At 63.0% G+C, this 45,019-nt stretch carries 33 protein-coding genes and 1 riboswitch (1 of these 34 only partly in view); of the genes, 14 read left to right on the forward strand and 19 right to left on the reverse strand.

All coding sequences use genetic code 11. The annotated features are described in order from the left end of the window. Positions 1 to 21, forward strand: the final stretch of a protein-coding gene (locus BXY39_RS18910) for an SDR family oxidoreductase (RefSeq protein WP_211332351.1). Its footprint begins 783 nt before the window's first position; only the last 21 of its 804 coding nucleotides appear in the window; its start codon lies beyond the left edge, outside the window; the stop codon is at positions 19 to 21. A gap of 197 nt (positions 22 to 218) precedes the next feature. Continuing rightward, positions 219 to 3,482 carry a glycosyltransferase gene (locus BXY39_RS18915; protein WP_170163967.1) on the forward strand — a complete coding sequence of 1,088 codons (3,264 nt, stop codon included), beginning with the start codon at positions 219 to 221 and terminating at the stop codon, positions 3,480 to 3,482. Between the two features lie 184 nt (positions 3,483 to 3,666). Here the strand turns inward: BXY39_RS18915 and BXY39_RS18920 are convergent, their stop codons facing one another. From BXY39_RS18920 to BXY39_RS18940, 5 genes are all read right to left on the reverse strand, one after another. Further along, entirely contained in the window at positions 3,667 to 4,911 is a 1,245-nt protein-coding gene (locus BXY39_RS18920; RefSeq protein WP_211332352.1) for an HAD-IIIA family hydrolase, read from the reverse strand. Further along, complete coding sequence (locus BXY39_RS18925) at positions 4,908 to 5,504, reverse strand: D-sedoheptulose 7-phosphate isomerase (RefSeq protein ID WP_121940472.1); 597 nt, start codon at positions 5,502 to 5,504, stop codon at positions 4,908 to 4,910. Before BXY39_RS18925 ends, BXY39_RS18920 begins: the two co-directional genes overlap by 4 nt. Positions 5,505 to 5,570: 66 nt before the next feature. Further along, positions 5,571 to 6,620 (reverse strand): GHMP family kinase ATP-binding protein, encoded by a 1,050-nt coding sequence (locus BXY39_RS18930; RefSeq protein WP_121940473.1) that lies wholly within the window; start codon positions 6,618 to 6,620, stop codon positions 5,571 to 5,573. A gap of 288 nt (positions 6,621 to 6,908) precedes the next feature. Beyond that, positions 6,909 to 8,024, reverse strand: a complete 1,116-nt coding sequence (locus BXY39_RS18935) for a DegT/DnrJ/EryC1/StrS family aminotransferase (protein ID WP_121940474.1) — start codon at positions 8,022 to 8,024, stop codon at positions 6,909 to 6,911. Continuing rightward, positions 8,021 to 8,458, reverse strand: coding sequence for a sugar 3,4-ketoisomerase (locus BXY39_RS18940; RefSeq protein ID WP_121940475.1), 438 nt, complete (start codon positions 8,456 to 8,458; stop codon positions 8,021 to 8,023). Before BXY39_RS18940 ends, BXY39_RS18935 begins: the two co-directional genes overlap by 4 nt. Positions 8,459 to 8,784: 326 nt before the next feature. Between BXY39_RS18940 and BXY39_RS18945 the strand changes: the two genes are divergently transcribed. Then, entirely contained in the window at positions 8,785 to 10,200 is a 1,416-nt protein-coding gene (locus tag BXY39_RS18945; RefSeq protein ID WP_121940476.1) for a hypothetical protein, read from the forward strand. A 269-nt stretch (positions 10,201 to 10,469) separates the two neighbouring features. Here BXY39_RS18945 and BXY39_RS18950 read toward each other — a convergent pair whose 3' ends face one another. From BXY39_RS18950 to BXY39_RS18960, 3 genes are all read right to left on the reverse strand, one after another. Beyond that, positions 10,470 to 12,047, reverse strand: a complete 1,578-nt coding sequence (locus BXY39_RS18950) for an FkbM family methyltransferase (RefSeq protein ID WP_170163968.1) — start codon at positions 12,045 to 12,047, stop codon at positions 10,470 to 10,472. 252 nt (positions 12,048 to 12,299) lie between these two features. Beyond that, on the reverse strand, positions 12,300 to 15,494 hold the full coding sequence (locus BXY39_RS18955) for an efflux RND transporter permease subunit (protein WP_121940478.1): 3,195 nt from the start codon (positions 15,492 to 15,494) through the stop codon (positions 12,300 to 12,302). Positions 15,495 to 15,506: 12 nt separating this feature from the next. Beyond that, positions 15,507 to 16,637, reverse strand: coding sequence for an efflux RND transporter periplasmic adaptor subunit (locus BXY39_RS18960; RefSeq protein WP_121940479.1), 1,131 nt, complete (start codon positions 16,635 to 16,637; stop codon positions 15,507 to 15,509). A gap of 465 nt (positions 16,638 to 17,102) precedes the next feature. Here BXY39_RS18960 and BXY39_RS18965 point away from each other — a divergent pair, with 465 nt between their 5' ends. Beyond that, entirely contained in the window at positions 17,103 to 18,380 is a 1,278-nt protein-coding gene (locus tag BXY39_RS18965; protein ID WP_170163969.1) for a glycosyltransferase, read from the forward strand. A gap of 60 nt (positions 18,381 to 18,440) precedes the next feature. On the opposite strand, the gene BXY39_RS18970 is transcribed toward BXY39_RS18965, so the two are convergent. The 3 genes from BXY39_RS18970 to BXY39_RS18980 all read right to left on the reverse strand — a co-directional run bounded on the left by BXY39_RS18970 (position 18,441) and on the right by BXY39_RS18980 (position 21,954). After that, on the reverse strand, positions 18,441 to 19,319 hold the full coding sequence (locus tag BXY39_RS18970; RefSeq protein ID WP_121940481.1) for a LysR family transcriptional regulator: 879 nt from the start codon (positions 19,317 to 19,319) through the stop codon (positions 18,441 to 18,443). A 300-nt stretch (positions 19,320 to 19,619) separates the two neighbouring features. Further along, a complete protein-coding gene (locus tag BXY39_RS18975; RefSeq protein WP_121940510.1) occupies positions 19,620 to 20,387 on the reverse strand; it encodes an SDR family oxidoreductase in 768 nt (255 codons plus the stop codon). 190 nt (positions 20,388 to 20,577) lie between these two features. Further along, positions 20,578 to 21,954 (reverse strand): winged helix-turn-helix domain-containing protein, encoded by a 1,377-nt coding sequence (locus BXY39_RS18980; protein WP_170163970.1) that lies wholly within the window; start codon positions 21,952 to 21,954, stop codon positions 20,578 to 20,580. Positions 21,955 to 22,201: 247 nt separating this feature from the next. Between BXY39_RS18980 and BXY39_RS18985 the strand changes: the two genes are divergently transcribed. Further along, positions 22,202 to 23,701: a S41 family peptidase gene (locus tag BXY39_RS18985; RefSeq protein WP_170163971.1), complete on the forward strand. Its 1,500-nt coding sequence runs from the start codon at positions 22,202 to 22,204 to the stop codon at positions 23,699 to 23,701. A gap of 50 nt (positions 23,702 to 23,751) precedes the next feature. Here the strand turns inward: BXY39_RS18985 and BXY39_RS18990 are convergent, their stop codons facing one another. Continuing rightward, positions 23,752 to 24,846, reverse strand: coding sequence for a DUF2855 family protein (locus BXY39_RS18990; RefSeq protein ID WP_121940511.1), 1,095 nt, complete (start codon positions 24,844 to 24,846; stop codon positions 23,752 to 23,754). A gap of 113 nt (positions 24,847 to 24,959) precedes the next feature. Continuing rightward, the gene (locus tag BXY39_RS18995) at positions 24,960 to 26,663 is read right to left on the reverse strand and encodes an FAD-dependent oxidoreductase (RefSeq protein ID WP_121940484.1); all 1,704 of its coding nucleotides are present in this window, start codon (positions 26,661 to 26,663) and stop codon (positions 24,960 to 24,962) included. A 257-nt stretch (positions 26,664 to 26,920) separates the two neighbouring features. Here BXY39_RS18995 and BXY39_RS19000 point away from each other — a divergent pair, with 257 nt between their 5' ends. Then, positions 26,921 to 27,496 carry a methylated-DNA--[protein]-cysteine S-methyltransferase gene (locus BXY39_RS19000; RefSeq protein ID WP_121940485.1) on the forward strand — a complete coding sequence of 192 codons (576 nt, stop codon included), beginning with the start codon at positions 26,921 to 26,923 and terminating at the stop codon, positions 27,494 to 27,496. Between the two features lie 256 nt (positions 27,497 to 27,752). Beyond that, positions 27,753 to 29,258, forward strand: a complete 1,506-nt coding sequence (locus tag BXY39_RS19005) for an alginate export family protein (protein ID WP_121940486.1) — start codon at positions 27,753 to 27,755, stop codon at positions 29,256 to 29,258. 156 nt (positions 29,259 to 29,414) lie between these two features. Here BXY39_RS19005 and BXY39_RS19010 read toward each other — a convergent pair whose 3' ends face one another. The 3 genes from BXY39_RS19010 to BXY39_RS19020 all read right to left on the reverse strand — a co-directional run bounded on the left by BXY39_RS19010 (position 29,415) and on the right by BXY39_RS19020 (position 32,346). Beyond that, positions 29,415 to 30,323 carry a LysR substrate-binding domain-containing protein gene (locus BXY39_RS19010; protein WP_121940487.1) on the reverse strand — a complete coding sequence of 303 codons (909 nt, stop codon included), beginning with the start codon at positions 30,321 to 30,323 and terminating at the stop codon, positions 29,415 to 29,417. A gap of 169 nt (positions 30,324 to 30,492) precedes the next feature. Next, positions 30,493 to 31,251 (reverse strand): DUF4760 domain-containing protein, encoded by a 759-nt coding sequence (locus BXY39_RS19015; RefSeq protein WP_121940488.1) that lies wholly within the window; start codon positions 31,249 to 31,251, stop codon positions 30,493 to 30,495. Between the two features lie 327 nt (positions 31,252 to 31,578). Then, the gene (locus tag BXY39_RS19020; RefSeq protein ID WP_147453646.1) at positions 31,579 to 32,346 is read right to left on the reverse strand and encodes a hypothetical protein; all 768 of its coding nucleotides are present in this window, start codon (positions 32,344 to 32,346) and stop codon (positions 31,579 to 31,581) included. Positions 32,347 to 32,947: 601 nt separating this feature from the next. On the opposite strand from BXY39_RS19020, the gene BXY39_RS19025 reads away from it, so the two are divergent. The 6 genes from BXY39_RS19025 (at position 32,948) to BXY39_RS19050 (ending at position 41,006) form a co-directional block, all read left to right on the forward strand. After that, positions 32,948 to 33,601, forward strand: a complete 654-nt coding sequence (locus tag BXY39_RS19025; protein ID WP_121940490.1) for a glutathione S-transferase family protein — start codon at positions 32,948 to 32,950, stop codon at positions 33,599 to 33,601. Positions 33,602 to 33,946: 345 nt separating this feature from the next. Next, a riboswitch (cobalamin riboswitch) is annotated at positions 33,947 to 34,134 on the forward strand. Between the two features lie 92 nt (positions 34,135 to 34,226). Next, a complete protein-coding gene (locus BXY39_RS19030) occupies positions 34,227 to 38,354 on the forward strand; it encodes a cobaltochelatase subunit CobN (protein WP_121940512.1) in 4,128 nt (1,375 codons plus the stop codon). Next, complete coding sequence (locus BXY39_RS19035) at positions 38,351 to 38,791, forward strand: MotA/TolQ/ExbB proton channel family protein (RefSeq protein ID WP_121940491.1); 441 nt, start codon at positions 38,351 to 38,353, stop codon at positions 38,789 to 38,791. Before BXY39_RS19030 ends, BXY39_RS19035 begins: the two co-directional genes overlap by 4 nt. Continuing rightward, positions 38,784 to 39,059 (forward strand): hypothetical protein, encoded by a 276-nt coding sequence (locus BXY39_RS19040; RefSeq protein WP_121940492.1) that lies wholly within the window; start codon positions 38,784 to 38,786, stop codon positions 39,057 to 39,059. The genes BXY39_RS19035 and BXY39_RS19040 overlap by 8 nt, the downstream gene beginning before the upstream one ends. 583 nt (positions 39,060 to 39,642) lie before the next feature. Further along, entirely contained in the window at positions 39,643 to 39,834 is a 192-nt protein-coding gene (locus BXY39_RS19045) for a hypothetical protein (RefSeq protein WP_121940493.1), read from the forward strand. A gap of 770 nt (positions 39,835 to 40,604) precedes the next feature. Continuing rightward, the gene (locus BXY39_RS19050) at positions 40,605 to 41,006 is read left to right on the forward strand and encodes a GFA family protein (RefSeq protein ID WP_121940494.1); all 402 of its coding nucleotides are present in this window, start codon (positions 40,605 to 40,607) and stop codon (positions 41,004 to 41,006) included. A 35-nt stretch (positions 41,007 to 41,041) separates the two neighbouring features. Here the strand turns inward: BXY39_RS19050 and BXY39_RS19055 are convergent, their stop codons facing one another. Next, the gene (locus BXY39_RS19055) at positions 41,042 to 41,956 is read right to left on the reverse strand and encodes a LysR family transcriptional regulator (RefSeq protein ID WP_121940495.1); all 915 of its coding nucleotides are present in this window, start codon (positions 41,954 to 41,956) and stop codon (positions 41,042 to 41,044) included. 84 nt (positions 41,957 to 42,040) lie between these two features. Here BXY39_RS19055 and BXY39_RS19060 point away from each other — a divergent pair, with 84 nt between their 5' ends. After that, positions 42,041 to 42,640, forward strand: coding sequence for a carboxymuconolactone decarboxylase family protein (locus BXY39_RS19060; protein ID WP_211332355.1), 600 nt, complete (start codon positions 42,041 to 42,043; stop codon positions 42,638 to 42,640). Positions 42,641 to 42,802: 162 nt separating this feature from the next. Here the strand turns inward: BXY39_RS19060 and BXY39_RS19065 are convergent, their stop codons facing one another. After that, positions 42,803 to 43,339 carry a hypothetical protein gene (locus tag BXY39_RS19065; RefSeq protein ID WP_121940496.1) on the reverse strand — a complete coding sequence of 179 codons (537 nt, stop codon included), beginning with the start codon at positions 43,337 to 43,339 and terminating at the stop codon, positions 42,803 to 42,805. Further along, the gene (locus tag BXY39_RS19070) at positions 43,305 to 44,504 is read right to left on the reverse strand and encodes a serine hydrolase domain-containing protein (RefSeq protein ID WP_170163972.1); all 1,200 of its coding nucleotides are present in this window, start codon (positions 44,502 to 44,504) and stop codon (positions 43,305 to 43,307) included. The genes BXY39_RS19065 and BXY39_RS19070 overlap by 35 nt, the downstream gene beginning before the upstream one ends. Positions 44,505 to 45,019: the final 515 nt, after the last annotated feature.

Below are 45,019 nucleotides of genomic sequence, written 5' to 3' on the forward strand. Positions count from 1 at the left end.
GCATCGCCGACCCGTGAGTGAGATTATGTCCACCTGACATACCCTTCTGTCTTTAGCCATGTACAGGCCGTCATCACGGGATAGCGGCTGTTGTAAAATCCGCTGATTTGTTTCAAAAGCAGATATATGGGCGCAAGTGTCCGGTCTTTTGAAGCAAATGCTCCTTTCGGTGTAACGGGTTGTCCATGCAGATATTTGAAGGAATTGGTGATCAACTCATGATCTCCGTCGCCGCAGACGATGCGCTGCCGCCGGCCGTTTTCTGCGATGACCGCTCCGTGCCGCTGACCCTCGTAAAATCCCCTGTGGAACCGGTTCTCGGCCAGAACTTGCTGTGGAATGCCGATTTTGCTACCGGACCCGTGGGTTGGGCGAAAGGGGGCAAGGGCCACTTTTATCTGGGTCTTGATCTCGACGATCGGTACACCCTGTCGGGTGCGCATACCCTCTTCCTGCGTCAGACAGTCGGGAAAGGGACCGCAGGGACAGAGGCCGCAGCGACTGGACATGCATCGGCTGTGTATCTGGGGCGGGATGATCAGGGGCGCATACCGCTTTTACCGGGACAAACTGTCTGTTTTCAGGCGCTGGTCGGCCTTTATCGCTGCGATGCGGCTGTTGAACTGGTATTTTTCGACACAGATGGCCGCAGGCTGGACAGCCGGAAACGCACTCTGACACGCGGCGAGAAGGTTGGCGGTGCCGCCGAGGACGACTATGAACGCGTGCGGCTGGATTTCATGCCGCCGGAAGGGGCGGCGGCCTGTGGTCTGCGATTTGAAATTGTTGGCGAACACCTTCGCGCCCATGAAAAGTCCGGCGAGGCGGATCTGGTTTTCTTTCTGGCGCGTCCCATGCTTTTCCTGGGCCGTGACGATGTGTCCGTGTCCGGCTTCCGGCCGGCCTTTCAGAATATGGACGCATATATAGCCGCCATTGCATCCGGACAGAGGTTTTACAGACCTGAGAATGAGGGCGACCTGTCCGGCCGGATTGACATCAGATTGGCGGATGATGTTGAAACACACACCACAGTAACGGGTCCTGATATGCACCCCGCTCTCAATGGTCTTATCCTGCAGAGTAATGACAATCTGGTCGCCTACCGTTTCAAACCCGGCAAAGCGCATGTCGGCTACCATACACTTCGCTGCCTGATTGATGGGCGTCTGATTGGCGTCGCACATGTTCACAGCCAGGAGGATGAGGACTGGTGTGATGTCAGGTTCCTGATTCCTGATGACCTGATGGACGGCATGCCCCATGGCATTGACGTTCAGGACCGGCTGGGACGCACCCTGGCCCGCGACGCCCGTGTATTGAGGTTGGTACAGACCGACTGGTTCGATATCCTCAAACATACCCAACCGCCGCTTGAGGGCAAACTGGCACCGGTTGCCCAGCAGCGTTACCAGGCGTTGGAAAAGGCACTGGCACGTCTTGCGGACAGTCCCGACCCGGCGTTTGAGGCAGCCGAGCTGAGTCACTGCCACGCGACCCTTGTGCGGGGCTATCCCTATATCGCCGATTTCAGGCCATTGCATTTCCCCGAACATGACGTGCCCCGGGTTTCCGTTGTCGTGCCCGTGCACAATAAGCCGGCGGTCACCTATGCTTGCCTGGCGGCTTTGCGTCTGGCCGTTTGTGGCGCCACATGTGAGGTGATCGTGGTTGATGACGGGTCGGATGCCGAGACACGCGCGATGCTGGACTGTCAGGTCGGCCTGCGGATTATCCGCCATGACCGGGCCAAAGGGTTTAACGGGGCGACAAACGCAGGCGCGGACGCTGCCAAGGGTGATTTTGTCGTCTTTCTGAACAATGATACGGAGCCGGCCGCCGGCTGGCTGGATGAACTGCTCCATCCCTTTGTTACCATGGATGATGTCGGGATCACCGGTGCAAAGCTTCTCTATGCCGACGGCCGCCTGCAGGATGCCGGCGGTGTCATCCGTACGACGGGGGACCCTTATCTTTATGGTCGCCTGAGGAATGGCGGCGATCCGCGTTATAATTATACGCGCGAGGTGGATTATGTATCCGGGGCCGCCCTGATGATCCGGCGGAGCCTCTGGCGGGAGGTCGGCGGATTTTCCCGCTATCTGGCGCCGGCCTATTTCGAAGATACCGATCTGGCCTTTAAAGTCCGCAAAGCCGGCAAACGGGTCCTCTATGCGCCCAAGGCGGTCGTCATACACCATGAAGGCGTCAGCCACGGTCGCGATACCGAAGAAGTGGGCAGTGTTAAGCGCTATCAGGAAATCAATCGGCCCAAATTCAAGAAGAAATGGAAGCAGGCGTTAAAGGGCCAGCCGGGCAAGGACGCGCTGGTGGACCTGGTAAAGGACCGCGGTATCGAAAAGCGGGTTCTTTTTATCGATAACGAAGTGCCCCGCCCGGATTATGATGCGGGGTCCTACGCCGCCATTCAGGAAATCAGGATGTTCCAGGCATTGGGATACAAGGTGACCTTTCTGCCTGCAAATCGCGCTTATTTGGGCAAATACACCGAGACCCTGCAGCGCGATGGGGTTGAGGTCCTCTATAATCCTTTTGCCAAAACGGTGCCGGCGGTTCTGAGAGACAGAGGGATGGAATTCGACCTGATCTTCGTCACGCGCTATTATGTGGCCGAGCATTTTATCGGTCATATGCGCCGATATGCACCGCAGGCAAAAATTCTGTTCAATAATGCCGACTGTCACTTCCTGCGTGAAATGCGGGCTGCGATGGTGCAGGACTTTGGCACAGATCGTGATCAGGCCTTACAGGACGCTCGTAAGATCCGTGAACATGAACTGGCCGTCATGCGGTCCGTTGACCTGAATTTCAGTTACAACGAAACCGAGATCGAGGTCCTGAACACTCATCTGATGGGTGAAGTCCCGGTTGCCAGACTGCCCTGGGTACAGGAGACGGTAACAGATGCGCCACCTTTTGGAGAGCGTGAGGGCATCATGTTCCTCGGCGGCTTTGGCCACAAACCCAATATCGAGGCTGTGCATTATCTCGCCGAAGAGGTCATGCCGCGCCTGAAAGAGATCGATCCCGACATTGTTCTTTATGTCTATGGCAGTCGTACAACTGATGAGATTCGTGCACTGGAAGCAGACAATATCCATATCATGGGGCAGATCCCTAAGGTGAAGGACGCTTTTGACCGGCATCGTATCTTTGTGGCACCGCTCCTCTCCGGTGCCGGCATCAAGGGCAAAGTGCTGCATGCAATGGCGCATGGCGTCCCTTGTATCCTCAGCCCATTGGCGGCAGAGGGCATTCCCGGCGGTGAACATGGAAGCTATCTGGAGATTCAACCTGACGCTTCAACATGGGCAGACGGGATTGCATCCCTTTACCCCGATTTAAACAGCCTCACCGTAATGGCTGAACGGTCCGCAAACGCGATCGAAAGAGACTACGGTCTGAATGAAGGCGTCAATAGTTTGCGCAAAGCTCTTATAGAAACACGGATCGTTGATTAACATCCGTAATCATTAGCGGGAGCGGGCACAGTCTCCCAACGGCATATTTCTCTGCCCGGTGTGAGCAGACGGTACCTGTGATCCCGCAGAAGCTTTTGCACCAGATGACGCCCGGTAAACCTGCTTGCACCGAGGATCACGACAGTCTTGTCTCGCGTGTGGGGCATGGCTCCGGCTCTTGTGTTTATGCCACAGGCTTTGCGCGCTGATTTTCAGGATCGGCCCTCCCGCTTAGTGCGCGTTGCAGGTCTGCTCTGAGGTCGGTTTCCGTCACCAGAACGCCCCGGATGCCGGCCCGGCGTGCGGCTTCGATATCGCTGTCCTTGTCGCCGAGAAGAACGCTGCCCGCAGGGTCGATGGACCAGTCTGCAAGTGCTTGCGTCAACATGCCGGGATTTGGTTTGCGGGAAGGGCAGTGCCGTACATATCGCTCGACGACACCGTCAATATGGTACGGGCAGTAGTAAAAGGCTGCGATACAGACGCCCGTTTGTCGCAAGGTGTCATTCATCCATGCGTGCAACTGGCGTACATCGTCTTCAGTGTAGTAGCCGCGCGCGACACCCGCCTGGTTCGTAATCACGATCGGCAGATAGCCGCGCCGGTATGCCTCGGATATGGCTTCCCGGGCGCCGCTGCGCCAGACAAACGCTTCTTGCGTCCCCACATAGCCGGTGTCTTCGTTCAGGACACCGTCCCGGTCAAAAAAGACGGCCGGCCGCCTCAGGGCGGTATCAAGCTGATCGCGTGCCAGCGCCAGTGTCTCCGGCAAGCCGATATCGAGAAAATACCCGGTAAAAACCCGCCCGCTGACAGCCTCCTGCTTGACAAGTTTCGGTATGATTTCCAGTTCAAGGGAACAGGTATTTCCGGGCTTAATACCGGTCAGGATATCCCGACTGCACAGGTAAAGACCCGCATTGATCGTGCCCGGCCCCTGATGGTTTTTCTCGCCAAAAGTGGTGACGGTTTCTCCGTCGATCCTGACGGCTCCGTAACGGCTGACATCGGCCACAGTGCGCAAAGCCATCCGCATGATCTGACTGGGTTTCAAAGGGGGATGGATCAAGTTCAGGAGATCGCAATCAAATATTGAATCTCCGTTCATCAGAAGAAATTCGGCGTCAAGATCGCCAGCGATTTCCGCCAATGCACCGGCGGTACCGCGTGGGGCAAGTTCAATCACCGTACGCACAGTCGCCCCTGGAAAAGATATCGCATCATAGCGTTTGGCCACCTGATCGCCGAGATGGCCGGCCAGAAGAATGATATCCGAAAACCCGTGGCGGACCAGTTGCCTCAGGACCCGGTCGAGAAAGGGGGTGCCGTCCACCGGTATAAGCGGTTTGGGCGTGCTGGCGGAAAGATGGCCGAGCCTTGTTCCGCGGCCGCCAACCAGAATGACCGCCTGCCGGCAAGGTTGCCTCACCGGCATTGTCCTGCGGTTGGGTTGTCGAATAACGTGGATTCCACCTTCTCGCAGATAGCGTGGGCGCAGGCGATATGGCCTTCCTGAATGCGCGGCGTGCTTGCATGCGGGATGCGGACAATGTGGTCACACAGGTCCGGCATCTGTCCGCCGCTTTGACCGGTCAGGCCGACAGTTGTAACACCTGCGTCCCGGCAATGCCGCAATGCCCGGATGATGTTCTGACTGTTGCCCGAGGTTGAAATGCCGACAAAGACATCCCCCTCCGCCGCAAGCGCCTCAAGCTGTCTTTGAAAGACATAGCTATAATCATAGTCATTGGCGATGGCCGTCAGTATCGATGTGTCGGTTGTGAGCGCGATCCCCGGCAGCCCCGGCCTGTCAAAGTGAAAGCGGCTGACAAGTTCGCCGGCGATATGTTGGCTGTCCGCCGCAGACCCGCCATTGCCGGCGAAGAAAATTCTGTGCCCCTTCTGCAAACGGGCAGCCCATAAATCCGCTATTTCCTTAAGTGTTGCGATCAGGGCCGTGTCATCCACCAAAGCCCTGAAAAGCTTATCCGTTTCGGCAAGACTATCCGTGATGGCTGACATTGACATCTTTCCCGACATCTGGGTTCAAGGCCTGCCGTACAGGCAGGGACATATACGGAAAAATTTTCAGGCTTCCCGTTTCACCGACCAGAATTCCGATCCGACCGTGGTCAGATGACAAAGACTTGTGTAACCGGGATGCTCTGAAAGTGCATGCTGAACATTGGCCCTCATTTCAGGATCTACCAGAAAATACATGAAACCGCCGCCGCCGGCACCCGATACTTTTGCCGCCAGGGCCCCGGCATTCAGGGCGGTTTCAATCGTATGATTGATGGCAGCGGATGTGATTTTGGACGAGGTTTTCTTCTTGGCTTCCCAGGAGTTGGAAATGACCTCCGCCATCCGCTCGATATCCCCCATCATCAGGGCATCCTTGATCGCATAGGCATCGTTTTTAATGTCATGCAGGGCTTTGAGCTGTTGGCTGTCATGGTCCGCGTGGGCGGCTTTTGACTGGCTCTCGATGATCCTGGCGCTCTCGCGCGATACACCGGAAAAATGCAGGAGCAGTGAGGCTTCAAGCTCATACAGGGCGGTGCTGCGAATCCTGAGGGGATTGACAATCACCCTGTTGTCTTCGTGAAATTCCATGAAATTGACACCGCCGAATGTCGCTGCAAACTGATCCTGACGGCCTCCCGCCAGTCCAAGGTCTTCTCTTTCGACGCGAAAAGCCAGTTGGGCGACTTCATATTCGCCGAGCGGCAGATTCATCAATCCGCGGAACGCTTCAATCATGGCGACCACAAGGGAGGATGAAGAGCCAAGGCCCGATCCTATCGGACTGTCCACACTGGTCACAAGCCGGACGGCCATGGATTTGCCGCCGTTGAAGTCCTCCATAATGCGCCGGTATACACCCCGGTGCAGCTTCAGGTCCCCTGTCACGGGCGGCAGTGTGTCGGCGGAAAATGAAACGGACCGTTTCAAATCCCGGGCCGTGAATTCAATGCTGTCGGTAGCCACTTCTTCAAGGGTCGCATAAGCATAGCGGTCAATTGTGAAATTCAGGATCGCTCCGCCGAACCGGTCGCAAAAGGGTGATACATCCGTACCACCACCAGCCAGTCCAAGACGAAGCGGAGCCCGGGCTCTTATTTTTTTCAGGCTCATTGTTTTGGTTTTTGTTCCGCAGCTATTTGGCCACCTAAGGCGGTGACGACTAACACAGTGTGTAAACGAGCCGATTTGGCGCTATCTCACTCTACACGGGTACTATATTCAACATTTTCCGCATTTGTTATCAAGACTCTCCACTTGATCCGATATGTCTTCGGATGTCTTTTTACGCCCTGCGGACACATCGACCGGGCATGCTTTAGGAGTTTCTGTTCTTGGCAGAGTTTCAAGCACGTTTTGCCCGAAAAGGAAAAACCAGTATTTTATGCAGTGTCTGATACATCATACAAATAAATCGACCGCAGAGGCCGTCACTGCATCGCAGACCTCGGATATATCCTCATCGCACAGATGCGGGCCGAGCGGCAGGCTCAGGACCGTTGCGGCCAGCTGCCGGGCTGTGTCATGGATACCGGCATCCGCGGTCATGTGGGCGAAAGCCTGCTGGTCGCATGGGGCGACCGGATAGTGAATTTGGCACTGTATGTCCCGTTCGGTCAGGACATCCAGCAGTGCGTCCCGTTTGTCGCAGCGTATGACAAACAGATGATGGGCGGACCGGCTGTTGCCGGGTGGTCTGACAGTGTCGACGATCCCGGCCAGAGGGGCCAGTGCCGTACCATAGTGTGCCGCCTGCTCGCGGCGGACGGCGTTTTCAGCATCCAGATGGTCCAGGCGCACATTCAGAAACGCCGCTTGAAGTTCATCCAGGCGGGAATTGGTACCGGCCTCGCCGTGGATGTATTTCTTGTCCGAGCCGTAATTGCGCAGCCGCCTCAGCCGGGCCGCCAGACCGTCATCGTTGACCGTGATCGCCCCGGCATCGCCCAGGGCGCCGAGGTTTTTGCCGGGATAGAAGCTGTAAGTGGATATGTCGGCAAAATCGCCGACAGGTCGGTCGTCATACCGCGCACCATGCGCCTGGGCGGCATCGGCGACAATGCGCAGTCCGTGGCGCCGGGCATAGTCGCCAATGGCCGTCATGTCGGCGGGGGCGCCGTAGAGGTGGACGGGCACAATCGCCTTGACGCGGCTGTCCGGCGTGACCGGCAGGCGCGACGGGTCCATATTGCCGGTCTCCAGGCTGACGGGCACCGGTACCGGTTCCGCGCCGGCCGCCATCACGCTGAGCCATGTGGCGATGAAGGTGAAACTGGGCACCAGAACCCTGTCCCCGTGGCCGATATCAAGGGCTTTCAGCGCCAGGCTCAACGCGTCCAGGCCGTTGCCGACACCGACCGCCTGCCGCGCCCCGGTGAACCGGGCAAACCGTTCCTCGAATTCCACGACCTGCGCGCCCAGAACATACCGGCCGCTGTCCAGAATAGCGGCGAAACGGCTTTCCAGTTCCGCGCGGTACGGGCGGTGAACGGCCTTCAGATCCAGAAATTTGATCATCCGGTTTCCGCCGGCCCGTCCAGAATGCCGCGACCCCGCAGATAGTCGTTATAGTCGCGGTAATAATCGTCTTCGTCATACAGCTGCGAGGCCAGGACCAGCAGAACCGAGTTGGACGAAAAATTGTCCACCGACCGCCACACCATCGGCGACAGAAGCAGCCCCATATAGGACCGGTTCAGATGGAAGGTCTTGTCCTTGAACCCGTCCGTCAGCTTGATGTCGCAGCTTCCCGACAGGCAGATATACAGCTGTTGCAGGGCCTTGTGCGCGTGCGCCCCGCGCACCGCCCCGCCCGGCACGTCATAGAGATAATAGACGCGCTTGATATCGAAGGGGATATGCCGGTTTTCCTCGATAAAGGTCAGTTTGCCGTGTACATCCGTAACCACGGGCAGATTGATAATTCTACAATGATCAAGCGGCGAGCCCATAAGTCCCGGAAAAGTAACAACCCGTTTTGTCGCGCCTCATGACGAATGAAGCGGAAAGCGCAACCCGATAACCTCTCGGTGAAATGTATACACCCGCATGCCGGGCATGCAAGCCGCGAAACCTTCCGCGTATCGGCCTTATATCGCCGGGGGTCTATCATACCTTTACGGCCGCTTGTGTGGTATATGTGCGCCCTGTCAGTGTCTGTCGCGGTTCTTCCGACGATTTCTCAAGCCTTGACGCGACCGGTGGAAAGGCTTGTTTATACTGTGAATGTATAAGCGGTCAGCGTGCGCCAGCACGTGCCGTCCTTGGGAGTGAGGCGATGCCCGAAGGGAAAACGATCGCGGAAGACGCCCCGCCGGGTCGGCAACCGCGCGGTTTCAGGGAGACCGTGGTCTGGAAGTTGGACGCCCTGACGCAGAGGGTGGACCGACACAGGCGCGACGGTGATCATGTCCGCGCCCTATCCGATATCATGGCTGTGACTCACAAGCTGTTCCAGCAGTCTGCACCGCGTGCAATGAGCCTTTCTTCCCCGGCATTGAACCGGGAAGCCGCGCGCTTGTCGGAGAGTATGCTGGCCGGCAGTGCATATAAGAATGACGCGCCTGCACTTAGCGTCCGGGACGGCATACATGGCAAAAGACGCCAACGGGTGATTCTGCTGGCCACGCTGTTGTCGGATATCGGCGGTCACTCAAGGCTGGTGGAGGATATTGTCAGACGGTTTGTCGGCCGAATGGACATTGGCTTGGTATTGACGGGCCTGACCCTTAACGAGGCCCCATTGACACGAGAAGCTTTCGATCCGTCAAGGCTGCATATCCACTGCCTGGATGATGATACCCACATCGAAAGGCTTCACACAGGCTGGGATGTAATAAAATCCTTTGCGCCGGATGTGATCGTCGATTTCTCGCATCCCTACGATATGATTTGCTTTGCCTTGCTGCACAGCGCTCCAGCACGGCGCAAACTGCATGTCTGGCACGCCGATCACAGTTTTGCCCTGCGGCCGGTGGACCCCGAAACCGGCCTTGTTTCCGTCACCGCTTACGGTGAGGCCTGTGCACGTCATTATGCCTGCGGGACGGGGCAGGCGGTTATCAATCTGCCGATGACCTGCGCCGATCCTTATGCGGATGTTCCGGAAGCTGCCATGAGTGCGGGCCTGCGCGCGGACGATGCTTTTCTCACGGCCACATGCGGTAGTATCGCGAAATTTCTGCCGAAGACCGTGCGCAATTATGTCGATTTCATCGCGGCCCGCTTCCGTGCACGCGGCGGTGCCCACGTCCATATCGGCCCACTGACCGACGACTTGAAAGAGGCCGTGACAGCCGCTGCGGTATCCGCCCGAAGCAGTGCCACCGTACGCCACCTGCCCTATGTCGAAAGCCTCAGCCAGACGCTTGCACTGTTGAAGCCCGATATTTATCTGAGCTCCTACCCCGTGGCCGGCGGCAAGGCGACGGTAGAGGCCATGGCGGCGGGGTGCGCCATCGTCCATGCCGTGGGGCACAGGGTGGCGGACGGTCTGGACAATTTCTATCCCGGTGCGCTCAACTGGCGCACTCTGGACGAGTTCGAAACCTGTCTTGCCGGGGTGACCGCGGACACCGTTGATTGCCAGCGACGGTTGGCTCGTGCTTATTTTGAACGAGCACATGCGCCCGCCCTGTTTGAGGCAACGCTGGAACGACTTTTATCGGGTGCTGCCAGCGAGAGTGTTCAGTAACTGTGGCGATTGAAGGCGGCATGGATTGTATCCGGACGGAAATTGAGGCCAGCCTCTCTTTGGTCTGGCCGGTCTGTATTTTTCGAAGAGGGAGCAGGCCGCCAACTCCAGCGCCCATGGATTTTCTGTAGAATATATGTATGGCACTTGGTCGTGTTTTAATTATTGATACGCAGACATGTGTTCGATATTAAATAAAAAATCTATAATAAAAATTATTTATTTAATTTTTTTCGTGATTTTCATACGGGCCTCAATTTGTCACTGATTTATATTTCTTTTTTTAAATAAAAAGAAAAATTAGAGTTCTTTGCGTAATTTAATTCTTCCTGTTTGGGGATGCGGGATTCTTTGTACCAGGGCATATGCCGTGCCGTAAAACGGCCTGCGATACGTACGGCTTTCAAGAACCTCTGGGGATTAAAGTACTTTTTATTATAAAGAGCGAAGGTTGTATCAATGTTGGCTCTGTAAACACGATCACCGTCTGCGGTTTCCGCGAGCGGATGCCGCCAAAATTTTTCCTCCCACTCCCATATGCAAAACCGATTGTCGTCCACTTTAAAGGCATCGTCTTTCATCTGGCTCCGTTCGGCAATGTTGAGAGCGAAGCCGGCCTTGCCCACATTGTAAAACTCCGTAAGCCGAATGAGATACTCGATGAAGTTTTCGGGTAGGTGAGGATTAAATTCCACATCTGGGTCGGTCAGGCAAAAATACTTGGGCAGTTGCGGAAAAATTCTGCGCGACGTTATGGAGTCCCTGGGACCTAGGTTTTCACCTAATCTTATGACCGTGGAGTATTTTTCGGCTTTTTCAAGCCATGACTGCATGTCGCTGGTTGTTGATTTATTGTCGAGAAAGAAAATATCGTTAAAGCCAATATTTATAAGCTGCTCAAGCATGATCTGACAGTAAGACGGATTGTCATGGCATGGTGCGAAGACAGGTACTTTTATTTTTGGGGGTTTTATACTTTCTTTTTTGATTTGAGGGGGAGTTCTAGGAAATTTAGTGTTTTGTTCTATATTTTGTGTTGTCGATATTTTATTGTTTTGGAAATACGACTTTAATATTCTTGGTAAAAAACCTTGGTCTAATTTCCTAATGGCTGTTTTCCTTAAAAAAAGGGTGTTGAATTGTCTGTCGCCATCTTCCCTGTCGCGTACAAAGGGCTCAAATCCGTGTCGGTATAAAGTTTCAAAGACTGAAACGGCACCTGTTTGTCCAGCCCGGAATTGGTCTCTTTCGACTTTGGCCAGGACGGCTTTACTATATTTTAAAATTCCCGATGCTCCCGCCAGAATGTCGCCGGTGGCACCCTCTGCATCAATATAAAGAAAGAAGCTTCGATCGCTTGGCCGTCTGTGGACGGAAAAGAAATCGTCCAGGCTTTTTGAACATACGTCATTGTGTTCGTCGCTGGTATTTTCCGCTCTGTTAAACAGGGATGTGTGTCCTCTGACCGTGCGTGCCGAAGAATCCATACCGGTGGAAGCATCTGTCGGATATGTGCGTGACAATTTACGGGGTGTATGGAGTGCCCGTTTTCCGGATGCGGATGTTATGGCTACATTGTGCCAGTGTATCCCGGCGGTATAATGATCGAATTTATAGCGCTCGAAGAGTGCTGGATTGGCTTCGAAACCATGCACTTCACAGTCAGGATGGTATTCTTTGACACGTTTACAGACATTTCCATCGTTGGCACCAATATCACAAAATACGGATGGCCGAAGAATGTCGATTAGCTGAAAAAAAATTGAAAATATTTTTTCTTTACCGGCCTTTCCGTTTTTAAAAATCGGTAATGAAGATACATAGGATTGAAATTGAGGATTGGGCAATTTTATCTCTTTTGTCGGTTGGTTTTATTTGTTTTGAATTATTTATTGTTCTCTATTTTGCGTGGGTAATTTCCTGGAAAATTACCCAAATACAATGAGAAGATAGTATTTCTTCTGCGGGGTATGTTTCAGGATTAGGCCTTTTGTAAGAAAGGCTCTTTGGCCAAGCGAAACTCATGCACGTCTCCATTATCTAGCGGCCTTTGACGGAGCTCGGCAAGAGGATGTGTAACAATACAGCGGACACCCTGTTTATTGCGTTGTGTTTTCCGCTTGCGATGCCAGTTTTTCTTGGCCCTGGACTCTCCTGGCCCCGCCCGCGAACCGCCGGCACACCACGTAAAAGACCGGTGTGAAGATCAGCCCGAAGACGGTGACGCCCAGCATGCCGCTGAACACGGTGGTGCCTAGGGCCTGACGCATTTCCGCGCCCGCGCCGGTGGCCGTCATCAGCGGCACCACGCCAAGGATGAAGGCGAAGCTGGTCATCAGAATGGGTCTCAGGCGCAGCTTCGCCGCGTCCGAGGCGGCGGCGAACCGGTCCAGACCCTCATCCTCGCGCTGCTTGGCGAACTCGACGATCAGGATCGCGTTCTTGCAGGCCAGTCCGACCAGCACGACAAAGCCGATCTGCACCAGAATATTGTTGTCCAGCCCGGCCAGCGCCACGCCGGTGATCGCCGACAGCAGCACCATCGGCACGATCAGCACCACCGCCAGCGGCAGCAGCCAGCTTTCATACTGGGCCGACAACAGCAGGAAGACCAGCACCACCGCCAGCGCGAACACCAGACCGGCGGTGTTGCCGGCCTGTTTCTGCTGGAAGGCCAACTCGGTCCATTCATACCCGAACCCCTGTCCGAGCTCGGTGTCCGCCAGGGCTTCCATCGCCGCGATGGCCTCGCCGGAACTGGTGCCCGGTAGTGTGTCGCCCTGCACGGCGGCGGCCGGATACAGATTGTATCGGGCCACCCGGTAGGGGCCGGTGCGGTCCTCGATCTGTGCGACGGAGCCGATGGGCACGGTCTCGCCGAAACGGTTGACGGTGCGCAGCCGCATCAGATCGTCGGGCGTCTGGCGGTAGGGTGCGTCCGCCTGTGCCGTCACGCGGAAGGTCCGGCCGAGGAAATTGAAGTCATTGACGAAAGCGGACCCGAAATAAACCTCCAGCGTGTCGAAGACATTGCTGATCGGCACATTCAGTTCCTGCGCCCGCACCCGGTCGATATCCAGATACAGTTTGGGCGTCGCGGTCTCGAACAGGCTGAAGACGCTTGTCAGCCCCTCGATACCGTTCGCCGCGCCGACAATCCCGTAGGTGCTGGCCGCCAGCGTGTCCAGGCCGCGTCCAGTGCGGTCCTGTACATACATCTTGAAGCCGCCGCCGGTGCCGATGCCGCGCACGGGCGGCGGCGGGATCACCAGCACGAAGGCTTCATCGATGCCGGAGACCGCCGCGCGGGTTTCCGCCAGCAGATCGTCGAAGCCGATGCCCTTGTCCAGCCTTTCCTCGAACGGGGCCAGCACCGGGAAGATCGCCGCCGAATTGGGGGCGAGCGTGAAGGTCGCACCATTGAAACCGGCAAAGCCCACCGTCTGGACGATACCCTCGATCGCCAACAGGCGCTCGGTGGCGTCCCGCACGACAGCGTCCGTTCGGTCCAGTTTCGCGCCCGCCGGCAGTTCCAGCGCCACGATCAGATAGCCCTGGTCCTGGGGCGGGATAAAGCCGCCCGGCACCCGGCTGAACTGAAAGGCCGTCAGCGCGATCAGCCCGCCATAGACGATCAGCGCGATGCCGCTGATCCGCACCAGCCGTCCGACCGTGGCGCTGTAGCCGCCCGCCACCGCGTCCATACCCCGGTTGAACCCGCCGAAAAACCGCCCGGCCAACGTGCCGAGGACCCTGCCGACGGCTGTTTTCGGCGCCGCGCCGTGACCGTGCGGACGCAACAGCAGGCCGGCCAGCGCCGGGCTCAGCGTCAGCGAACAGAAGGCCGAAATCACCGTCGACGTGGCGATGGTCAACGCGAACTGCCGGAAGAACTGGCCGGAAATACCGGATATGAAGGCCGCCGGAATGAAGACCGACGCCAGCACCAGCGAAATGGCGATGATGGCACCGCCCACCTCGTCCATGGTTTTGTGGGCGGCATCCTTCGGGTCCATGCCGTCCGCCAGATTGCGTTCGACATTTTCCACCACGACAATGGCATCGTCCACCACGATGCCGATGGCCAGCACCAGCCCGAACAGGGACAGGTTGTTCAGTGAAAATCCGAACGCCTGCATCACGGCGAAGGTGCCGATCAGGGACACCGGAATGGCCACGATCGGGATGATCGACGCCCGCCAGCTTTGCAGGAACACGACCACCACCAGCACCACGAGGACAACGGCCTCGAAAATCGTGTGGATCACCGCATCCACCGATTCAGCGATAAATTCCGTCGGATTGTAGGCGATTTCATAGTCCATGCCGGGCGGGAAATCCGCCGACAGGGTGGCGATCAGTTGCTGCACCTCTTCCGCCGTTTCCAGGGCGTTGGAGCCCGGGCGTTGGTTCACGGCAAGGGCAATGGACGGTTTGTCGCCCAGATAGCCCCGCGTGGTATAGCTTTGCGCCCCCAGCTCCACCCGTCCGATGTCGCGCACCCGTATGGTGCCGCCGCCGGGATCGCTTCTCACCACCACATCGGCGAAATCCTCCGGCGCGCTCAGCCGGCCCATGGTCTCCACATTGATCTGGAAATCCCCGGGCCCCGAGGCCGGCGGCTGGTTCATCACGCCCGAGGCCACCTGAATATTCTGGCTGCGCAGGGCCTGCACCACCTCGCCCGATGTCAGGCCGAAGGCGGCCGTGCGGTCCGGGTCGATCCAGATCCGCATGGCATATTCGCTGGCGCCGAACATCTGCACCTGGCCGACACCCTTCAGCCGGCGCAGCTGCTCCCTTATCTGCAGCACCGCGTAATTGGCGATGAACAGCTGGTCATAACTCTCATCCGGCGAGAACAGGTTGATCACCAGCAGCAGGTCGGGGCTGTTCTTGCGTGTGGTCACCCCCAGACGGCGCACCGCCTCGGGCAGGCGCGGCTCGGCGATGGCCACGCGGTTCTGGACCAGAACCTGCGCCTGGTCCAGGTCGGTGCCCAGCTCAAAGGTGATCGTCAGCACCATGGTGCCGTCGCCGGTCGACTGCGACAGCATGTACAGCATGCCCTCGACGCCGTTGATTTCCTGTTCCAGCGGGGTCGCGACCGTGTTCGCCACCACTTCGGCGCTGGCGCCGGGATAGGTGGCGCGCACTTCCACCGTCGGCGGCGCCACTTCCGGATACTGCGCCACCGGCAGCCCCAAATAGGCAATGCCGCCCACCAGCATGATCAGGATCGACAGCACCGTCGCAAAGATCGGGCGGTCGACGAAAAAATGGCTGAATGTCATGGGCCCGCCCCCTTAACGTGACAGGACGGTGTCGATGGAAACCGGGCTGGTGTCCACCGTCATGCCGGGCCGGACCCGGTGAAAGCCGTTGATGACGATCAGTTCCTCGCCGTTCAGGCCCTCGCGGATCACCCGCAGCCCGTCATACAGGGCGCCCGGCTGGACGATCCGGCGCGCCACGGTTCCGTTTTCATCGACCGTAAAGACGAATTTGCGTGACTGTTCCGACTGCACCACCGAATCCGGCAGCAGGATGGCGCGGTATTCGCCGCTGCCGAGCAGGCGCAGACGGCCGAACTGTCCCGGCTGCAAAAAGCCGTCCGTATTGCTGATGACGGCCCGCCCCCGCAGCGTGCCCGAACTGGCGTTCAGTTCGTTTTCCACATAATTCATCACGCCTTCATGCACGAAATCCTTTTCGTCCAGCAGGCGCACCTTGACGGGGTTCGGCGCATCCCGGCTGCTGGCGCGCGCGCCGCTGAAATGCTGCCGCGCATATTTCAGATAATCGCTTTCGCTGGCCTCGAAGGTGAAATAGATCGGGTCCTGGCTGACGATGGTGGTCAGCACCGTGCCGCCCACATTGCCGCTGATCAAATTGCCCTTCGTCACCAGTTTGGAGCCGACGCGTCCGCTGATCGATGCCCGCACCGTGGTGAATTCCATGTCCAGTTCGGCCCGTGCCACCAGGGCCTCCGCCGCGCGCAGCGTGGCCTCGGAGGCAATCGCCTGTTCGCGCCGCTGGTCGAAGGCTTCCTGACTGATGTTGCCGTTGCGGCGCAATTCGCCGCCCCGCTCGGCCTCGCGCCGGGCCAGGCGTAATTGCGACTCCGCCTCGGCCAGTTCGGCCTGTGCCGCATCCAGGGCGATTTTGAAGGGCCGCTGGTCGATAACGAACAGAATGGTGCCCGCCTCGACAAGGGCACCTTCCTGAAAGGGGGCTTCATACAGATAGCCGTCGACCCGGGCGCGCACCTCGACACGTTCCACTGCCTCGAAACGGCCGGTATATTCGTCCCAGTCGACGATCTCCCGCACAACCGGGTGGGACACATTGATCGGGGCCTGTGCCTGGGACGGCGGCGTGAACAGCGCCGAACAGATCGCAAGGACACAGATCGTGAAAACAAAGGGCCGCGGCATGGTGAAAGCCTCCTCTGGATTGGTCTTGAATCCTCGGAACGCAACGGACGTGACATGGAAACGGATGAACCGGCGTCAAGGCATCGCCAGCAGAAACGTGAACCGGCAGACTATCGCCCGAATAAAACGGAAAAATGACAGGCGCGGTATTTTACCCTTTCCCTTGCGATCATACAGAACAGGGTATCCGGCTGCCAACCATTATAGTTCCATACCCTTTCGGCTGACCCCTACCGTGTTGAGGGACAAAGAGGCTTGGGTAAAGACAGGCCTCGTGAACCGGTCCCGCATATCCCCGAACCGGGAGAGCGCAGACCGACACCGGCGGCACAAAATCGGGTGAGACGGAACAGTGTTTGCCGTGTAAGGCATGGTATGACAGCATGCCCGCACCCGAGGCGCTTGCCCGGTACCGCCCAGGCGCCATCCGTCCCATGCCACGAGATCCACGCTGTAAAGGATATCATGTCCGAAATATTGATCCTGACGCTCGGTTCGCGCGGTGATGTGCAGCCCTATGTGGCGCTCGGCGCCGAACTCGCCCGGCGGGGGCACCATGTTACCCTGTCGACGGGGCAGGGTTTTGACGCGCTTGTCGACGGCCATGGCCACAGCCACGGTCTGACAGCGGCGCCCCTGTCGGTGGACATCAGGGCGCTGGCGGAAAAGCCCGACGTCCGCGCGGCGCTGAAATCCCCGAAAGGGCTTGTCAAACTGTTTCGGTCGTCCGGGGCATTGATGCAGCGCGTTCTGGATGAGATGTGGGCGGTGGCCTGTCAGGTGGCACCGGACATCATCCTCTATCACCCCAAGGCCTTTCTGGCGCCCTATTTCGCCCGGGCGCTCGGCTGTATCGCCGTGCCGGGATTTTTGCAGCCCGCCTTTACCCCGACCGGGGCCTTCGCCAACCCGCTGTTGCCCCTGCCGCCACTCGGCGCTGCCGGCAACAGGCTGTCTGACTATGCGATGCTGGCCCTGATGCGGCTCGGTTACGGCACGTTGCTGCGCAAGTGGCTGCCGCGACATGACAGTGTGCCGGATCGTCCCCGTCTGGATGTTCTGGGCGGCTATCACCCGTCGGGGGGTCCCGTGCCCCGCCTGTATGGTCACAGCCGCCATATGGTCCCGAAACCGTCGGATTGGGGACCCGTTGACCATGTGACGGGATACTGGTTTCTGGGCGGCGCGTCCGGCTGGGAACCGCCCGCCGATCTGGCCGCTTTCATCGCATCCGGGCCGCCGCCGGTCTATCTGGGGTTCGGCAGCATGCCGGCCGTCGATGACGGCCGGGCGATGGCGGCCGTTCTCGCCGCCCTCAGGCGGACGGACACCCGCGCCGTTCTGGCAAAGGGGTGGGGCGTGCTGGCCACGGCCGAGACCACGGACACCGTTCATGTCATCGACAGCGTACCCCATGACTGGTTGTTCCCGCGGTGCAGTGCCGTCGTCCATCATGGCGGCGCCGGCTCCACCCATGAAGGCTTGCGCTGGGGCCGGCCCACGCTCGTCTGCCCGGTTTTCGGCGACCAGCCTTTCTGGGGCCGCACGGTCAGCGGGCTGGGCGCCGGTCCGGCGCCCGTTTCTTTGAAAAAACTGGATGCGGGCGCTCTGGCGGGCGCCCTTGCGGCGTTGCGGTCCGACCGCGTCCGGGATGCCGCCGACCGGCTGGGCGCACGCATTCGCTCGGAAGGCGGCACCACCGCCGCCGCCGATCTGATAGACGCCATCCCGCCCGCAGCCTAGGGCCGCCCTTTCATCATCCTCGGCCTAGGGCCGCCCTGGCAGCCGCGCCTGCCGTCAGCGCTAGTTCAGGAAAGGGTCGGCGCGCAGCCGCTCCACCGCCATATCGATGAAGGCACGTACCTTTGCCGGTGCGCGGCGGCCTTCCGTGTGGACGATATGAACCGGCAGGGGATCGGGCTCATACTCCGACAGCACCGTCTGCAGGCCGCCCGATCCGATTTCGGGGCCGATCTGATAGGACAGCACCCGGGTCAGCCCCCAGCCCGATTTCGCCGCCCCGATGGAGGAATAGGTCAGGCGCGGCAACAGGCGCACGCTCTCGCCGCCGCCAAACCGCCAGGATACGGCACCGGGTCCCGCCCCCGCCGACACGATGCTGTGGCCTTTCAGGTCCTGCGGGCGTTGCGGCAGGCCGGCCCTCTCGAAATAGGAGGCACAGCCGCAGACCGACCAGCGCACCGACCCCACCCGGATTGCCCGCAGGCCCGAATCCTGCAAATGGCCGATCCGCGCCGCCACATCCACATCCTCCTCGATCAGGTTCACCACCCGGTCCAGGAACACGGCATCGACGCAGGCCCCCGCGTACCGGTCCAGATACGCGGTGATGACGGGCGATACATAATACTGGCCGAACAATGCCGGCGCGGTCACCCGCAGCAGTCCCGTCGGTACGCTGTGCGCCCCCCGCGCCGCGTCGTCGGCCGCGTCCAGCTCGGCGACAATTTTCCGGGTGTCGGCCAGATAGGCGTCACCCACCGCCGTCAGGGTGACGATGCGCGTGGTCCGGTGCAGCAATGTGACGCCGAGACGGCTTTCCAGGTCGCCGATGATGCGCGTCACCGTTGGCGGGCTCATGCCCAGCTGACGCGCCGCGCCCACCAGACTGCCGGCCTCGGCCACGGCGATAAAGGTTTTCAGCGCGCGGATCCGGTCCATGTCATCCCCCGTCCATTCTGTATCTCTGTCTTGGCGGTGTTTTATTTTACGGAATAATATAGCGCAGGGAAAAGGGGTTATACCATTCGGTGACAAGGAATCCCGTTGGCCGTTTTACCCGTATGGGCGGATTTGCGGCGGTTGCCGGAACACCGCGCCCCATCGTCCTCATCGGCGCCTTTCCGATGGCAACGGGACAAATGTATGCATCATACATATTTTCCTCTCGCCCGTTTCTCCTGAGGTCCTGTTTCCCCTATGTCCGCTGCGGGCCGGGAACGGTCCCCGGTTGTCGTGCCCTCAGTCCCCGGCCTCGGGGCGCGGGGTGCCGAAAGGCCATCCGCCCGAAAAATCGATAACCGCCCCGGTCATGAAACGCGATTTGACCGTGGCGAAAAATGCGATCACCTCGCCGATTTCCGCCGGGTCGGCCAGGCGGCCCACCGGTACGCTGTCCGCGATGTAGCGGCGCCCCGCCTCGGTGTCGCGGAAGACCGCGTTCGGGTAATAGGCCTCGCTGTACAGGAAATTGGGCGCGATCGCATTGACCACAACGCCGTGCGGCGCGCACTCCACCGCCAGCGGGCGCACCAGGCCGTTGGCGGCCGCGCGCACGGCCTCCGGGATCGCGGCGCCCGCCATGGGCAGGCGCATCCGGTTCGATGTGATCAGGACGATATTGGCGCGGTCCTGCCCGTACAGGCGCGGTAGCGCCGCCCGCACCAGCGCGAAGGGAAAGGCGACCAGCGCCTCGAAATTGGCTCTCAGAACGTCCGGGTCCACATCCGGGGTATCGTGCAGCGGCGCCGGATAATGATCATTGCTGACAAGGGCCGAAAGGGTGTCGCACAGGGCAAAGGCCTGCTCCACGCAGGCTTCCGGCGTGTCGCCGTCAATCCGGTCCAGCCCGCCGCGCCCCCGCGCATAGGCCGCCCAGACGGCATCATCGCCGAAAGACCGGTCGTGCGCCAGCACGCGAAAGCCCGCCGCCAGCAGCGCATCCACCGCCGGCGGCCCGGCAAACCCGGCCGCATTCGTCACCAGGGCCGCGGGCTTTGTCCCGTGCATATCGTCCTCCCAGGATATCCGCAGTATGGCCGCAAACCCTAAAAGGCCCTGCCGGTTTGGCAAAGCCTTCTCTGTCCGCAGCTCCATCGCCCGCCTGGGCGCGGACTGAGGCGATGGCTTTGCCGCAAGCGCCCTTTTGGACATCGGACAACTGCCCCTTCCTCATCGTGCTTCCAGCCGGCAGCGGTATTTAGCGGCCGTCGCGGTCCAGGCATCCGTCAAACAGGCCGACCTTTGTGCGCAGGTCCCGGCACAGGCCCGCGGCCTCCGTTTCGCCGCCGGAACGGCGCAGAATACCGGCAAGCCGGGTCGTCGCCTCCGGTTCCAGCGGGGTCAGCGCCAGGACGGTGCGGTACCACAGGGCGGCCTCTGTGTCCGCGCCAAGGTCCTCATGGGTTTGACCGATCAGAAGCCCAAGCGCGGCCTGCCACGGGCCCACGCGCTGCGGTTCCACCGGGTAAGACCGTTCCATCGCGGCGAAGGCGTCCTCGAAATGTTTGACCGCGTGCCGTGGGTCTCCCCGCATCATATGAATTTCGCCCAGATTGATCCGTGGTGCCCACGCATTGCGGTCCGCGGCCGCGGCGCGCCGGTACAGATGCGCCGCCCTGTCCAGATCCCCCCGCGCGGCATGGGCCAGACCCAGCGCTTTCAGCGCGCCGGCGTCATCCGGCGCCAGGCGGACGGCGCGTTCCGCAAGGGCGATCGCCCGCCACAGGGTTTCGCGCCCATGCGGTGTTTGCGTCAAACCGGCCTCAACGGCGGCGCCCAGGCTTGCCGGCCCGCCCGTGCCCGTGCCCGTGTCTGTGCCCGTACCCGGTGCATGCTGCCAGCGGACCACCCGCTGCACCAGGGCATTTGCCAGTCCGGACCGGGCGGGTGCGTGGGCTTCGTCCACCGCCAGGGCCCGTTCATACAAAACGATTGCCGCTTCATTGTCGGCCCGTGTGAAGTGCATATACAGGTCGTCGGCCCGGTCCGTCAGGCGGCCGGCGGGTGTGCCGGTGCGGTCCGGACCTGGGACAGGGGCGGTCTCGAACAGCACACCGGCAAGTGCCACGGCGGCCAGCAAAAGCCCCATCAGCAACAGTCCGGACGGCAGCAGGCCCGACCGCCCCGGTCCGGCCATTGCCGGCCAGTCGGGTGTCGCATCCGTCATGGGCGCGTCTGTTGTCCCCGGCCCGCCGGCCGGCGGGCTGTTTTGCGCGGGACGCCGACCGGCGGACTCTGCTGTCCGTGCCGCCCCTGTGTCGGGTTTGACCGCGGCGATCAGCCTGTATCCGCGCTTCGGGATGGTCTCCACAAAAAGGGGGGTTTTCGCGTTGTCGCCGAGCGCCCGGCGCAGTTTGGAGACGGCGCGTGCCACCGTATCCTCGCCCACCGTGATGTCCGGCCACAGTGCCGCTTCCAGCGCGTCCCGGGAAAAGACATGGCCGGGCGTCTCCGCCAGCAGGCACAGCAGGTCCATGACCTTGGGTTCAAGACTGACGGACAGTCCATCCCGCTCGATACGGCGTGTCATCGGCTCTGCCCGCCAGGGACCCAGGATGAAAGGGTGCCGTTTCATGGCCGTATCTGTCGGTCGGTCCGTCATGTCCTATTGATAGCGCAAACGGTTTCCCGGGACCCGTGTTTTCCGGCAGGCCCGCGCCATCTCGGTCGGCCCCCCCCCGGTCGGCCCCCTCTGATCGGCCGTCAGGATTTCGTCAGGAAAAAGGGAGCCGCCCGCCATGGCCCCCGGTCCCGGGATGCGCTAGTGGCCTCCCGGTGACTGGATTGCGCAATGGACCCTGCCGATGAAACATGTTTTTCCCATGCGATGTGGACGCGCCATGCTTGCGGCCTGTCTCGCGATCGTTGTGTTCGCCATCGCCGGTCATGGCTCCGGCGATGGCGCCGGTGTCGGTGAAAGCCCTCCGACGGGTCCTGATGAGTGGATGATCCAGCCCGCCGACATCCGCGCGGATTTCGCCGCCCTGTATGCCGGACTGCAAAGCGGTCATGCCGATCTCTATGCCCATCGTGGCCGCGCGGAATATGATGCACTGTACAGGCGCATGTCCGCGGCATTCGACCGGCCGCGCACGGTCTTCGATCTGCGCGTGGCCTTTCAGAAATTCGTCGCCTTCGGCAATGTGGCCCACGCGCGCATCGATTTTCCCGACAAGGCGTATCAGGCGTTTCTCGACGCCGGCGGTCGGGTCTTTCCGATGTATCCGCGCATCGCCGCTGGCCGCGCCTATGTGGGCGAGGACCATTCCGGCCACCCGGATATCGCCGCCGGTGACGAAATTCTTGCCATCGACGGCACGCCGATGACCGATTGGCTCGACCGGGCGGCAGCGCATATTTCCGCCGATACGCCCTATATCGCCCATTCACTGCTGGAATTTTCCTTTCCGCGGTATCTTTGGCTGGAACTGGGGGAAAGACCGCGTTTCAGCGTCAGCCTGCGCCGGGACGGTGCCGGGGCCGTTACCGTCTCCGTCACCGCGCGCACCCGTGCCGAACGACAGGCGGCGCCGGCCAGCGGGCCGCCCGCCGCCGCCCCGGAGCCTGACAAACGCCTGTTCACACTATTGGAGGGCGGCGTCGCCTATCTGCGGCCCGGTCCCTTCTACAACGCCGAAACCCCGTCCGCCCCTTGGGATAATGCCGCCTTCACCGCCTTCATCGACGGGGCCTTCGAACACTTTCTCGCAGCCGGGGCGCAGACCCTGGTCATCGATCTGCGCGACAATCCCGGCGGCGACAGTTCATTCAGCGATCATATGTTGGCCTGGGTCGCCGACCGGCCCTTCCGGTTCTGTTCGGCTTTTCTCATCCGCTCCAGCGATGAGGCGGCCGCGTCGAACCGGGCCCGCCTTGCGGCCGGTCCGGATGCGGCGGGCGTCTCGGCGCTGTTTGCCGAAAAATACGCCGCCGTGCCGCGCGGCGACATGTTCGCCTTCGACATTCCCCTGATCATGCCGCGCGATGGCGCCCGCTTCACCGGCGATGTCCATGTGCTGGTGAACCGGCACACCTATTCCAATGCGGTCAATGTGGCCGCCATTGTTCAGGATTACGGCTTCGGCACCGTGGCCGGCGAAAAAACCACCGACATGGCCACCACATACGGCGCCATGGAAAGCTTCACCCTGCCGGTGACGGGAATAGAGGTCGGCTTTCCCAAGGCCCACATCATCCGCCCCTCGGGTGATGCAAGGGCCGACGGCGTCACGCCCGACAGGCCCATCCCGTCGCCCGTTCGGCCGGCCGGCCGGGATGTGGTGCTCGACACCCTGCTGGCCGCCCTGGGGCCGGGGCGTTAGGGGTCTGACGCCGGCCCGGCGTTACCGGTGCCCGTATGGGTCTGGGGCGTTTAAAACCCCGTCACCCGCACGGTGTCCGCCGGGGTGTCGCCGGCCAGCACCTCGCGGTACACTTGGCCCACCGCGTCCGCGCCCGTCTCCCGCGTGATGGTCAGCCAGTCGCGGCTTTTGATGGCGGCGTCCCGCCAGAAGGCGAAGGCGCGCCTTTCAAATTCGCCGGGGCCCCAGTCCTTGGCGCGTTTCTGGATATGGCCGGGCGCGAAGAACATGGCGCTGCGCGACCGGATGAAATCCTCGCCCATGGCGTTGGCCTCATAATGGGTGACGCCCACATTGCTGGTGTAGGTCATGGCATCGCCCAGGTGCCGGTGCAGCCGGCCGAGCACGTCGCCATTGCCCGACATGTCGATGATCGCGGTCGGCGTATCGGCGTCCAGGCGCTCAATGGCGTCATAGTCCAGCACGCTGTCATAAAGGCCGAGCGCCGTCACCGCCGCCTTGTTGCGCGCGGACGTCAGGCCGACCAGACGCGGGCGGCCCGCGTCCGTGTTCAGGGCATAGGCCGTGCCGATGGCCGTTTTGCTCGACGCGCTGGGCAGGACGATGGTCTTGGCCCCGAACCAGTCATTGTCGAGAAAGAAATCATACAGGCAGAAGGACGTGGCATAGAGCGGATACAGCGCCATGCGCTCGTCATCCATGGCGGGGTCGTATCCGTCTTCCTGCGCCACACGGGCATAGGCATTGTAGACCGGCGGCAGGTCCTGCCTGTGGGCGGCGCCGTCGAACAGCCGCGTGTCGCTGACTTTCGCCGGCGTCATCACCAGATGGCTCGCCATCGGCCAGTAGCCGTACAGCCGCGTGCCCACCGGCACCTCCGCACAGGCGGACCGGATGACGTCGCCGAACCCCCACACCGGGATGATGCCCCAGTCCCCGTCGCCGGTGGGGAAGAATTTCCAGTAGCCGATGCGCTCGCCCACCACGCCGTAGGTGACATTGTTGGCGGTAAAGGCGAACCGGTCGATCTTCACCAGCACGTCCCCGTCTTTCAGGTCATTGCCGTCCTTCAGGGCAGGGTGGGTGACCAGTCTTGTCTCGCTCAGCGCATCCTTGCGCACCTGAAAGGCGGTGATGTCGGTCATGGGCGGCGTGTCCTTGTCGGTATTACGGGAAATGGGAAAAGTGTAGGGGCCGTGGGACGTTTCCATCTTTCTAGCCCGGCCCGGCGGCCGGCGCCATATTTGTCTCTTAGCCCTTATGACGGATCGACGGGGTGCGCCGCCAGATAGGCATGCACCGCGCTGATGCAGACCGAGCCCTCGCCCACGCCGGACGCCACCCGCTTGACCGAGCCTGAGCGCACATCGCCGACCGCGAAGATGCCCGGCACCGACGTCTGGAAGGGCGAGGCGCTTTCCTTGCACACACCCGCGCCCGTCAGCACGAAGCCTTTGTCGTCCAGGTCGACACAGTCGCCCATCCATGCCGTGTTCGGCACCGCGCCGATCATGACGAAGATGTTGCTGATATCCTTGGTCACGTTTTCGCCCGTGCGCCGGTCGGTCCAGGTGGCGCGGCGCAGCATCCTGTCGCCCTCCAGCCGGGTCAGTTCCGCGTTGCAGTGCAGGGTGATGCGCCGCGACTGGTCGATCCGCTGCACCAGATAGTCCGACATGCTTGCCGCCAGACCGTCGCCGCGCACCAGAATATGGACATGCCGCGCATGTCCCGACAGGAACACCGCCGCCTGACCCGCCGAATTGCCGCCGCCGACGACGATAATGTCCGAACCCTTGCAGAACTGCGCCTCCAGCGCGGTGGCGGCATAGTGAATGCCCTGTCCTTCATAGGTCTCGTAATTCTCCAGGGCGAGCCGCCGGTAGGTGGCGCCGCTGGCCAGGATCACGGCGCGCGCCCGCACCGGCATGTCGCCCTCGGTGGTGACGGTGAAGATGGTCCCGTCCCGGCGGATACCGGTGGCACCGCGCGCGATGGCGAAACGGGCGCCGAATTTCTGCCCCTGAATCCACGCCCGTGCCGCCAGCGCCTGACCCGAAATCCCGGTGGGAAAGCCCAGATAATTCTCGATCCGGGAACTGGTACCGGCCTGGCCGCCCGGCGCCTCGGCCTCGATCACGATGGTGTCCAGCGCCTCGGACGCGCCGTAGACGCATGCCGACAGGCCCGCCGGCCCGCCGCCCACCACCGCCAGGTCATAGACATGGGCCGGGTCCAGCTCTTCCGTCAGGCCCAGCTGGTCCGCCAGCTCCGGGGTTGTCGGATTGCGGAACACCTGCCCGTCCGGTGTGCGCAGCACCGGCCCGGCCTGTGCCCGTGCATCCTCGGGCGACAGGCCGCAGGCCTCCGCAAAGGCCGCCGCCTCGGGTGTGTCCGGGTCCAGCCTGTCCACCGGATAGCCGTTGCGGGTCAGAAAGCGGCTGATGCGGATGGTGTCCCGGTCGGCGCCTGTGCCCAGCAGCGTCACCCCCGCCTCGGAATGGACGATAAAGGCCGAGCGTCTGAGGATGAAGGCCCGCATCATGATCTCGCCGATATCCGCCTCGGTGCCCGCCATGCGGCGGAACTGGTCCCGGTTCAGCCGGACGATGCGGCTGGCCGTGCCGGTGCGCCCGCCCACCAGGATTTTGCGCTGGTTGAACAGGTCCAGCTCGCCGGTGAACTGGTGCTTGCGGTGGGTGGTGATGATGACCGGCCGGCCCTGATCGTCCAGATCGTAAATCTCCACGGTGCCGTCCAGGATCAGGAAAAAATCGACCCCGCGCTGACCCCGCTCGAACAGGACCGCGCCCTTGGGCAGGTCCTCGGTGCGGCCGTATTCGCTGACCCGCGCGACCTGCTCGTCGTTCAGGACGGGAAAGGTCTGCTGCTCCCGCGCATACGGGTCGCTCGCGCCGGCGGTCCGGCGCACCGCCTCAATGGCCGGGCTGTCGTCTGTCATCCTGTCCTCCCTGTCCGTGTGCGGAACCCGCCCCGATCAAAGGGCCCGCCTGTTACGCCGTCATGACATAAAACACCGCCGGCGCAAGACCAGTTTTTTGCATGCCGCCCGGAAGGCGACATGTGGCCGGCAGACGGGGCCGTCGCCGCGCGACACTCCTGAAGATTTACGATGAAGATCTACAATGGTCTTGCCCCGCTGTCCCGGTCCCGGCACCCTGCGCCCGGACGAGACCGGCTGAAAACGGCGAGGCACATATGACGGCAATGGATGGCGAAAAGACACCGGACGGGGATATGGAGGCCCAAAACACAGGTGACCGGCTGCCGGACGCTCTTCGTGCAGGGGTGGTGGATACCCCGCTCGGCCCGATGATGGCCGTTGTGGATGCCGGCGGCGCCCTGGTCCGTCTTGATTTTTGCACAGGTGGGGATGTGCCGCGCAAGCGGGATGGGCCCGTTTTCTGGCGCGGGCTTGAGGCCCGCTTTGATGCGGATGCCGTGCGCCCTGTGGCCGCGCAGCTGGATGCCTATTTCGCCGGCCGGCGCCGGGACTTCGACCTGCCGCTGGCGCCGCGCGGCGGTGCGTTTTTCCAGCGGGTGTGGCGCGCGCTCCGCGCTGTACCGTACGGCCGCACGCTCACATATGGCGCCTTTGCCGCCGGCCTGACCCCGCCGACCGCGGCCCGGGCCATGGGGCGGGCGAACGCCCTCAACCCGATTTCGGTGATCATACCGTGCCACCGCATCGTCGGTGCGGACGGTCGTCTGACCGGATATGCCGGCGGGCTGGAGCGCAAGGCCGCGCTGTTGCGGCACGAAGGGGCGCTCTGACCGCCGTCAGGGCCGTCGCACGCATCCCTTTCCTCGTCGTTTCGATTGAGACTGGCTAAATCCACCGGCCAGGATGCATCGTTTGTCAGGCGGACCCGCCCGGCGCTAGGCCGGTCGTCGGATTATCGACGACGGACACGGTGCCGGGTTTCCTGTCCGTCCTGGCGGTCCGGGCCGGGGATGTGGGCAGCGCATCCCGGTGGCCCGGTTTGCCTGGGCGGGCCCCGGCCGTGCCGTGCAACACGGACACCGCCACATGACGGATCGCGCCCCCGCTTTTGTTTCCGCCCCCACACCCGCGCCAGACTGCCGGTGCGCGCATGGGCACGTGCCGTGGCGCTCGAACGGATATCCGCCCGAACATCCGAACGGGTATCTTTTCCCGTTTCTGAAGAGTGTTGCGGCCGCTTTGTGGGCGGCGTTTGTGATCCTGCCGGTATGCGCCGTCGCAGCGCAGGAGGGTGACTCTGTCCCCGACAGCACCTCCGACAGCAGCACTCTGGACCGTCTCACCGATATCGCCGTGGACGGTGTCGCCGCCGCCGGCCTGTTTTCCAGCGGCGTCGATTATGCCGGTACCGGCCGTGGCCGTGTCAACTGGCGTGAGGGGTATGTCAGCCTGGGCCTGTCGCTCACCCGCGCCTTGTCAGGGGGTGGGGCTGCGCTTTATGGCCGGGTCAGCCTTCTTGCCTCCGCCACGGACGGCGAGGGCGATGCGGCGGGGTTCACCACCGGGGCTGAGCGGACCGTCGCCCATGAGGACGCCTATGCCGGCATACGTCTGGACCGCCTCGCCGGCGGGCGTGTGACAGCCGATCTGTCGGTGGGCTCCCGGTATTTTCAGATCGGCGACGGGTTTCTGGTTGCCGGTGACGCGGTGAATTTCGGCGACGGTCTCGGACCCGCCTTCGACCGCGGCGGGGCCTACTGGCTTGGCTCCCGTCGTGCCTTCCGCAGGACCGCCATCCTTCGGCTGGCGGCCGGCGCCGCGCGCATGCAGGTCTTCCGGATCGGCTCGGCGACGGCCGCGCAGGCCCGCATGGACCTTGGCGGGGTCAATCTGGACTACCACCTCAAGGGCGTTGGCGACATCGGTCTTGCCTGGCTGCGGGTGCTGGACGTCGACACCGGTCTGGCGCCGCGGCGTCGCGGCCTTGCCACCTATAATATCCGCTATGTGGGGGCGCCGCTGCGGGGTCTGTCCCTGCGCGGCGAACTGGCCGTCCAGCGCTCGTCCCGGACGGACGCCGACAGTCCCCGCGTGCGCGCCTTCGCCGCCTATGGCGAGGTGTCCTACAGGCCCCCGGCCATGGCCCTGTCGCCCGAAATCGTCTATCGCTACAGCCGCTTTTCCGGCGACGACCCCGCGACCCCGGATACGTTCGAGGGTTTCGACCCCCTGTTCTACGGCTTCACACGCGGATACGGCACATGGTTTCAGGGCGAGGTCGCCGGCAATTATGCCGGCCCCTTCAACAGCAATGCCCATATCCATACCGTCCGGCTCTATATCCGCCCGCACCGGGCCATTCGCCTCGGCCTTCTCGGCTTCGATTTCGCGCCGCGCACGCGGGCCGCCGCCTTCGCGCCCGCGCGGGAGATCAATCTGACCATGGAATGGGACATCACCGAGCGTCTGTTCCTGTCGCCGGTCTACGGCCTTTACAGTCCCCGCGCCGCATCCGGTGGATCGCCGGACGCCGGCCCGGACGACCGCCGCGACAATCATCATTTTCAGTTGTTTGCTCAATGGCGGTTTTAGGGGCGGTTTTAGGGGCGGTTTTAGGGGCGGTTTTAGCGATGCCTTTCCAGCAGGTATTTCAGGGCAACGTCCCCGGTCCCTCGTAAGGCTAGTGGGCAGAGTGGGGCCTGGGGTAAGTCGGGGGGCGGTTTGGCGGCATCGTCGACCGGATGGTCGTTACAGGCCGTCGTCCGGGCTCGGCGGAATGGCGGCTTCCTCCAGGACCCATTGGGCAAAGGCGGCAACCGCCGGCCGCGTGTCCGCGCCGGGCCGCGTCACCATATAATAGGCATAGTCGCACGGCCATTCGCATTCCAGCGCCACCGCGAGCCGTCCCGCGGCGATTTCCGCCGCCGCATGGATGTCGTTGACCAGGGCCACGCCCTGTCCGGCGGCGGCGGCGCGGATCAGCATCAGCTCATCCCCGAAACTGGGGCCCCGTTCCGCCCGTGGATCGTCGGGCACGCCCACCGCCTTGAGCCACAATGTCCAGTCCGCGCGGTCGGAATCCTGCAACAGCGGATACTTCAGAAAATCCTCCGGCCCTGTGATCGCCGGCCCGTCCCGCAGCAGGTCGGGGCAGGCCACGGGCACCATCACCGGGGTCAGGAAACGCCGTGCCTCAAGCCCGTCATAGTTGCCAAGCCCGTGCCGCAGGGCGATATCCACGCGGTCCCGGCGCAGGTCGACCAGGGCCGGTGTCGCCTCCACCCGCACCTCGATGCCGGGGTGCCTTGCGTGAAACCGGCCCAGTCGCGGCACCAGCCACGACGCGGCAAAGGAGGGCACGGTATTGACCGTCAGGCTCTGCCGCGCGGTCATGGCGTCCAGCGTTTCCAGGCTTGCCTCGATCTCGTCGAAGGCGCGCGCCAGACCGGCATGCACGCGGGCGCCGTCCTTGCTCAGATGCAGGCCGCGATGCCCGCGCTCGAAAAGCTGCACGCCCACCCGCTCTTCCAGTTGCCGCACCTGCTGGCTGACCGCGCCGGGCGTGACCCCCATGGCGTCGGCCGCCGCCTTGACGCTGCCGTGGCGCCCCACCTCGGTAAAGGCGCGCAGTCCCAGAAGCGGCAAAACCTGACCCATGGCGTTCCCCTCTGCCTGTGATTATGGGCCTGTGATTATGGGCCCGTGACAAGCGGTCGGCACTGATCGCGCCGCCCGTCCCGCCATGCGGCGCTTTATCGATTTAGCACAGCTATATCTCGCCGGCCACAGGGCACCTAGGCGCTCCCCGGAAACCATATCGTCCTGCTTACGGGTCGGAGGGGCATTTCAGGGGCCTGTCGGCCCCCGTCCATGATCCGCTGTTGACGGCGCCACCCCCACCTTCACTGCCGTCTCCGTCTCCGTTTCCGGGCCGGCGCCGGGTGCCGTATGCCCGCAGATATCGCGGGTGCCAGCGTTTGAACAGGGTCTCAATGCCGGTATACATTTCGGGGGCGGCAATCGGGCCCAGCGGGTGGTCCTGGGAACGTCCGGTGTTGCGTGCCTGCGGCAGGAACGCGCTCAGTATCCGGTAATGCCGGATGAAGACGCCGCCATAATATTCAAACAGAATATGCTCGTTCGCGTCCCGGCACGACACCGCCAGATGGACCTGTTCGTAAAAATTTCCCACCCGGTAAAAATCCTCCAGGATTTGGTCCGGATCGATGGTGCCGCCCCGGGCATGGACAAAGGGTTTCGCTCCCTGCCTGAAACACCGCCGCGCGATCTCCGCCGGGTCCAGATCGTACAGAAGGCAGTAGGTGCCGAGGTTCCGCAAGCCCTTGAAGGAAGAAAACAGTTTCGTATCCGTCTTGCTTTTGTCGATGAAGGCGATGGCGCGTTCACGCATGTCGGAGTGGAATTTCACGCTGGTGTTGATGAAAACGCCGGCCAGCACGAACAGGGCCGACACCACGATGGCATAGCCGGTGCCCGCACCGATCAGCAGCGCGATACCGCCGACCAGCGGCACGAAGGCCAGCGCCAGAATGACGTTCGGACTGATCAGATTCCAGAAATTCATCCCTGTCTCCAGCCGGACATATGTCCCCTGCCCCGGCAGGGGCGCAGACAACGACTACCCGGCAGGGGCGCAGACAACGACTACCCGGCAGGGGCGCAGACAACGACTACCCGGCAGGGGCGCAGACAACGACTACCCGGCAGGGGCGCAGACAACGACTACCCGGCAGGGGCGCAGACAACGACTACCCGGCAGGGGCGCAGACAACGACTACCCGGCAGGGGCGCAGACAACGACTACCCGGCAGGGGCGCAGGCAACGACTACCCGGCAGGGGCGATAAAAACGGCGTATCCTGCCAGGGCGGTTTTTCCGTTTTGCAGGCGCCTCATACCTTGGCGCGGACGGCACATGTCTCCAGTACGGGTTTCAAGGTGGCGATTGTCACAATCCCCCCGGAAACGGCATTCTTTTCCTCCGGGTCCGTGATCCCGAGCGCCGCGGCTTGGGCATCGGCGTCATCAGCGGAGCCTTCCGCCTCTGTTTTCTGCTGGGTCAGCATGCTGATTTCCGAAACGATGGCCTCAGGCGAGTATTGACCCACATTGGACAGCCGTTGCGCCAGGATGGATTCAACCTTGATCAGGGACGCCACGACCAGGGAAAAATATTGTTCTTCCAGCGAAAAGACCAGGCCGCTGCCATCCGCCTTCCGCGCATTGGGCGCCTGCTCGGCAATGGCTTGCGCCTGCGGGATCTTCAGGGCCGGCACGCCGACGGATTCCTGTTTGATACAGACAATGGCATTGATCGCGGCATACAGGATCGGCACCTTGTCTTTCGGCGCATAATAGGCGTCGACACCGTTCAGAATGGCCGCCCCCGCGCCCGTGGCGATCGCCACATCCGATCCCGCGCCAAGGCCGACGGCTGTCGCACCGCCGGCCAATGCCAGCAATGCGGGCACCTGGAACCACTGCCTGCCATTGGCGGCCGCGCTCGCCGCCCGTCTGTATGCGTTCAGATATGTGTCGACGAGGACACCGGCCTGGGCGACATCTTGGGGCTTCAGCTTGCCTGTCAGATCCACGGGCGGCGGCGCGAAACTCAAGCTGGTACAGGCCGATAAGGCAATGCTGAGGATCAAGGCTAACATGAACGGTTTTTGCATGACTGTCCCCGGTGCTCAGAATGGACATGCTCGAAAATGGTGTATTATATGAAAGATATACACGTGAAAAATTTTAGTAAATGCCATTATTACAATTCATGGGGGTTTTTGCGCCCGGCGCCACCTCATATCGCCGACCGTTTGCGCGCCCTGTCCGCTTAGGGGGCACCGATGCCCCGCACTGCCCTGTCAGCGGCCGGATTCGCCCCCGCCGATGTCCGAAATCCATATACTGTCCCCAGTTTAAAAAACTATATACTGTCCCCGGATTTAACCGTGTACGGGCCGAGGCTCATTCCATGGAACGGCCCCTGGAACAACCTGTGGAACAGCCAGTAAACGGCCAATAAACAGCATGTCGTCGGTCTTGGGAAAACCATATACTGTCCCCGAATTTACCCTGGCCGTCCGCATACCCGCATCATGGGCCGGCAGGTTGGGTGCGGGCCTCTGTCCGTGGTCGCCGGAAAACCGTATACTGTTCCCCGTGACCGCCGGGCGGACGGCGTGTATCCGCCCATGCCCGCCGGGAGAGTGCGCGACCGTGACCCGCGCCCGTTCGGCGGAGAAGGGGACGAGGACAGCGATGCTTGATCTGTACGGCTACACATACAGCGTTTACGCCTGGATCGCCCGCCTGGTCCTGCATGAAAAGGGGGTCGGATACAGATGGGTCGAGGTCAATCCCTTCGCAGACGACATGGACCCGGATTATTTGGCGACACACCCCTTCCGGCGGGTGCCGGCGCTGGCCGACGGGGATTTCGTCCTGTATGAGACCGGGGCGATCACCCGCTATATTGACGAAAAATTTCCCGGGCCGCGCCTGCAACCGGCGGCTCCCTGTGCCCGTGCGCGTCTCAATCAGATCCTCTCGGTCATTGACGGCTATGCCTACCGGCCGCTGGTCCGCCAGGTGTTTTCCCACGGCGTGATGCGGCCGCGCTTCGCCTGGCCCGCCGATCCCGATCAGGTGGCGCGCGGTCTTGCCGCGTCCAAACGGGTTCTGGACGCCCTCGACCGGCTGGCGGACGGCGGGGAATTTCTGGTCGGCCCGGACCTGTCGCTGGCCGATCTGCATCTGGCGCCCATGCTGTCCTATTTCTGCGAGGCGGAAGCGGGCCGCCGCGCGCTGGACGCCCATGCCGCCCTGCGACGCTGGTTTGAGAGCGTCATACAGCGCCCGGCCTTCCGCGACACCAGACCCGCCCTGCCAGCCGCGACAGCGGCCCGCGTGTGATCACAAAAACAGGTCCCGTGATGCGATAGTCCAGGCTCCACACTCCCAGGGCGCGACCGCGCCCCGGCCGGCCAGGCCGCCCTCGCGGAGGCGATTGCGCGGCAATCCGCCGTGAGCGCGGATAATGGACACAGGAAAGACCTCTCCACCCCACCTCTCCCAGGGCGCGACCGCGCCCCGGCCGGTCAGGCCGCCCTCGCGGAGCGGGCCGCGTTTGCGGCCCTTGCGTGAGCGCAAACCCGACACCCCTGCGGAGCGGATCGCATGGGCGATCCTGCGCGAGCGCAACAAACAGGAAACGGTACACCCACCACATAATTTCAAGTGACACTCAGACCGATTCCCGCTAGAGGCATGAAAGACGGTCCCCGTCCGATGCGGGGCGAAGAGGGAAGTCCGGTGAAACACCGGCGCTGTGCCCGCAACTGTGAGCGGTGAGCTTGCGTCATGGCCACTGGAGCAATCCGGGAAGGCCGACGCCAACAAGCCAGGACCCGCAAAGCCAGGAGACCTGCCGTCACCGTCGTCCATGTCCATGGCCGGGCCAGCCGGGGGCATCGGATCTTCCGCCGTGACGACAGGTCTGCTGGTTTGGTCATCCGTCAGGATGCCGGGGAGTGCCGTCATGCGGATAAACGCCGTCACGGGTCTTTTGCTGTCTGTCATCGCCGCCCTTGCGCTGCCGACTGGCACCGCGTGGGCCAAAACCCTTGTGGGCATTGTCTCGGAACGGAATTCGGCCGCCGCGGCTGCTGCCGCCGCCCTGTTCAGGGACCGCTCGGATGCGGAGATCCGCTTGCGCACCCCACGTCAGCTGGCCGCCCTGTCCGACCGGCAGATCGCCGCGCTGCTGGACGCAGGCGACGCGCTGCTGATTGCCGGCGTGTTCGGCGACGATGCCGGCCGGCTGGCTCGCATCGTCGAGCAAATCGCGCCGGATATACCCGTCTTCGCCGTCAGTGCGACCCGCGCGCTGGTGCTGAAATCCCGTGGATGGGACGGCCGGCCCGTGACCCTGGCCGAAATAGAGGACACAGCCTCCGCCGCCACGCCGTGGCAGCGCGCCAATGCCTACTGGCAGGCCCGTGGTCCTGAAAATCTGGCCAATCTCTTTGCCTTTCTGATCGCCGGGCAGGGCGGGACGGTCCCCGATCCGGACCCGGTGCCGGCGATCCGGTTTTCCGCGCGGCAGGGCGCGGCCGACGCGCCCCTGATCGCGCTGGTGGATTATGACACCGGCGACCAGGCGGGCAATATCGACCTGCATGATGCTCTCTGCACCGCGCTGCAAAAGGCGGGGCTTGCCTGCCTGTCGGTTTTCGCCGACTGGGGTCTGGCAAGCGCCGAGGCGCTGGAGCGGTTGCGGCCCCACCGGCCCGCCGGCGTGATCATGATGCAGGATTTCGCCGTGGGCGGCAGTCACCGGGCCCGCGCCGACCGGGCGCTTGAAGCGCTGGACGTCCCGGTGCTGAAGGCCATCCGCCTGAACGAGAAAACCGAGACCGCCTGGCGGGCCGATGCCGATGGATTGCCCGTGGACAGCGTCTATTACCGTGTTGCCATGCCCGAACTGTCCGGGTCGGGCCAGCCCATGGTGCTGGCCGCCGGCGCCCCGCCCCGGCTGGACCCGGTCTCGGGCATCGAGATCCGGGTGACCCGGCCGGTCGCGGCGGAGGTGGCGGGTATCGCCCGGCGCATGGCCGCCTGGGTGCGGCTGCGAAACACCCGCAACGCCGACAAAAGGCTGGCGATCATTTATTATAATCATCCGCCTGGACGCCATAATATCGGCGCCGACAATCTGGATGTGCCCGCCAGCCTTCTCGCCATTCTGAACCGTCTGAAGGCGGAGGGCTATGATGTGGGGGACCTGCCGGACACGCCGGCCGCCCTGCTGGCGCTGATCCAGGAGCGCGCCGTCAATCTGCCCGAAAATGACGCGGCGCTGAAGGCCATGGGCGCCGGGGCCTTCACCTTGCCCGTGCCGGCCTACCGGACATGGTTTTCGGGTCTGCCCGCACGGGTTCAGGCGGAAATGACGGACGGTCCCCTGGCCGCGCTCCAGCTCCGGGTTCGAGCGGCTCTGGACGATCGGGCCTTTGACCGCGCCCGCCGTCTGGTGACGGACGCGGTCCATGACATGGCCTTCGTCATCGAAGGGGCGCCGGCCCGCTTTCATGCCCGCGCCGAGGATCTGTTGGACCAGTTGGACGCGGCCTACATGGCGGCGATCGACGGCGCGCAGCGGTGGCCCGATATCCGGTCCCTGTCCGCCGCCCTGATGCGTCAGGGCATCGAGGGGCTGCGCGGCTGGGGCCTGCCGCCCGGCACCGTGATGACGGTCGGCGGCCGCTTTGTGTTTCCCGGCCTGCGCTTCGGCAACATCCTGATCGCGCCGCAGCCCCCGCGCGGGTGGGAGGTGAATGAGGAGGTGCTGCACGCCAATATGAGCGTGCCGCCCACCCACCAGTATCTGGCCTTCTATCGCTGGCTCCATGACACGGTGCGGCCCCATGCGATGATCCATCTCGGGCGCCATTCCACCTATGAATTCCTGCCCGGTCCCAGAGTGGGTCTGGCCGGGGATACGTATTCCCGCCTGATCGCCGGCGACGTGCCGGGCCTGTACCCCTATATCGTGGACGGCGTCGGCGAGGGGCTACAGGCCAAACGCCGGGGTCTGGCGGTGATGGTCGACCATCTGACCCCGCCGCTCAAGGCCACGCCGTTTTACGACCAGTTGCTGGGACTGCGCCAACTGGTGGAAACCTTCGAGGCGGCGGATCCGTCTCCTGCCGGCGACGCGGCGCGCACCCGCGCCCTGTCGCGCATCCGCGCGCAGGTGACCGCCCTCGGCATCCGGGACGCTCTGATCTCGGAGCTTGAAGCCGAGCACGGCGGTGCCGGCACAATGGATTTCGAAACCGTGGACCCGGACCTACTGGTGCATGAGGTCGGCCATTTTCTGACCGACATGCAGGAGGATTTCATGCCGCTCGGCCTGCATGTGTTCGGACAGCCGTGGAGCGAGGCGGCCGTTGACACCATGCTCGCCTCCATGGGGGATGCTGCCGCACGCGAAAGCCTGACCATCTCCCCGGACAGGGAAATGGCCGCCCTTATGGCCGGTCTCGACGGGCGGTTCATCCTGCCCGGCAAAGGCAACGACCCCTTGCGGGCGCCGGACGCGCTGCCCACGGGCCGCAATTTCTTCGGCCTGGATGCCAGTCTCGTCCCCAATCTGATCGCCTGGGATCTGGGTGCGGCCATGGCCCGACAGGCCACCGACGGCGACGGGACCGAAGCCGTGGTGCTGTGGGCGTCGGACACGGTGCGGGACGGCGGTGTGATGATGGCGTTCGGCCTCAACCTGATGGGGGTCAAACCCGTCTGGAACGCGCGCGGCATCCTTCAGGGTCTTGAGCGTCTGCCCCTGCCCCCCGGCCAGCGGCGCCGCGATGTCACCTTTGTGGCTTCCGGTCTGTTCCGCGATCTTTACGGGGTGCAGATGGCGTGGCTGGACAAGGCCGGCCTGCTGGCGCTGGACGGGTCGTCCCTGGTGATCGGCCGCGACCATCCCCATCTTGTGCTCGCGCTGGAGGCCGCGCTTGCCCCCCTCGGCGAACTGCGCGCGCCGGGCGGCGAGCCGCTGGACCGTAATGAGATCGCCGCCCACTGGGTCGCGGCCCTGCGGGATGAAAAAGCCCCGGCCCCGGTCGCCGGCCGCCGCGCCAGTCTGCGGGTGTTCGGCCCCGCGCCGGGACGCTACGGCGCCGGCGTGAACCGATTGGCCGAGCGGTCCGGCGCCTGGCGCGACCGGGCCGAAATCGCCCGCTCCTACATCGCGCGCATGGGCCATGCGTACGGCGCCGATGTCTCCGGCGCCGCCCGTCAGACCCTGTTCCGGGACCGTTTGGCCCTGGCCGATCAAAGCTTTCTCGGCCGGGCCAGCAATCTCTACGGACTGGTCGACAATAATGACGCCTTCGACTATCTCGGCGGTCTCAACATGGCGGTGGAGGCCGCGGGCGGCACCCCGGCGCGGGGGTTCGTGGTCGATGTCAGCGACCCCGCGTCCCCCGATATGACGCCGCTGGCCAGCGCCATCGTGCGCGAAGTGCGGGGCCGACAGCTCAATCCCGCCTGGATCAGGGCGCTGATGGCCCATGGCTATGCTGGCGCGCGCACCATGAACACCGCTTTCTTTGAAAACCTCTGGGGGTGGGAGGTCACCGATCCGGCCCTGTTCTCGGACCGCATCTGGGCGGAGGCCAAAGCCGTCTATCTGGACGACCGCCACGATCTGGGCGTGGATACCTTTCTGGACACGCAGGCGGCCCGCCCCGTCAAGGCCAATATACTGGCCATCATGCTGGTGGCGGCGCACAAGGGCTACTGGCAGGCGGACGAGGCCACGGTTGCCGAACTGGCCGAAGCGTTTGCGCGCGTCGTGGCGGCGGCGGGTCTGCCGGGCAGCGGCCATACCCGGCCCGACCATCCCATGCTGGACTGGATCGCAGGTAAACTGCCCGACGATCTGGCCGAAGTCCTAGCGGCCGCGCGCGATGCCGCGCGGGGCGATACGGCGGCACAGGCGACAGCGCCTGAAACTGTTCCCGAGACGGTCCGGGAACTGAAACCGGTGCCCCGGGACCGCGCCGCCCCGTCTTCCCCGCTGATATGGGTTTTGGCGCTGGCGGCGGCGGTATTGCTCGGCGGCGGCATTCTGATCGGCAGGAGAACCACGGTATGATTGATCTGGGCACGGCACTGCATCTGCTTGTGGATCACCTTTTGTGGCCCGTCATTGCCTGTCTTTTCGCGTTGATGGCGGCGGTTCTCCTGGATATGGGCATTGCCCTCGGGGAAGGGTTCGGCGGTCTCCGGCGCGCTGCCGCCCGGTCCCCGCGCCGCCTGGAAGCCCTGGCCCGCAAAAGAATCGGCCGGGCCGACATGGCCGCGCGTGTGGGGCCCACGCTCGGCCTCATGGGCACGCTGATACCGCTGGGCCCCGGCATCGCCGCCATGGGTCGCGGTGATTTCGCCACCCTGGCCGAGGCTGTCGCCACGGCCTTCGACACCACTGTCCTCGGCCTGCTGATCGGGCTGGCCGGGTATCTGATCGGCCGGTGGCGGCGGGTCGCCTATGACGCGGCGCTGAACGCGCTGGAGGCGGCCGCGCGTGCGTGATTTCACCCGCACCCGCTTCGACCGCGACGACGGTGCCGGCGCCATCGGTGACCTGCCCAATCTGGCGGACCTGATGCTGGTGTTCGCCACCGGCCTGATCGCGGCCCTCGCCGCCAGTCCCAATGGCCGCACGCCCGTCCAGGAAGCCGACCTGGGCCGGGAACTGCCCGACCTGCCCACAGGCGCCGAGGCCGGCGGCGCCGGCCTGGAAGCCGTCGGCCGGGTCTTCCGGGACCCGGAAACCGGAAAACTGTATGTGGTGAAATAGGGACTGCTTTGCGGCGCCCTGCCACCAAAGCGCGCTTTCCGGCGCAGCCGACACTTCTGGGACAGATGGGCCGCCCGCGAAATCCATATACTGTCACCGGATTTTCCACCCTCTGAAACCGGTGGATGGCAGTGATCGCCAGTTTTTTATCTGGCTCTGAAAACTCTTTATTTTCAGTGGTTTGCTTTTGATCGGCTATTGTAAAAAACTATATACTGTCCCCGGTTTTTTCCCGACTGTCCGCTTAGGTGTCGCCGGATGGGGGCATGCCCGCGCCTGTCTCAATCACATGCCCCGCTCATGGATAGCGGTCGCGGACATGCGCGGAAGACCAATGCGAAAACAGGGCCATTCACTTGGTCCGCCACTCTACCCTGTTTGAAATGCAGACAGGTGTTTAGGGGCCTGGCTCCGCCGACTGACTTCGCCTTGGCCGTGTCAGTGATGCGAGGACGCCGACGGCGGATACGATTGTCCCAATGTGGCAGAGCAGGCTGATGGTGGACAATTCATGTGCTGCAATCGACCAGATGACGACCGATATAAAGGCCAGATTGCCGGCGCCAACGACGGGGCGTAACAAATGGTCATTGCGGTCGGTGCGGAACAAAACGACGACGGCAATGCCATAAAGCATGAAGGCACTAAGGAAAACCAAAAGGCGGCCGGCCGGGACATTCAGGAACGCCGCCAGTGGATCCAGGAGAAGAAGGGCTACCGGCGCGGTGACGATGTGACCAACACCATCGATCCAGAAAGCGACTTGTCGGGTTGAGATATTCATATGTGATGACCGCTTGACTGCGGGAGCGACGTTCATTCACGCGACTGGTCTAAAGCTATATTGGGCGCCTGGCTTGGACGTCAATCCTCGATCCGCCGATCCTTGGGAAGACAAGGGCGGAGAGCCTGAACTCTGCACCTTCCAGCCACAACTGCGGCCCTGGCATAAGCACAACAACAGGCCGCGTGACGCGATACACCAGATTCCAACCCCCCAGGGCGCGACCGCGCCCCGGCCGGTCAGGCCGCCCTCGCGGAGGCGATTGCGGAGCAATCTGCCGTGAGCGCAAAACCAACACCGGTCAGGCCGCCCTCGCGGAGCGGGCCGCGCTTGCGGCCCTGCGTGAGCGCAAAAAACCGCCCCAATCAGAATTTCCCGAGCCTGATACACCCCAGGCCGCGACGGCGGCCCGGCCGGTCAGGCCGCCCTCGCGGAGCGGATCGCAAGAGCGATCCTTGCGTGAGCGCAGAAGAACGGCCCCGTGCCGAGATATTTCAATCCAGTCTCCCCCAGGGCGCGACCGCGCCCCGGCCGGTCAGGCCGCCCTCGCGGAGGCGATTGCGGAGCAATCTGCCGTGAGCGCAAAAACACCCCCGGTCAGGCCGCCCTCGCGGAGCGGATCGCATAGGCGATCCTAGCGTGAGCGCAAAATATCCCCGGTCAGGCCGCCCCTGCGTGAACGCAAAAACCCTCTCCGTTCCAAACCGGCCGTCTTTTGTGCAACATGTGCCCCTGGCACAAGACGGGAGAGGGAGGCAGCCATGGCTCACGGACACTGCAACTGCGGCGCTGTCGCGTTCGAGATCGATGCCGATCTCCGCGATGTCTATGTCTGCCACTGTTCGATCTGCCGGCGCTATACCGGCGGCAACGGCATCGCGGTTGTCGTCGTGCCCAATGGCGCTTTCCGCTGGCTGAAGGGTGAAGATTGCATCACCGCCTGGAAAAAGCCCGATGCCGACTGGCTGTCCGCCTTTTGCCGGGTGTGCGGGTCGGCCCTGCCGGGGGCGAACGACGCGGCGCATACATTCGTGCCGGCCGGACTGATCACGGACGGCGGCGAAGCGCTCACCGTCGCTCACCATATCTTTGTCGGCTCCAGGGCGGTTTGGGATGAAATCGGCGATGACGGCACACGGCATACCGGTGCCTTTGGCGCATAACCGGCGGCCGCATACTTGGCCGCGCCGGTCCGTTCCTATCCGTTGACGCCGGCCGTCAGTGCCGCGCGCAGCCAGGCCAGGCCTGGGTCGCCGTCGCTGCGGCGGTGCCACAGGATGGAAAAGCCGAACGTGCCCGCCGGAAAGGGCGTCTCGCGCAGCCGCAGGCCATACGGCCCGGCCATCGGCGCCAGCACGGCGCGCGGTTCGGTGGCGATCAGGCGCGTGCCTTTCAGCAACGGCCCGGTCAGCAGAAAATGCGGCACCGTCACCGCCACGCGGCGCGCGTGCCCCGCTTTGCCCAAGGCCGTATCCACCTGGCCGTGCGTCTCTCCGGCCAGGGACACATGCAGATGGTCCGCCGCCAGATAGTCATCGAGGCCCAGCCGGTCGGCGGCAAAGGCGGGATGTCCCCGGTCGGCGGCGCAGACGAAGTCCCGCTCGCCCAGGGCCTCGCGGCGCAGGTCGGCGGGCACGTCGGGAAAATTGCCGATCACCAGTTCGACCGCGCCCTGCCGCAGCATGTCGAAGCCCAGCGTCCGGCTGGTATGGCGCACCCGCAGGGACACGCCGTCGGCGCTCAGCGTCTCATGGGCAAGCAGGGCGGGCAGATGCACCGCCGCGGCGTAGTCGGACAGCCCTATGGTGAACTGGCGCCGGGTCCGTGCCGGGTCGAAGGCCGCCGTCCGGTCCACCAGACGCTCCAGGCTATGCACGGCGTCGGCGACGTCGGGCGCCAGCCGCAGGGCTTTTGCCGTCGGCGTCATGCCGGAGGCCGTGCGCACGAACAGCGGATCGTCCCACAGGGCCCTGAGACGGCGCAGGGCATGGCTGACGGCGGACTGCGTCATCCCCAGCCGCTCGGCCGTGCGCCCCACGCCGGCCTCTTCCATCAGCACGGCGAAGACACACAGCGCTGTCGTGTCGACCGCTCTGATCGTCGTTTTGCTCATAGCCACTATGATAAAAATGAACTTCCTTCATGTACAGCCCGCATCTAGCCTGTATCCCGTCTGTTGCCGGTCGAGGAGGACGGGATGATCAGGATGGCACGCATGGCAGTGACGGCGCGCGCGGCGATTTTCTCCGCGCTTCTCTCCGGATTTTTCTCCGGACCTCTTCAGGCACCGGCGGCGGAGCCATCGATGAAGGAACAATGCGATATGGCTGAAGGACGATATGAGCGGGGTCTGGCGCGTCTGGACCGGATCACCCGGGGTGCCGGTCAGGCGGTGGTGGACCGGTTGACGCGCACATCGCCCGATCTGGCGCGTTATGTGGTTGAATACCCTTATGGCGATGTCTTCTGCCGGTCCGGTCTCAGCGACCGGCAGCGCCAGTTGGCCACCGTCGCGGCGCTGGCCGCGCTCGGCTATGCCCGGCCGGAATTGCAGGTCCATATCCACGGCGCCCTCAATGTTGGCGTCACGCGGCAGGAAATTGTCGAAACCATGATCCTGATGTCGGTCTATGCCGGTTTTCCCGCCTCCATCCACGGCATTCGCGCGGCTGAAACCGTTTTCGCCGAACGCGACGCCGCCAGCACCCCCGATGCCCATACCCCCGATGCCCATACTCCCGACACCGATACCCCTGATACGGACCCCTCCGACACCGGCACCCCCACACCGGAATAGCACCCCAGGGCGCGACGGCGCCCCGGCCGGTCAGGCCGCCCCTCGCGGAGCGGACCGCAGCGCGGTCCTGCGTGAGCGTAAAAATAAACACCGGTCAGGCCGCCCCTCGCGGAGGCGATTGCGCAGCAATCCGCCGTGAGCGCAAATCACCACGAAATCCCCTTATTTCGTCACCCTGTCACCGGGGCCCGCCGCAGCGGCCCTGATCTTCCGGGTGCGGGCGCGCACCGAGGCCGATCCATCGGTTTCCGCACGGGTCAGGGCGGCTTCTGCACGGTGGACAAGGTCCGGCGCCTGCCGTGCCGCATGGTGCAGCGCATCCACCGACCAGGCGCGCAGGAAGGGGCGTTCATGGTCGAGAAACCGCGCCGCCCAGTCCGCGACCCTTCGTGCCTGATCGGGAGTGAATGTCAGGAACGCCGCCGTCTGGCACACATGAAGGGCCGCCTGCCAGGTCACCACCGTATCGAGCCGGGCGACGATGGCGTCGGTCTCCGCCGGTCCCGGACGGACGCCGCTTTCCGCGCTGGCCTTGATCAGCCAGGTCGCCCCGTCTGAAACAAACCCCTCCTCCGACCCGATCAGCGCGGCCAACGCGCCGATAAAGCCCTCGTCGCCGCCGAAGCGCGCGCGGATTTGCCTGAGGGTTGAGACCGCCTTTCCGTCAAAGGCCCGCAGGGCTTTCAGCAGCGCTGACACGGCTTTCCTCCTCTTCGCCCGGTCCGGCCAGGAATGCCTTCAACACCGGGCTTGGCACATGCACCGCGCCGTCCTGATTGGTCAGCCAGATCACCGTCAGGTCGTGGGCCGGATAGTAGAGCGACATGGCACCGTTGCCGAGGCCGCCGCCGCTGTGGCCGAACCGCTCGCCCGGCGTTCCCGGGTCCCAGATCTGAACCCCGTAGCCATAGAAGGACCGCGCCGCGTCCCCCACAAGGTCGGCGTTGAAGGGCGCGGTGATCAGCGCATGGGTTTGCGGCGAAACAAGCCTGCCGCCGCGCAGGGCGCGGCTGAAGTCGAACAGGTCTTCCACCGTGGAATATCCCCCGCCCGCCGATGCGCCGCGCGCCGGGTGCGTGAAATGATTCGTGTACCAGACTGCATCCTGCACTTCGGCTTCGGGATCGAAATCGTTCAGCAGATCGCTGAGACGCAGGCGGGTGTATCCGGTGGCCAGGTTCGGCGTCACCGCGTCGGTGGCGAAGGCCCCGGTGTTTTCCATATCCAGGGGCCTCAGAATGATCTCGGCGATATGATCGTGATAGCTCTCGCCGGTGACCGCCTCAAGGATGAGGCCAAGCATGATATAGCCATTGTTCGAATAGGCCCAGGACTCGCCCGGCCGGAAGGCCAAAGGCTCGTCGACGAAAAGCCCGGCATAGTCCTGAAGGGTGCGGAAGCGCCCGATCTCCCGGAACAGTGTCTCGGTCCAGTAAAATCCCATGCCGCTTGTATGGGTCAGCAAATGGCGCACCGTCACACTCTCGGCGACATCGCGGTTGGGCCAGTCCGGCAGATAGGTCCCGACGGTGGCGTCAAGGTTTATCGCGCCGGCCGCGACCTGGCGCATCACAGCGACCATGGTAAACTGCTTGTCGACCGAGCCGAGATTGAATTTGGTGTCGACGCGGTTGGGCACCCGGTGTCCGCGGTGCGCATGCCCGAACGCGTTGGTGTAAAGCACCGTGTCACCGACGGCGAGCAGGATCGCCCCGGAAAATTCATCCCGTGCCTCGGCCGCTTTCAGTTCAGCGTCAAGCTTGGCCGTCAGGGCGTTCCAATCCGGCGTATCCGCCGCCTGTCCGGCGGTTGCATGCAGTCCTGCAACCAGTATAAGGGCGGCCAAATAACGGGGTATGGTCAATGCTGGTCTCCTTGGGTTTCTTGACGGGTGGGCCGGTTCCTTCAGGAATACCCGGAAGCGTGCCCGCATACCCTGCGGTTAAACCACATCCGGAAACCCGCCGTCGATCCGGAAGGTGGGGTTTGTATCCAATGAATTATCACTAAAGTGACGGCTCGCCCGTCCCTGACATGCGCGCAACACCCTGGATACAGGCGAGACATTCCAAACCTTGCCCCCAGGGCGCGACGGCGCCCCGGCCGGTCAGGCCGCCCTCGCGGAGGCGATTGCGGAGCAATCCGCCGTGAGCGTAAAAATTGGACACAGGAAAGACCTCTCCACCCCATCTCCCCCAGGGCGTGACCACGCCCCGGCCGGTCAGGCCGTCCTCGCGGAGGCGATTGCGGAGCAATCCGCCGTGAGCGTAAAAATTGGACACAGGAAAGACCTCTCCACCCCATCTCCCCCAGGGCGCGACCGCGCCCCGGCCGGCCAGGCCGCCCTCGCGGAGGCGATTGCGCGGCAATCCGCCGTGA

This window comes from Eilatimonas milleporae, from assembly GCF_003688555.1.
GTDB classification, from domain to species: domain Bacteria; phylum Pseudomonadota; class Alphaproteobacteria; order Sphingomonadales; family Kordiimonadaceae; genus Eilatimonas; species Eilatimonas milleporae.

Bases quoted from the DNA above. Each gene is read 5' to 3' on its own strand.
- BXY39_RS18915 (WP_170163967.1), top strand. From the start codon at position 219: ATGATCTCCGTCGCCGCAGACGATGCGCTGCCGCCGGCCGTTTTCTGC.
- BXY39_RS18925 (WP_121940472.1), bottom strand. From the start codon at position 5,504: ATGTCAGCCATCACGGATAGTCTTGCCGAAACGGATAAGCTTTTCAGG.
- BXY39_RS18930 (WP_121940473.1), bottom strand. From the start codon at position 6,620: ATGAGCCTGAAAAAAATAAGAGCCCGGGCTCCGCTTCGTCTTGGACTG.
- BXY39_RS18935 (WP_121940474.1), bottom strand. From the start codon at position 8,024: ATGATCAAATTTCTGGATCTGAAGGCCGTTCACCGCCCGTACCGCGCG.
- BXY39_RS18940 (WP_121940475.1), bottom strand. From the start codon at position 8,458: ATGGGCTCGCCGCTTGATCATTGTAGAATTATCAATCTGCCCGTGGTT.
- BXY39_RS18945 (WP_121940476.1), top strand. From the start codon at position 8,785: ATGCCCGAAGGGAAAACGATCGCGGAAGACGCCCCGCCGGGTCGGCAA.
- BXY39_RS18955 (WP_121940478.1), bottom strand. From the start codon at position 15,494: ATGACATTCAGCCATTTTTTCGTCGACCGCCCGATCTTTGCGACGGTG.
- BXY39_RS18960 (WP_121940479.1), bottom strand. From the start codon at position 16,637: ATGCCGCGGCCCTTTGTTTTCACGATCTGTGTCCTTGCGATCTGTTCG.
- BXY39_RS18965 (WP_170163969.1), top strand. From the start codon at position 17,103: ATGTCCGAAATATTGATCCTGACGCTCGGTTCGCGCGGTGATGTGCAG.
- BXY39_RS18970 (WP_121940481.1), bottom strand. From the start codon at position 19,319: ATGGACCGGATCCGCGCGCTGAAAACCTTTATCGCCGTGGCCGAGGCC.
- BXY39_RS18975 (WP_121940510.1), bottom strand. From the start codon at position 20,387: ATGCACGGGACAAAGCCCGCGGCCCTGGTGACGAATGCGGCCGGGTTT.
- BXY39_RS18980 (WP_170163970.1), bottom strand. From the start codon at position 21,954: ATGAAACGGCACCCTTTCATCCTGGGTCCCTGGCGGGCAGAGCCGATG.
- BXY39_RS18985 (WP_170163971.1), top strand. From the start codon at position 22,202: ATGCGATGTGGACGCGCCATGCTTGCGGCCTGTCTCGCGATCGTTGTG.
- BXY39_RS18990 (WP_121940511.1), bottom strand. From the start codon at position 24,846: ATGACCGACATCACCGCCTTTCAGGTGCGCAAGGATGCGCTGAGCGAG.
- BXY39_RS18995 (WP_121940484.1), bottom strand. From the start codon at position 26,663: ATGACAGACGACAGCCCGGCCATTGAGGCGGTGCGCCGGACCGCCGGC.
- BXY39_RS19000 (WP_121940485.1), top strand. From the start codon at position 26,921: ATGACGGCAATGGATGGCGAAAAGACACCGGACGGGGATATGGAGGCC.
- BXY39_RS19005 (WP_121940486.1), top strand. From the start codon at position 27,753: ATGACGGATCGCGCCCCCGCTTTTGTTTCCGCCCCCACACCCGCGCCA.
- BXY39_RS19010 (WP_121940487.1), bottom strand. From the start codon at position 30,323: ATGGGTCAGGTTTTGCCGCTTCTGGGACTGCGCGCCTTTACCGAGGTG.
- BXY39_RS19015 (WP_121940488.1), bottom strand. From the start codon at position 31,251: ATGAATTTCTGGAATCTGATCAGTCCGAACGTCATTCTGGCGCTGGCC.
- BXY39_RS19020 (WP_147453646.1), bottom strand. From the start codon at position 32,346: ATGTTAGCCTTGATCCTCAGCATTGCCTTATCGGCCTGTACCAGCTTG.
- BXY39_RS19025 (WP_121940490.1), top strand. From the start codon at position 32,948: ATGCTTGATCTGTACGGCTACACATACAGCGTTTACGCCTGGATCGCC.
- BXY39_RS19030 (WP_121940512.1), top strand. From the start codon at position 34,227: ATGCGGATAAACGCCGTCACGGGTCTTTTGCTGTCTGTCATCGCCGCC.
- BXY39_RS19035 (WP_121940491.1), top strand. From the start codon at position 38,351: ATGATTGATCTGGGCACGGCACTGCATCTGCTTGTGGATCACCTTTTG.
- BXY39_RS19045 (WP_121940493.1), top strand. From the start codon at position 39,643: ATGGTCATTGCGGTCGGTGCGGAACAAAACGACGACGGCAATGCCATA.
- BXY39_RS19050 (WP_121940494.1), top strand. From the start codon at position 40,605: ATGGCTCACGGACACTGCAACTGCGGCGCTGTCGCGTTCGAGATCGAT.
- BXY39_RS19055 (WP_121940495.1), bottom strand. From the start codon at position 41,956: ATGAGCAAAACGACGATCAGAGCGGTCGACACGACAGCGCTGTGTGTC.
- BXY39_RS19060 (WP_211332355.1), top strand. From the start codon at position 42,041: ATGATCAGGATGGCACGCATGGCAGTGACGGCGCGCGCGGCGATTTTC.